At 64.0% G+C, this 57,470-nt stretch carries 54 protein-coding genes (1 of these 54 running past the window's edge); 28 read left to right on the top strand and 26 right to left on the bottom strand.

Going from position 1 to position 57,470, the window contains the following annotated elements:
* The 7 genes from R3P93_RS16405 to R3P93_RS16375 all read right to left on the bottom strand — a co-directional run.
* Positions 1-680, bottom strand: partial view of an SDR family oxidoreductase gene (locus tag R3P93_RS16405; RefSeq protein ID WP_149406923.1) — the 5' portion only. The gene continues 394 nt to the left of window position 1, outside the view; 680 of the gene's 1,074 nt are visible here — the first part of the coding sequence; the start codon lies at positions 678-680; the stop codon falls past the left edge of the window.
* 65 nt (positions 681-745) lie between these two features.
* A complete protein-coding gene (locus R3P93_RS16400; RefSeq protein ID WP_394855316.1) occupies positions 746-1,483 on the bottom strand; it encodes a sulfite exporter TauE/SafE family protein in 738 nt (245 codons plus the stop codon).
* A complete protein-coding gene (locus R3P93_RS16395; protein WP_317533473.1) occupies positions 1,483-2,478 on the bottom strand; it encodes an ABC transporter ATP-binding protein in 996 nt (331 codons plus the stop codon). The genes R3P93_RS16400 and R3P93_RS16395 overlap by 1 nt, the downstream gene beginning before the upstream one ends.
* The gene (locus R3P93_RS16390) at positions 2,471-3,490 is read right to left on the bottom strand and encodes an ABC transporter ATP-binding protein (RefSeq protein ID WP_317533472.1); all 1,020 of its coding nucleotides are present in this window, start codon (positions 3,488-3,490) and stop codon (positions 2,471-2,473) included. Before R3P93_RS16390 ends, R3P93_RS16395 begins: the two co-directional genes overlap by 8 nt.
* Positions 3,487-4,473 carry an ABC transporter permease gene (locus R3P93_RS16385; protein WP_149406927.1) on the bottom strand — a complete coding sequence of 329 codons (987 nt, stop codon included), beginning with the start codon at positions 4,471-4,473 and terminating at the stop codon, positions 3,487-3,489. Before R3P93_RS16385 ends, R3P93_RS16390 begins: the two co-directional genes overlap by 4 nt.
* A gap of 8 nt (positions 4,474-4,481) precedes the next feature.
* Positions 4,482-5,411, bottom strand: coding sequence for an ABC transporter permease (locus R3P93_RS16380; protein WP_068048905.1), 930 nt, complete (start codon positions 5,409-5,411; stop codon positions 4,482-4,484).
* Position 5,412: 1 nt separating this feature from the next.
* Positions 5,413-6,990 carry an ABC transporter substrate-binding protein gene (locus R3P93_RS16375; RefSeq protein WP_094640497.1) on the bottom strand — a complete coding sequence of 526 codons (1,578 nt, stop codon included), beginning with the start codon at positions 6,988-6,990 and terminating at the stop codon, positions 5,413-5,415.
* Between the two features lie 339 nt (positions 6,991-7,329).
* Between R3P93_RS16375 and R3P93_RS16370 the strand changes: the two genes are divergently transcribed.
* Entirely contained in the window at positions 7,330-8,325 is a 996-nt protein-coding gene (locus R3P93_RS16370; protein WP_317533471.1) for a 2-hydroxyacid dehydrogenase, read from the top strand.
* Positions 8,322-8,717: a universal stress protein gene (locus R3P93_RS16365; RefSeq protein ID WP_149406930.1), complete on the top strand. Its 396-nt coding sequence runs from the start codon at positions 8,322-8,324 to the stop codon at positions 8,715-8,717. The genes R3P93_RS16370 and R3P93_RS16365 overlap by 4 nt, the downstream gene beginning before the upstream one ends.
* Before the next feature lie 7 nt (positions 8,718-8,724).
* On the opposite strand, the gene R3P93_RS16360 is transcribed toward R3P93_RS16365, so the two are convergent.
* Positions 8,725-8,901: a hypothetical protein gene (locus tag R3P93_RS16360; protein WP_188078738.1), complete on the bottom strand. Its 177-nt coding sequence runs from the start codon at positions 8,899-8,901 to the stop codon at positions 8,725-8,727.
* Between the two features lie 708 nt (positions 8,902-9,609).
* Positions 9,610-10,752, bottom strand: coding sequence for a hypothetical protein (locus tag R3P93_RS16355; RefSeq protein WP_287454789.1), 1,143 nt, complete (start codon positions 10,750-10,752; stop codon positions 9,610-9,612).
* A gap of 173 nt (positions 10,753-10,925) precedes the next feature.
* On the opposite strand from R3P93_RS16355, the gene R3P93_RS16350 reads away from it, so the two are divergent.
* The 7 genes from R3P93_RS16350 to R3P93_RS16325 all read left to right on the top strand — a co-directional run bounded on the left by R3P93_RS16350 (position 10,926) and on the right by R3P93_RS16325 (position 18,533).
* Complete coding sequence (locus R3P93_RS16350) at positions 10,926-12,416, top strand: site-specific integrase (protein WP_235386888.1); 1,491 nt, start codon at positions 10,926-10,928, stop codon at positions 12,414-12,416.
* A gap of 236 nt (positions 12,417-12,652) precedes the next feature.
* Positions 12,653-14,209, top strand: coding sequence for a hypothetical protein (locus tag R3P93_RS16345; protein WP_052683786.1), 1,557 nt, complete (start codon positions 12,653-12,655; stop codon positions 14,207-14,209).
* 176 nt (positions 14,210-14,385) lie between these two features.
* A complete protein-coding gene (locus R3P93_RS16340) occupies positions 14,386-16,383 on the top strand; it encodes an integrase (protein ID WP_287454775.1) in 1,998 nt (665 codons plus the stop codon).
* A complete protein-coding gene (locus R3P93_RS16335) occupies positions 16,365-16,751 on the top strand; it encodes a hypothetical protein (protein ID WP_317533470.1) in 387 nt (128 codons plus the stop codon). Before R3P93_RS16340 ends, R3P93_RS16335 begins: the two co-directional genes overlap by 19 nt.
* Positions 16,752-16,890: 139 nt before the next feature.
* On the top strand, positions 16,891-17,289 hold the full coding sequence (locus tag R3P93_RS24630) for a GNAT family N-acetyltransferase (protein ID WP_045196664.1): 399 nt from the start codon (positions 16,891-16,893) through the stop codon (positions 17,287-17,289).
* A 125-nt stretch (positions 17,290-17,414) separates the two neighbouring features.
* Complete coding sequence (locus R3P93_RS16330) at positions 17,415-18,047, top strand: class I SAM-dependent methyltransferase (RefSeq protein ID WP_235386886.1); 633 nt, start codon at positions 17,415-17,417, stop codon at positions 18,045-18,047.
* A 321-nt stretch (positions 18,048-18,368) separates the two neighbouring features.
* A complete protein-coding gene (locus tag R3P93_RS16325; RefSeq protein ID WP_156399697.1) occupies positions 18,369-18,533 on the top strand; it encodes a hypothetical protein in 165 nt (54 codons plus the stop codon).
* A 141-nt stretch (positions 18,534-18,674) separates the two neighbouring features.
* Here R3P93_RS16325 and R3P93_RS16320 read toward each other — a convergent pair whose 3' ends face one another.
* Positions 18,675-19,568: a LysR substrate-binding domain-containing protein gene (locus tag R3P93_RS16320; protein ID WP_317533469.1), complete on the bottom strand. Its 894-nt coding sequence runs from the start codon at positions 19,566-19,568 to the stop codon at positions 18,675-18,677.
* Between the two features lie 154 nt (positions 19,569-19,722).
* Here R3P93_RS16320 and R3P93_RS16315 point away from each other — a divergent pair, with 154 nt between their 5' ends.
* Positions 19,723-21,231 (top strand): SulP family inorganic anion transporter, encoded by a 1,509-nt coding sequence (locus R3P93_RS16315; protein ID WP_269595170.1) that lies wholly within the window; start codon positions 19,723-19,725, stop codon positions 21,229-21,231.
* A 30-nt stretch (positions 21,232-21,261) separates the two neighbouring features.
* Positions 21,262-21,669: a MerR family transcriptional regulator gene (locus tag R3P93_RS16310; protein ID WP_149406932.1), complete on the top strand. Its 408-nt coding sequence runs from the start codon at positions 21,262-21,264 to the stop codon at positions 21,667-21,669.
* Between the two features lie 8 nt (positions 21,670-21,677).
* On the opposite strand, the gene R3P93_RS16305 is transcribed toward R3P93_RS16310, so the two are convergent.
* Together R3P93_RS16305 and R3P93_RS16300 are read right to left on the bottom strand one after the other, a co-directional pair.
* Positions 21,678-22,934: a lipase family protein gene (locus R3P93_RS16305; RefSeq protein WP_317533468.1), complete on the bottom strand. Its 1,257-nt coding sequence runs from the start codon at positions 22,932-22,934 to the stop codon at positions 21,678-21,680.
* Positions 22,935-23,092: 158 nt separating this feature from the next.
* Positions 23,093-24,679, bottom strand: coding sequence for a ribonuclease J (locus tag R3P93_RS16300; protein WP_373454847.1), 1,587 nt, complete (start codon positions 24,677-24,679; stop codon positions 23,093-23,095).
* Positions 24,680-25,056: 377 nt separating this feature from the next.
* Between R3P93_RS16300 and R3P93_RS16295 the strand changes: the two genes are divergently transcribed.
* The 4 genes from R3P93_RS16295 to R3P93_RS16280 are packed head-to-tail and all read left to right on the top strand — an operon-like array spanning position 25,057 to position 29,646.
* Positions 25,057-26,547, top strand: coding sequence for a SulP family inorganic anion transporter (locus R3P93_RS16295; RefSeq protein ID WP_317533467.1), 1,491 nt, complete (start codon positions 25,057-25,059; stop codon positions 26,545-26,547).
* Between the two features lie 56 nt (positions 26,548-26,603).
* Positions 26,604-28,142, top strand: coding sequence for a flavin-containing monooxygenase (locus R3P93_RS16290; protein ID WP_317533466.1), 1,539 nt, complete (start codon positions 26,604-26,606; stop codon positions 28,140-28,142).
* Complete coding sequence (locus R3P93_RS16285; RefSeq protein WP_317533465.1) at positions 28,139-28,984, top strand: SDR family NAD(P)-dependent oxidoreductase; 846 nt, start codon at positions 28,139-28,141, stop codon at positions 28,982-28,984. Before R3P93_RS16290 ends, R3P93_RS16285 begins: the two co-directional genes overlap by 4 nt.
* The gene (locus R3P93_RS16280) at positions 28,981-29,646 is read left to right on the top strand and encodes a TetR/AcrR family transcriptional regulator (protein ID WP_317533464.1); all 666 of its coding nucleotides are present in this window, start codon (positions 28,981-28,983) and stop codon (positions 29,644-29,646) included. The genes R3P93_RS16285 and R3P93_RS16280 overlap by 4 nt, the downstream gene beginning before the upstream one ends.
* Here the strand turns inward: R3P93_RS16280 and R3P93_RS16275 are convergent.
* Genes R3P93_RS16275 through R3P93_RS16255 form a run of 5 tightly spaced genes read right to left on the bottom strand, consistent with a single transcriptional unit; the run spans position 29,639 to position 32,841 of the window.
* The gene (locus tag R3P93_RS16275; protein WP_317533463.1) at positions 29,639-29,863 is read right to left on the bottom strand and encodes a ferredoxin; all 225 of its coding nucleotides are present in this window, start codon (positions 29,861-29,863) and stop codon (positions 29,639-29,641) included. The genes R3P93_RS16280 and R3P93_RS16275 overlap by 8 nt on opposite strands.
* Entirely contained in the window at positions 29,860-31,074 is a 1,215-nt protein-coding gene (locus R3P93_RS16270; protein ID WP_317533462.1) for an NADH-ubiquinone oxidoreductase-F iron-sulfur binding region domain-containing protein, read from the bottom strand. The genes R3P93_RS16275 and R3P93_RS16270 overlap by 4 nt, the downstream gene beginning before the upstream one ends.
* The gene (locus R3P93_RS16265) at positions 31,071-31,628 is read right to left on the bottom strand and encodes a ferric reductase-like transmembrane domain-containing protein (protein ID WP_149406939.1); all 558 of its coding nucleotides are present in this window, start codon (positions 31,626-31,628) and stop codon (positions 31,071-31,073) included. The genes R3P93_RS16270 and R3P93_RS16265 overlap by 4 nt, the downstream gene beginning before the upstream one ends.
* Positions 31,625-32,584: an FAD:protein FMN transferase gene (locus R3P93_RS16260; protein ID WP_317533461.1), complete on the bottom strand. Its 960-nt coding sequence runs from the start codon at positions 32,582-32,584 to the stop codon at positions 31,625-31,627. The genes R3P93_RS16265 and R3P93_RS16260 overlap by 4 nt, the downstream gene beginning before the upstream one ends.
* The gene (locus tag R3P93_RS16255; protein WP_149406941.1) at positions 32,581-32,841 is read right to left on the bottom strand and encodes a hypothetical protein; all 261 of its coding nucleotides are present in this window, start codon (positions 32,839-32,841) and stop codon (positions 32,581-32,583) included. The genes R3P93_RS16260 and R3P93_RS16255 overlap by 4 nt, the downstream gene beginning before the upstream one ends.
* Positions 32,842-32,954: 113 nt before the next feature.
* On the opposite strand from R3P93_RS16255, the gene R3P93_RS16250 reads away from it, so the two are divergent.
* The gene (locus R3P93_RS16250; protein WP_317533460.1) at positions 32,955-33,629 is read left to right on the top strand and encodes a response regulator transcription factor; all 675 of its coding nucleotides are present in this window, start codon (positions 32,955-32,957) and stop codon (positions 33,627-33,629) included.
* Between the two features lie 6 nt (positions 33,630-33,635).
* Positions 33,636-35,021 (top strand): sensor histidine kinase, encoded by a 1,386-nt coding sequence (locus tag R3P93_RS16245; RefSeq protein ID WP_317533459.1) that lies wholly within the window; start codon positions 33,636-33,638, stop codon positions 35,019-35,021.
* Positions 35,022-35,025: 4 nt separating this feature from the next.
* On the opposite strand, the gene R3P93_RS16240 is transcribed toward R3P93_RS16245, so the two are convergent.
* Complete coding sequence (locus R3P93_RS16240) at positions 35,026-35,952, bottom strand: alpha/beta hydrolase (protein ID WP_317533458.1); 927 nt, start codon at positions 35,950-35,952, stop codon at positions 35,026-35,028.
* A gap of 81 nt (positions 35,953-36,033) precedes the next feature.
* On the opposite strand from R3P93_RS16240, the gene R3P93_RS16235 reads away from it, so the two are divergent.
* Positions 36,034-36,576 (top strand): TetR/AcrR family transcriptional regulator, encoded by a 543-nt coding sequence (locus R3P93_RS16235; protein WP_317533457.1) that lies wholly within the window; start codon positions 36,034-36,036, stop codon positions 36,574-36,576.
* Between the two features lie 22 nt (positions 36,577-36,598).
* Here R3P93_RS16235 and R3P93_RS16230 read toward each other — a convergent pair whose 3' ends face one another.
* Genes R3P93_RS16230 through R3P93_RS16215 form a run of 4 tightly spaced genes read right to left on the bottom strand, consistent with a single transcriptional unit; the run spans position 36,599 to position 41,422 of the window.
* The gene (locus R3P93_RS16230; RefSeq protein WP_317533456.1) at positions 36,599-37,546 is read right to left on the bottom strand and encodes a GGDEF domain-containing protein; all 948 of its coding nucleotides are present in this window, start codon (positions 37,544-37,546) and stop codon (positions 36,599-36,601) included.
* 50 nt (positions 37,547-37,596) lie between these two features.
* Complete coding sequence (locus R3P93_RS16225; protein ID WP_394855315.1) at positions 37,597-38,865, bottom strand: glucarate dehydratase family protein; 1,269 nt, start codon at positions 38,863-38,865, stop codon at positions 37,597-37,599.
* A complete protein-coding gene (locus R3P93_RS16220; protein WP_317533455.1) occupies positions 38,865-39,791 on the bottom strand; it encodes a 5-dehydro-4-deoxyglucarate dehydratase in 927 nt (308 codons plus the stop codon). Before R3P93_RS16220 ends, R3P93_RS16225 begins: the two co-directional genes overlap by 1 nt.
* A 32-nt stretch (positions 39,792-39,823) precedes the next feature.
* Positions 39,824-41,422 (bottom strand): aldehyde dehydrogenase (NADP(+)), encoded by a 1,599-nt coding sequence (locus R3P93_RS16215; RefSeq protein ID WP_149406947.1) that lies wholly within the window; start codon positions 41,420-41,422, stop codon positions 39,824-39,826.
* A gap of 288 nt (positions 41,423-41,710) precedes the next feature.
* On the opposite strand from R3P93_RS16215, the gene R3P93_RS16210 reads away from it, so the two are divergent.
* The 4 genes from R3P93_RS16210 (at position 41,711) to R3P93_RS16195 (ending at position 46,263) form a co-directional block, all read left to right on the top strand.
* Positions 41,711-43,057 carry an enolase C-terminal domain-like protein gene (locus R3P93_RS16210; RefSeq protein ID WP_317533454.1) on the top strand — a complete coding sequence of 449 codons (1,347 nt, stop codon included), beginning with the start codon at positions 41,711-41,713 and terminating at the stop codon, positions 43,055-43,057.
* 14 nt (positions 43,058-43,071) lie between these two features.
* Positions 43,072-44,028, top strand: coding sequence for a 2-hydroxyacid dehydrogenase (locus tag R3P93_RS16205; protein ID WP_317533525.1), 957 nt, complete (start codon positions 43,072-43,074; stop codon positions 44,026-44,028).
* A 263-nt stretch (positions 44,029-44,291) separates the two neighbouring features.
* Positions 44,292-45,605 (top strand): TrkH family potassium uptake protein, encoded by a 1,314-nt coding sequence (locus tag R3P93_RS16200; RefSeq protein ID WP_317533524.1) that lies wholly within the window; start codon positions 44,292-44,294, stop codon positions 45,603-45,605.
* Positions 45,598-46,263: a potassium channel family protein gene (locus R3P93_RS16195; RefSeq protein ID WP_149406950.1), complete on the top strand. Its 666-nt coding sequence runs from the start codon at positions 45,598-45,600 to the stop codon at positions 46,261-46,263. The genes R3P93_RS16200 and R3P93_RS16195 overlap by 8 nt, the downstream gene beginning before the upstream one ends.
* On the opposite strand, the gene R3P93_RS16190 is transcribed toward R3P93_RS16195, so the two are convergent.
* Positions 46,247-47,722 (bottom strand): mannitol dehydrogenase family protein, encoded by a 1,476-nt coding sequence (locus tag R3P93_RS16190; RefSeq protein ID WP_149406951.1) that lies wholly within the window; start codon positions 47,720-47,722, stop codon positions 46,247-46,249. The two genes, R3P93_RS16195 and R3P93_RS16190, sit on opposite strands and share 17 nt — an antisense overlap.
* Positions 47,719-48,741 (bottom strand): NAD(P)-dependent alcohol dehydrogenase, encoded by a 1,023-nt coding sequence (locus tag R3P93_RS16185; RefSeq protein WP_149407089.1) that lies wholly within the window; start codon positions 48,739-48,741, stop codon positions 47,719-47,721. Before R3P93_RS16185 ends, R3P93_RS16190 begins: the two co-directional genes overlap by 4 nt.
* A gap of 115 nt (positions 48,742-48,856) precedes the next feature.
* Between R3P93_RS16185 and R3P93_RS16180 the strand changes: the two genes are divergently transcribed.
* From R3P93_RS16180 to R3P93_RS16160, 5 genes are read left to right on the top strand one after another with little or no spacing between them, the layout of a single operon-like run.
* On the top strand, positions 48,857-49,882 hold the full coding sequence (locus R3P93_RS16180; protein WP_094640484.1) for a sugar-binding transcriptional regulator: 1,026 nt from the start codon (positions 48,857-48,859) through the stop codon (positions 49,880-49,882).
* Positions 49,879-51,231, top strand: a complete 1,353-nt coding sequence (locus tag R3P93_RS16175; protein WP_441344161.1) for an extracellular solute-binding protein — start codon at positions 49,879-49,881, stop codon at positions 51,229-51,231. Before R3P93_RS16180 ends, R3P93_RS16175 begins: the two co-directional genes overlap by 4 nt.
* Positions 51,228-52,178, top strand: coding sequence for a carbohydrate ABC transporter permease (locus R3P93_RS16170; RefSeq protein ID WP_037196012.1), 951 nt, complete (start codon positions 51,228-51,230; stop codon positions 52,176-52,178). Before R3P93_RS16175 ends, R3P93_RS16170 begins: the two co-directional genes overlap by 4 nt.
* Complete coding sequence (locus R3P93_RS16165) at positions 52,178-53,062, top strand: carbohydrate ABC transporter permease (RefSeq protein ID WP_068049004.1); 885 nt, start codon at positions 52,178-52,180, stop codon at positions 53,060-53,062. Before R3P93_RS16170 ends, R3P93_RS16165 begins: the two co-directional genes overlap by 1 nt.
* Before the next feature lie 11 nt (positions 53,063-53,073).
* Positions 53,074-54,180 carry an ABC transporter ATP-binding protein gene (locus R3P93_RS16160; protein ID WP_094640485.1) on the top strand — a complete coding sequence of 369 codons (1,107 nt, stop codon included), beginning with the start codon at positions 53,074-53,076 and terminating at the stop codon, positions 54,178-54,180.
* On the opposite strand, the gene R3P93_RS16155 is transcribed toward R3P93_RS16160, so the two are convergent.
* Positions 54,177-54,650 (bottom strand): DUF3995 domain-containing protein, encoded by a 474-nt coding sequence (locus tag R3P93_RS16155; RefSeq protein WP_317533453.1) that lies wholly within the window; start codon positions 54,648-54,650, stop codon positions 54,177-54,179. The two genes, R3P93_RS16160 and R3P93_RS16155, sit on opposite strands and share 4 nt — an antisense overlap.
* Before the next feature lie 77 nt (positions 54,651-54,727).
* Here R3P93_RS16155 and R3P93_RS16150 point away from each other — a divergent pair, with 77 nt between their 5' ends.
* The gene (locus R3P93_RS16150) at positions 54,728-56,443 is read left to right on the top strand and encodes an AMP-binding protein (protein WP_394855314.1); all 1,716 of its coding nucleotides are present in this window, start codon (positions 54,728-54,730) and stop codon (positions 56,441-56,443) included.
* A 68-nt stretch (positions 56,444-56,511) separates the two neighbouring features.
* Here the strand turns inward: R3P93_RS16150 and R3P93_RS16145 are convergent, their stop codons facing one another.
* Complete coding sequence (locus tag R3P93_RS16145; protein WP_317533452.1) at positions 56,512-57,297, bottom strand: alpha/beta fold hydrolase; 786 nt, start codon at positions 57,295-57,297, stop codon at positions 56,512-56,514.
* Positions 57,298-57,470: the final 173 nt, after the last annotated feature.

Here is a 57,470-nt window from a genome sequence, read left to right as displayed (position 1 = left end):
TGCTCGGCGAGCAGGTCCGCGTCGGTGAGGTCGGTGAGCCCGTTCCACTGGGTCTCGGAACCGGGGAAGACGAACTTCTCGCCCAGCTCCTTGCAGATCGACGCGTACACGGACAGCGTCAACATCATGTTCATCGCGTTGCCGACCGCGAATCCCGAGATGGTGTGCGCGCGGTGCACGCTCCATCCGAATCCGAACTTCTCGGCACCGGCGAACAATTCGTCTTCCTGCGCGTAGTAGAAGTTCGGGGTGTCGAGGCGATCCTCGGTCTCGTGGAACGGCGTCTCGGCCATCACTGCCTCGCCGTAGGCGTCGAACGGCCCGAGGTAGTGCTTGAGGCCGGTCATCAACGCGACGTGCTTCACCGAGTCGAGGGGGCCGAGCACGTTCAGCACGTTGCGTAGCGTCGCCGAGTTGACCTCGATGTTCTCCTGCTCGGAGTCCTTCTTCATCCATGCGGTGAAGAACACGACCTCGGGGCGCAGGTCCGTCAGCGCCTCCTCGAGCGAGGCCGGGTCGAGCAGATCGGCGGCCACACCGATGACGCCGTCGACCGGAGTGCTGCCACTACGGCTGAGTCCGTACGTGTCCCAGCCTGCGTCGAGAGCAACGCGGCACAAGGCTTGTCCGGAGATGCCGGTGGCACCGACGATCAAGGCGCGGGTGTTGTTCGTAGTCATCGACACCGACTACCCGATCGACGCGTTCCGACACGAGATGGCGATTCAACTCACTATTTCGTGAGTTAGGCGAGCGCCGACACCTGCTGGACAACGAGCACGAGCGCGCCGACGGCGGAGACGCTGATCGCGACGATGCGTAGGCGTCGACGGTCGAGCACGCGGTTGACGAGACGGGATAGCAAAAATCCGAGAACGGTCGCCGGGGCCAGGAACACGAACAGCGTGGCGGTATGGGCATCCACCGCGCCGGCGACCGCGAGTACCGCCAGCGAGATGATCGAGCCGACGAGAAAGAAGCAACTCATGGTGCTGCGCAGTTCGGCTCCGGTGTTGCGTTGCCACACCAGGGCCATCGGCGGTCCGCCGATGGAGGTGGCCGTTCCCAGAATTCCCGACGCGGCCCCGGCCACTATCAGATTTCGTCTGTGCGGCAACGGGACCCAACCGAAGGACGTCAGTGCGACGCCGCCCAGCACCACCAGCGCGAGCAGGATGGCCAGTCCGCGCTCGGGCAACAGCACGAGCAGTAGTGCGCCCACCACCGAACCGGGCAGCCGACCGGCCAGCGCCCACCCTGCACCCGAGAGGTCGAGGGCCGTGCGATCACGAACCAGGACGAGCACACTGACCACGACGGCCAGCATGATGAGCGTCGCCGGGATCAGGCCGGGGTCCACGATCGCCACGATGGGCGCGGCGAGCATCCCCATGCCGAATCCGATGGACGCCTGCATCGCCGATGCGAAGAAGATGGCCAGGGCGACGACGACGAATCCGGTGATGCTCAGGTGTGTCGCCATCACGTCCCGGCGGCGACGAGGCCGAGATTGCCTGCGACGAGGGGATAGTGGCATTCGGCGATGTGATCGGCCTCGTCCGCGTCGAGCGCAACCGGGGGTGCCTCACTGGCGCAGAGTTCGGTTGCCTTCCAGCAGCGTGTTCGGAACCGGCATCCCGACGGCGGATTCAGCGGCGACGGTACCTCGCCCTTCAGCAGAATCTTTGTCCCGCGGTTCGACGCGTCGAGAGTGGGTGCGGCCGACATCAACGCCGCGGTGTACGGGTGGGCGGGCCGATCGAATACTGCCTCGGTGGCGCCGGATTCGACGATGCGCCCCAGGTACATCACCGCAACACGGTCGGCGACGTGTCGCACCACCGACAGATCGTGCGAGATGAACACGTAGGAGATGCCGAGTTGCGTCTGCAGATCGTTGAGCAGGTTGAGCACCTGCGCCTGTACCGAGAGATCGAGTGCAGAGACCGGCTCGTCGCAGATGATCACGTCGGGGTTCAGCGCGAGCGCCCGCGCGATGCCGAGGCGTTGGCGCTGACCACCGGAGAACTCCTGCGGGAAGCGGTTCTCGTCGCTCGGGCGCAGGCCCACCAGGTGCAGCAGTTCGCGGACCCGTGCCGAGCGATCGCGGCGAGTCTTGTACAGGCCCTTGTGGGTTCGCCACGGCTCGCCGATGATGTCGCCTGCCGTCATGCGTGAGTTCAGGGAACCGTACGGGTCCTGGAACACCATCTGCACGCGTCGACGCCACGCGAGGAGTTCCTTGCCGCGCAGCGCGAACGGATCGATGCCGTCGAAGGCGACCGTGCCCGAGTCGGGTCGTTCGAGCATCATCAGGGTGCGTGCGAGAGTGGATTTTCCGCAACCGGATTCGCCCACCAGGCCGAGGGTTTCGCCACGCCGCAGGTCGAGATCGATGGCGTCGAGGGCACGGAGCTTGCCGCGGCCGACGTCGAAGGTCTTGTTCAGACCGCGCACGGTCAGCAGTTGCTCAGACATGGCTGGTTACCTCGTTCGGGAAGTGGCAGGCCGACATTCGGCCGGTACCGACGGATTCGAGCGGCGGGCGAGCACTGACGCAGATGTCGCGGGCCAGGGGGCAGCGGGCCTGGTACACACACCCGTCGGGAATGGAATGCAGGTCCGGTGGCGTGCCGCCGATCGACTTGAGATCCTCACCGCGGACGGCGTGGACGGGCACCGAGTCGAGCAGTCCCTTCGTGTACGGATGGCGCGGTTCACCGAACACCTCGGACACCGGTCCGGTCTCGACCACGTTGCCCGCATACATGATGGCGACCCGATCGGCTTCCTCGGCGACCAGCGCGAGGTCGTGGGTGATCAGCACGACGGCCATGTCGTGTTCGGTACGTAATTCCTTGAGCAGAGCCATGATCTGGGCCTGGACCGTCACGTCGAGCGCGGTGGTGGGTTCGTCGGCCAGCAGTACCGACGGACTCAGTGCCACGGCCATGGCGATCAGCAGACGTTGGCGCATACCGCCGGAGAACTGGTGTGGGTACGAGTCGGCGCGTGATTCGGGCTCGGGAATTCCCACTCGGGTCATCAGCGCGATGGCTTCCGCGCGTGCTTGCTTAGCGGACATACCCCGGTGAATCCGAAATGGTTCGGCCAGTTGAGTTCCGACGGTGTAGACGGGATTGAGGGCCGTCAGTGCGTCCTGGAAGACGATGGCCAGTTCGGTGGCGGCGATGGTGCGCCGCACCTTGGTCTTGGCGGTGACCAGGTCCACCTCACCCATCTCCACCGAGCCGCCGGTGATGTCGGCGATGGGCTCGAGCAATCCGACGATGGCCTGTGCCGTCATGGACTTACCGCAGCCGGATTCACCGAGCAGAGCGAGGGTTTCACCGCGTCGGGCGGTGAAGGTGACGTTGTCGACAGCGCGAATGACGCCGGACGGAGTCCGCAGATCGACGGTCAGTCCGCGAACGTCGAGGGCGACGCTGCCGGTATCGGGTCGCTGGGGTGCGGTTGCCGGTGCGCTCATGAAACGACCTTTCGTACGGGGAGCAGGCGAGACCGCTTGGAGCGGGGGACGTTGAGTCGCCACCGCTGCGCCGGATCGGTGGCGATGCGGGCCCAGGCAGCGAGCACGGTGGCCGAGACGGTCGTCAGCACGATGGCCAGACCGGGGAAGAACGAGAGCCACCAGGCGGTCTGCAGGTAGGTGCGGCCCTGCGAGACCATCAGTCCCCACGAGACGTCCGGTGGCTGAATGCCGATGCCCAGGAAGCTCAGTGACGATTCGGCGAGAATGACGAAGCAGAAGTCCAGGGTCGCGACGGTGAGCAGGGTCGGGAGCAGAATCGGGGCCACGTGCCGTCTGATCACCGATCCGCTCTTCGCACCGAACGTACGGGCGGCATCCACGAACAACCGACTCTGCAGTTCCGCGGACTCGGCGCGGGCGGTGCGCAGGTAGATCGGAATGCGCGTAACAGTGAGGACCAGAACGATGTTCGCGGCACTGGGCGAGAAGACGTAGAGCACCACGACGGCCATCAGCAGCGACGGGAAGCTGAGGATCACGTCGGCGACGCGCATGGCCGCGGTCTCACGCCAACCGCGATGGAAGCCGGCCCACATGCCGATGAACGAGCCGATGATCGCCGAGAGGATCACGGCCGGAATAGCCACCGAGAGTGTGGTTCTGCTGGCCACGATCAGCCGGGCCAGCATGCTGCGTCCCAGCGGATCCGTGCCGAGGATGTTCATCCACCCGGTGTCGAGGGTGAACGGCGGCAGATTCGAGCGGTCCAGATCCTGATCGGTGGCAGCGTCGCCGACGAGCATCGGGCCGAAGATCGCGGTGAGGAAGACCAGTACCAGAATCGCGGCGGCGACGGTGGCGACCCTGTCGCGCAGCAGCAGCTTCCACAGCGGGGCCGACGCCTTGCGGGCTTCCACCGGAACCGACGGTGGAACATCCTCGGGCTCGGATGTTTTCGGTGCTTCGAAGTCGAGTGACATGTTCTTACCTAGACCTTCACCTTGTCGCGAACCCGGGCGTCGAGCAGTGCGTAGCAGGCATCGATGACGATGTTGAGCACGAATATGCTCACCGCGGTCAACAACACGGCCGCCTGCAGAACAGCGAAATCTCTCTGCAGGATGGCGTCGATCATCAACTTTCCGATGCCGGGCCAGCCGAAGATGGCCTCGACGACCACCGCGCCGTTGACGAGCCCGACCATGAGGTCGCCGGCAACGGTCAGCGCCGGTGCAGCGGCGTTGCGCAGAGCGTGGTGGGTGACGACCCGAAGATCGCCTGCCCCTTTGCTTCTGGCCAGTCGCACGTACGGTGCCGACAGCGCCGAGACCATCGCGCCGCGTACCACCTGAGTCAGTACGCCGAGAGGGCGAATGAGCAGGGTGGCGATCGGCAGTACCCAGGAGAGCATTCCGCTGTCGACGCCCGAGGTGGGCAGCCAGCCGAACAGGATGGCGAAGACGTAGACACCCATGATGGCGAACCAGAAATCGGGGATGGACGCGGCCGTCATCGACAGCAGGCTCGAGATGCGATCGGCCAGCGAGTTGGGTCGGTAGGCAGCCCAGCACCCGATGATCACAGCGCCGAGGATGGCGAGGAACATCGTCGCGAACGCCAACTGCAGCGTCGCGGGGAACGCGCGTAGTGCCATAGCCGACGCGTCCTCACCGGTGCGCAGCGACTGCCCGAAGTCGAGTTGCACGACACCCTTGAAGTAGTCCATCAGCTGCGTCAGCACCGGCTGATCGAAGCCGTTGGTGGCGCGGAACGCCTCGCGTTGGGCCTGGGTTGCAGATTCGGGCAGGTACAGGCTGGTGGGGTCGCCGGTGAGCCGAGCGAGGAAGAACACGCCCAGCAGAACGACGAACAGCGGGATCAGGCTGGTGTAGATCCGTCGGCGCAGGAATCTGAACATGTCAGGGCCTCTCGGTGTCGGCGCGGGTCATGGCGGCCAGGTGCATTTCGTCGACCGTGGCCGAGTTGGGGGTGTAATCGACCGAGGATGCCTTGGCGAGCACCCCGTTCATGTGCGCGATGTAGGCCATCTGCATGATGTCTTTCGGTTCGTCGGCGAACACCTGCGCGTAGGCGGCCTGCCTGTCCTCGCCGGTGAGAGCCCCTGCGGCAGCGATCTTCCGGTCGAATTCAGCTGTGCCGTAGGCACTCTGGAATCCGTCACTGGTGAAGTACTGATCGACGGTGAACGCGGAGTCGCCGGCTTGATTGCCGTGCTGAATCACCAGCAGATACGGGCCGACGTCGGGGAACGGCCGCTCCTGGTACTCGGCGGTGCCTGCGGCGTCCATCATTTCGATCGTGACGTTCATGCCGATCTTGGACAGTGAGTTCTGGATGACCTCTACCGTCTCGTTGATCTTCGGGAACTGCCCGGTGCGTCCGATCAGGCGGATCTCGGTATCGACGGGTACTCCATCGGCCCGGGCCTCGTCGATCAGTGTGCGGGCCTGGTCCATGTCGTAGGGCCACGGTGTCAAGTCCTCGTTGAAGCCGACGACACCCTCGGAGATCAATTGTTCTGCAGGGGAACCGAGTCCACGGAACAGTGCCTTGACGATGCCCTCGCGATTGATGGCGTAGTTGATCGCCTGGCGTACGCGCATGTCGTCCAGGGGCGGTTGCATGGCCTGGATGCGCAACGCCGTGGTTTCGTTGTTGGGGTACGCGACTCCCAGATCGCCTGCACCGTCCTCCGGTCCGACCGAGGTGGCGATCTCGGCCTCACCGTTGGTGACCATCGAGGCGCGGACGCTGCCCTCGCTGCGCCACTGGTACTCGGCCCTGGCGTACTCGGGCTTCGGGCCCCAGTAGGTTTCGTTGCGCACCAGCGAGAGCTTCTGGCCGTAATCCCAGCGCTCGATCGCGAACGGTCCCGTTCCGATCGGCTCGCGTACCCGCTCGGTGTAGCTCGAGGTGCGGGGCACCATCTCCACGAACGAGAGCCGAAGCGGCAGAATGGGATCGGGCTCGGGCGACTGCACGGTCAGCGTCATCGGGTCGACTGCGGTGACCACCAGGTTCGCGTCGCCGAAGACGTATCCCTCGACGTTGCAGCCCAGTTCGGAATTGACGGTGCGATCGATCGAGAACGCGGCGTCCTCGGCCTCGAAGGGACTGCCGTCGCTGAACGTCACGCCGGGGTGGATGGTGAACGTCCATTCGGTGTCGGAGGTCTGCTCCCACGAATCGGCGAGCTTGGGCTCGAGATCGCCGGTGCTGGGGTTGCGTTCCATGAGCGGCTCGGTGATGTTCGAGCGCGTCACCACACCCACCGACGTGAGCGAGACGTCGCAGGCTTCGAGGGTCGGCGGCTCCTGCGGCAGAACGATGCGAAGAGTATCTGCGCGGGCGGCTCCGCCGTTGTTGGAGTTGGCGACTGTGCATCCGCTCGCGACAAGTGAAAGTGACAGCGCGCCAACGGCTATTGCGGCGACACGGTGGGTCCGTCCCTGCTGCACGAAGAGTGCAGGGCTCATGGTGGCCTCCAGTGGGAAAAAGGATCCGCGTCTGCAAGTCGCAGCCGAATCTGTGACGGTAGACACACGGTATGAGCGGGTCATCTCCACCGTCAACCGGACGAAATCGACTTTTCGTCCAGTTCTGTGGGTCACAGTGACGGCTTGACTGCGGTCCGAGTCACAGCATTGCTGGACTGACCAGGCAAGATGCATGACAACCCCGGCAGAGCTGCATCGGCGACGCGTCGTTCATGCCGTTTGGGTATCGGTCCATGTTATTTCCGTGTTGGACAGGTATTCGAAGGGCGGCATACCGTACAGGAAACGCGCACGCTCCACCATCTCGCGAGGAGAACCATGGTCACCGTCAGCTCGCAGAAAACCTCTGTGTCTCAATCCGATTCGCAACGAAGCGGTCGAGTTCTCCGAGTGGGACCGCTGAAGCCGTCGTTGATGGACACCCTGGTTACCGAGTACGACGCGCTGGAACTGCCCGAGGGCGACGATCGCGACGAGTTCCTGTCCGAGCACGGTGCGTCGATCTCTGCGGTGGTCACCTCCGGCCGCACCGGCGTCGATGCCGCCTTGATGGCCCGGTTGCCGCAGCTGGGAGCGGTGGTGAACTTCGGCGTCGGCTACGACACCACCGACGTCGACGCGGCAGCCGAACGTGGCATCGCCGTCAGCAACACCCCCGACGTGTTGACGGACTGTGTGGCCGACCTCGCCGTCGGTCTGGTGATCGACACCGTGCGCGGCCTGTCCTCGGCCGAGCGATTCGTGCGCGCCGGCCGCTGGCCCACCGAGGGCAACACGCCGCTGACGCGTCAGGTCACCGGAAAGCGTGTCGGAATCATCGGCCTCGGCCGCATCGGCTCGGCAATTGCCGATCGGCTCAACGGTTTTCGCTGCGAGATCTCGTACCACAATCGCAACGAGATAGACGGTTCGCCCTACGTTTACGCTGCCAGCCCGACAGCGCTCGCCGAGAACGTCGACGTACTGATCATCGCCGCATCCGGCGGTTCGGGGACTGCGCATCTGGTGGACCGCGCAGTGCTCGAAGCTCTGGGACCGCAGGGGTACTTGATCAACGTGGCCCGCGGGAGCGTCGTCGACGAGGAGACCCTCATCGAGTTGCTCGCAGCGGGGCAGCTCGCCGGAGCCGGCCTGGACGTGTTCGCCCACGAACCGGACGTGCCCGACGCTCTGGTGGCGATGGACAACGTGGTGCTGCTGCCGCACGTGGGTAGCGCGACGGTGGAGACGCGGGCCGCGATGGAAGCGCTCACGCTCGAGAACCTCGATCGCTTTCTGGCCGACGGCACCCTCGTCACGCCGGTGACGCGATGACCGTCGTCGTCGGCTACTCGCCGACCACCGAGGGAAAAGGCGCACTGCCGTTCGCATTTCGCGAGGCACACATGCGTGGGACGGACCTGATCGTCGTCGCCGAGGACAGCAGTGCATCCGATGCCGACTTCGGTGCGGCCGTCGAATCCGCCCGCGAGGAGGCGTCGGCCATCGGCGTGACGACGAAAATTCACGACAACGAGGCCGGCCGCTCGCACGCCGACAATCTGATCGACCTGTCGTTCGAGGAGCAGACGCAACTGGTCGTCATCGGCATCAGGCGTCGATCACCCGTCGGAAAGCTGTTCATGGGCAGCATCTCCCAGCGCGTTCTCCTCGAGGCGCACTGCCCGGTGACGGCCGTCAAGCCGCCGGTGGGGACGCCGCGTTGAGTGCGCTTCATCGGCGGGTCCTGCCGTGTCGAATCAACACCGCGATACCCAGTCCGATCAGGGTCAGAATCAATGGTGCAACTATCGCCATGTTCGAGCCGATCGCAGTGAACAAGATGAACGCCGCGAGAGCCGCGAGGAAGTACACAGCAGCGAAACGCGGTGTCCAGAAAACAGTGTCCATCGGGCCCTCCTGAGTGAGAAGCGATGTGGCGGCGTCCGAAACCTTTACCGGAAGCCGCACTGGTAAATCCTAAGTCAAAGTAACGACCGTCCGCCACCCCTGTCATGCAGACGATCCATCTATCCAAGAATCTCGCGTAGCGATTTCTCGAACCTCGCTGGTGCTCGAATTGGCATGTCGATTTCGTGTCGGTGGGTCGGGCTACGGTTTACGTACTCACGGGGGAGAGAGTGGCGGGAGCGTCCGGCGATCTGACGCCAACGGCTCGGCAAGGTCCCCACCCACGATGTCTCGACCCCATCTGGAAGGAACCTGCCAGGTGCCAGCACAAGCCTGGATCACCCTCATCGTCGGTTTGATTGCCGTCGTCGGCGTGGTGGGAACCGTCAGCCAGCGCACTCGTGCGGACAACCGTTCTCAATCCTGGCTTCACTAGTCCGTTGGACACGTGTCCGGAGTATTTCTGCGAAGTGCTCTCGTCTCGCAAAGTGCTTCGTGGCGCGGATGAGGTTGAAGGCGCGCCAACACCAGGCAGGTCGCGCTGAGGCAGAACCCCCGACGAAGGTGCGAGAAGGGGTGTCTCAAGGTCTGGGTGGAATTGTTCGTTGATTGCGTGACCGCGATGGACGTGGTCGCCTGTGAAGGCATCGAGGTCGGCGGTCCGACTATCGGGCACCTGCCAATGGAATTGGCAGGTGCCTCAATGCTTTAAACAATCTCGTCCAGCCATCTGTCGATGACGCGCTTGAGGACATCGGGTCGAAGGCGCTTGACCTCTTCGATTTCGGTAACCCTTTTTCTGACCTTCGCAACCCACTCGGACGGGAAATTGAACGGCAATCGTTCGGAAGTGCGTGGCGTCCGTACCGGGGTTTTGCTTAGCTCCTCGGTCGGAAATAGGTCGAGCAAAGACATCATCTGGCGCGGGGTGGGTGCGAGCGGTTGCCCGGCGACTCCCCACTTCAGAATGGAGTTTCCGGCGCTTTCCACACACAAGCCGTCTTTGTGCGCGAAGTCGTGCCGGATTTGAGAGAGCTCGTAGAAGAACTCCGACTTCACATCGTTCCTGTCCCAACCGTGGCCTTCGGCGTCAGTTCCGTGTGCGGTCGCAAGTCTTTCCCGATACACGTCTTCCCACATCGCAGCGATGGTGCCGAACCATTGGCCATATGCCATCCGGTACAGGGGTGGAGGTGTGCCACCGCTGAACATCTCAGCAAAAGCGGCGGCTTCGTTTCCGGGTGTCATGATGGAAGGGGGAGCGGTCATCAGGCTCGATAACATCGACATGGGAACTGCACCATCAGTATTTGTGCTCTGCAGCTTCATTGTCGGCACATTCAGGTGGTCACCGACGGCCTTGCCGTTGTCCTTTGATTCACGCCACTCAACGATTTTCGTCGACAGCGCGTGGCACGCGGTCAGTGTGAGCAGCAGCGCGACCCGGTAGCTCTCGGCGAATTCGGCGATCACTTCGTCGACCGTTTGCACGCGTAGGGAGGGGTCCCCATCCAGGGTTGTCGCAACCGATCCAGCGGCAGCTCGTAGCTCATCCAATGCGTCGCGCAGCTCACCGTTCGTTTTAGGGAGGTTAGGTTTGCCCAGTGAATCGAACTTGTGCAGAGCCGCCGCCAGCGGAGCGATGGCTAGCGCGATGTGTCCCGCGGGCGCATCGCCGTCGAGAGCTTCGATCTGGTCCGCGAACACGCCTTGGAGCGTTCCTACGATAGTGGCCATGTTTATCCGTGCGTCGCGGTCGACGGGTAGGCCGCCCGTCAGCATTTGATCCGTGGTCGAGTGCACGGAGCGGGCGTTCGCGAGCCAGCGTTCGCGACGGTCGTGGAGTGCCATTCCCACAGGATAGACACTGCGCATGTGACGGGATCCGTGTTCGAGGACTGGTGAAGTTCTGTTCGGACAGTCGGTCCGCGTGTCTGGCGCAGGTCGCTTTACGGTCGGTAATACCCTGCAGGTATGAGGCAAGGTCTGGACCGAGCGCAACTCAATATCGGTTGAGGTGAATCGTGGCGGTCGGCTGGTTCGTGAGATTCTACGATTTCAGCCGCCCGTTAGTTCGAGTTGACGTCGCGGGGATCGCCTTCGACGATGTACTCGCACTAGCCAAAGCCAACGGGGCCAGACATGGAACGCCTTACTTTCTGAGTCCAGGGGGCAGGGCAGATGGCCGACTCAACGCTTTTTGGCGCTCGCCGGTGCTTTGGGGCGCAGCAGATAGCACAGTCCGTCGCTACGCCCTCAGCATCAAAGTCTGGTTGGACTTCCTACACGCCGTGGACGTCGAATGGACCGCGGCCACCTCGAACGACCTCGCAGTGTTCAAGAACTGGCGGATGTCAGTAGAAAGCAATCCGGATCCTGTATCTGCCAACACATTCCGGTTGGACCTGGCTGCCGTGCGGAAGCTGTATCTGTGGGCTGCAGACGAGTGCGGCGTGGCGAATCCCGTGCGGAGCCATGTGCTGTCGGGCGGCTACCGAGGCGAAACTCGGCTGGACGCCACGCCTTCGGATATCCGCACGTCAGACGTCAAATGGATGACTCCTTCGGCATTTCGGCAATGGCGCACCATCGGTTTGAGCGGATACACGCGCGACGGCCAGCAGCGTGAACGGTGGGTTGGACGCACAGAGGACCGCGACGTCGCGTACGCAGACGGGCTCTACGGTGCCGGGCTGCGGATGGGGGAGTGGGCCAGCGTGCTCACGTCCGAAATTCCCGGGGTCTCGACGGAGCGACTACTGCGTCTCAGGCTCGCATCGGCCTGCGCAAAGTCCGGCGTCTCTCGTCCCTACTGGTTGCGGCGAGCGGTCTTACAGGCTGTTCGGTTCTACATCGAGGACGGTAGCCGTCAGGCGGTAGTGGCAGCAGCTCAGCGCAATGGACGGTACGACGTCGTCCCTAATAAATGGGTGGTCGATGAGATCGGTTCGAACGGCATCTTGCTGGCAACCGATCAGGACGGGGTGCGACGTCGGGTGAATGTGGACAGCGTGGGTCCTTCGTTGCGGAGTCGACTGTTCATCCGTACTCCGGCGGGATTGGAACCGATGATGTTGTTCCTCAATATGGATGGTCTTCCGCGACATAAAGCAGCTTGGTACAACACCTTTCGTGATGCGAACAGGCGAGCGGCAAAGGAGCTGGGTGACCGGTCCGGGAGGCTGTGGTGTCGCCCGCACATGCTGCGGCACAGCTTCGCGCTGCGGTGGTACTGCATTGCGACCTTCGTCGCCTGGCAACGAACCGACATGCTCACCGTCGCCGAGCGCCGAGATTTCCGCAACCAGCTGGGCGACGTCTGGTTCTTGTTGGCGACGTTGCTCGGGCACCGAAGTGCGGAAACTACCAGGCAGGTCTATCTGGAGCCGTTTCAAGGGTTGCAGGTCGAACAGCTGGTGGCGCTGATGGACGCAGACGATCGGGACGCGCTGGAGCGGTTGGCCGGCGCTGTCGGTGCCGGGCATCCGCGTGTCATCGAGGGGATCGGGCCGTGACGGTGGGGAGGCCTGCTACGCCGCCTCCGGCGGGGTGGGTGGCACCATTTGTATGCGGTCCAGAGCTTCAGGTGCCGTTCATCAGTGAGGATGGGACGCAGCGCGCCGTCTTCGATTTCGATCGCCTGCCCTGTGACGTCAGGGTGCGAAAAGAACTGGCGACGTGCTTCACCGCCGTGAACGGGCCGTTGGGGACGAGCCGTCGCGTTAAAACTGCGCAATCTTATTGGGGCACAGTGCGGTTCGTCTCGAAGTGGCTGGCGAAGACGCGCCCGGGACTACGGTCGCTGAGCGAGTTGACCGCTGCGGACATCGAGATGATCTGCATGGCGCTGCGGTTGCCGAGTGGGGACAAACGTTGTTACGAGTTTCGGGTGCTTCTGCGTGCCGGCACGGTGCAGCTCCGACCGGGCGTCATCGACAGGTTCGCTCAGTTCGATAAAAAGGTTCGATCCGACCCCGCGCAGCCGTATTCCGACGTCGAGTTTCAGCGCATCACAACGGTATTGCGCGCGATGGTTCGGAACGCGAAAAGCCGGCTGCGTGAACATCGTCAGCTGGTCACGGACTACCGAGCCGGAAAATTCGATGATCTCGATCGAAACGAACCACGCGTGGTTCTTGCCGAGGTGCTCGACTACTGCATGCGGACCGGCTCACTTCCCCTGACCGGCATACGCACACCGAAGCGATCCGCCAGGGCGTGGCAGGCGTATCTCGTCGGCGGCAGCCGTCCCCTCCACACGCTGATTCACCTGACCGCTGGGGAAGCGTGGGCATTCGCGATGTTGCTGGCCGCGACCACCGGACACAACCGATCGGTCATCGAAGCCCTCCCTGCCCGTCACCATCTCGCGACCGCAGCGGACGAGCCTCAGATTGCCCTGGTCGAGATGAACAAACCCCGCAGAGGCCGGCGAGCTCGAATGACCGTTCCCCTGACCGGCGTGCCGCCTGAGCTACGTTCGCCCATGGCCGACCCCCGACCACCGCGCATTGCAGAGACGTCACTGACCAGTGCATACGGAGTGTTCACCCTCCTCCTCGACCTCACCGAGCCCGGCAGAGCAGTCTTGAACACCCAGTGCGCGTTCGTCTACTACAACCCAACCCCGCCCGCCCGGGGCGCGGTCGTATTGAGCGATGGACTGCCCGCCGACGGGGACCACCGCCGTTGCCATCCCCGCTGGCTTCGGCCCTGGCTGACCGGAAACGAACAGGACGACGCACTGCTCCTCGGGATTGGCTTCAACCGTATGCGCAAGACCTACCTGGAGCGGACCCGGACGCCGACCGCGCACACTCCAGCAACATTGGCCGGCTACCTCTCCCGGATGGACACTGTCCGCTTCGAGGGATTTCAGATCGTCCACGAAGCATTGGCCGAACAAGTCGAGTCGGCGCTTGCGCGCCGTGAGATGACACTCGAGCAGAATGCGATGGTCGCGGGCGACGATACGGCGTTGGGGGTATGCACCGACTTCACTCATTCACCTCTCGATGGTGGTCGGACATGCTCTCAAAACTTCCTCAGTTGTCTGGACTGTTCCAATGCCAGAGCGTTACCTCGGCATCTACCCATGCAGCTCGCCGTCCTCGACGCGCTGCGCGACCTCAGAGCCGCTCTGACAGCCCACCGATGGGCACTCGAATACGCCGGTCGTGTCGCGCAGATCGAGGACATGATCAGCGCATACGAGCCTGCACAAGTACGCGTGGCCCGCGAGAAGATCTCCGACGATGAGCGCCGCCTGGCTCTGCGATTACTGGACGGAGTGTTCGACACGCCATGAGTCGGCCAGCATCGGCATCTGCGCCCGAATTTCCCGTAATCGACGGCATTGCAGCAGTTCCCGATGCTCCCGTGTTCCACCGCAGGCCATTGCACGAAGTCGGGTCGATCGGTGCACCTCGGTTCGGTGACGATTTCTGGGACCTCACACCCGCGATGCATCTCAGACACCGGAAAGTGACCGTGAACTGGCTGGCATTTCCCGCCGAGTTCCGTGAACCGATGAAGCTTTACACCTTCGCGCTGATCAACGTCACAAACCGTTCCCCACGGCTCGTCGCCGCCAACAGCGGATTTCCATCCCTTCCGACGATCAAGCACGACCTGCAACACTTGCGACGTTTTGCCGGGTGGCTTGTCGGACGCGGCTATCACAGGTTCGATCAACTCCACGACGATGACCTCGACGACTACGCCAGGCTCGTACTTTCCAGAGAAGATACTTCGGCGAGGGTCAAACGCTCGTTGTTGTGCGCAGTCATGAGACTGCACGCATACCGGGAATACCTGCCAGAACACTGTCGACTGCAGGTCGTTCGTTCTTTGTGGGGAGCAGCCACCGCAGGTCAGATCGTAGGCGTTTCAAATGCAAGCAGATCGGAGAACGCAACATCTCGCATCACCCCGGATGTCATGGGAGCACTGCTGTCCGCCGCGCTCGTCACCATCGACGTCATCGGCCCTGACATAGTCGGTACCGCCATCACGGTATCGACCATGCGCCGAATTGCCCACGAAAGCATTGGCAGGCAACAGCCATCTCGATGGGGTAAGCCTGATCTGGCCGGCGCGACAGCGAGGTTCGAGACCCTACTTCCGGCGTTGCGGGAGGCGAAGATCCCTATACCTGGGATCGGAGGCAGCGCCCTCGGCATAGATGTCGAAGGCCTTGCGGTCGGCAGCTTCATGGACACGACAACCCTCAAGGGGATGGCCTCACTGATCTCCGACATTGCGCAACAACGGATCCCGACCACAGTGGACCTCCTGCGAGTAACAGACTTTTCAGAGATCACTGGCCACCGATGGCGGGATGAACCCGTCGGGGCCCGTGAGTTGCTCAAACTGATCGACCACGTCGTCGCAGCGTGTTTGGTACTCACCACCTACTTGTCGGGCATCAGGCCAGGGGAAGCGCTGAATCTCAGACGCGGTTGCATCAGCCGCTCGAAAACCCTCGAGCTCGTATTCCTCTCGGGCACCCAAGAGAAAACCCAACCCGGTCGCCGCGAACGCTCACCTGCGACCATTCCGTGGGTTGTCACCGAGCACGTCGGCAGGGCCATCGCTCTCCTGGAACAACTGGCTCCAGGAGAACTACTGTTCCCCTACGCCGGGAGATACACGCCAGATGCGTTTCAGCACTCCAGTTCTCGTGTTATGTCCGCCAGTCGTGCAAACCAGCGAGTGCGTGCTTTTGTCGAGTGGTTCAACACCGACATTGCCGGGACAGTCGGACACGAGCAGATAGCCGCCGACCCCCATGGGCCGATCACGCTGTCTCGATTTCGCCGTACATTGGCCTGGCACATCGTCCGCCGACCGGGTGGACTCATTGCCGGAGCAATTCAGTACGGGCATCTGCGAACTCAGATCACCCAAGGTTATGCCGGTCAGGCTGATGCAGGATTCAACGACGATGTCGGATTTGAGGAGTTCTTGCTGCGCTGCGAGACCATCCATGCGGACCACCAACGACTACAATCTGGCGAACAAGTTTCCGGCCCAGCGGCCAGCAGTTACATCGGCAGGGTCACCGCTGCCCGAGAATTCCTCGGGCACAGCGTGAGTTCCCCAGCGCAAGCACGGGCGTTACTCGCCAACGAAACCCTGCAGATTCATCACGGAGCGTTCCTCACCTGCGTCTACCGAGCTGAGACAGCAGCGTGTCGAGATGCGGCCCAAAGCGATACCGCTCCGGTCTGGCGGAAATGCAAGCCCAGCTGTCGCAACATCGCTCGAACGGACCAGGACATCGATGCTCTCGAAGCGCACAACGATGATTTGATCAGCGACCCGCTCCAGCTGCATCTACCGCTTCCGCTGCGGGCGCGTCTCAACGAACGCACAACGTCGAACTCGGCGATCATCTCCGACCATCGAGGCACGGCGACATCAGCATCCAATCTGCACAAACATCAACCACAGGCGGAAACGTGGACAAGCGAGTTCTGATTCAGAAAGCAATCGCAAACCTCATCTCGGGGAACCCGACCTGCTCAGACGGCAAGCTTACGGTCAGCAACCTGGCGAAGGAAGCAGGTTTGCACCGGCAGAGGCTCTACGACGAGTTCCCTGACCTGGTCGAACACTTTAGAACGCAAGCGGGGTCATTCGCCCCGGTCGGTGTCCAAAAGCAGCTGCAACTCGCAGAATCAGCCATCGAGCAACTCGGCAAACGTAATGACGAACTTGTCCAGCAGATTAAGGAACGCGAACTGCGAATAGAAGTCCTTTCTGCTCTCGTCGTCGAACTGACCCTCCAGCAGAAGCAGCTCAATCTGGTGTATCTGCGTCCGAATCAGGCTGGGCGACATCCCTAGGCGCATCACCTGAAGCTTCCCTGGACGGCCGACTTCGCTATCGATCCTTGGCACGACCTGTCTCACACGTCTCCCAGAAACCAGTACTTCATCGCGGCAAACGTTTTGCGAGGTAGCGCATATTTCTAAGCTGTTCGACATGGCCATTGATTTCCGAGTCCGACCTCCCGTCGACGACGATGAGCTGTCGCGACTGCATCACGATGCGTTCGGCGGGGTCTACGAGTTTGTGCCGTGGAGATCTCGGCTGGAGAGGCACAGCAAGTCATGGATTTGTGCCTTCGATAGTGGGGAGCTCTGCGGGTTCGTGCACGCAGCATGGGACGGAGGCAAGCACGCGTTCCTGCTCGACACCGCGGTTGCTACACGATGGCGACACCAAGCAATCGGGACCCAGCTCGTCTCCTACATCGTTTCCGATTTACGAACCACCGATGTCGAGTGGCTACACGTCGACTACGAGGCACAACTCGACGAATTTTACTCAATTGCATGTGGATTCGATTCAACTTCCGCTGGGATACTACGACTGAAGTGACCGAGTCGACGAGATTCACACCACGGATTCGCGAGCACTATTCTGGGTTGTCCCCGCCTGCTAACCAGACTGCCAGCTCTCCGGTGGCGGCAAGCCGAAATCTCGACTACAGGAAAGCGCCGTACGTGACACTTGAACCTGATAGCGACCCGAGCCACGAAGAGCGTCCATGGAACATCAACATTCACTACGACGGATTGCTCGACTCCTTGGTTTCTTCCGACGCGCACGATGTCCTCGACGTCGGATGCGGTGACGGGTTCCTGGCCGCCCGCTTGGCCAGGCGTATTGCGCGGGTAACTGCCTTGGACGTCGATGAACCGGTGCTGCAACGCGCCGAGGCGCGGTTCCCGGACGTCCCTGTTCGGTGGATGAACGGTGACGTCGCGATCGTAGATCTGCCCGAACACAGCTTCGACGCAGTGGTTTCCAATGCCACCCTTCACCACCTAGGCGATACCCGCGCCGCGCTCCGCCGGTTGTCCGCGTTGGTGCGTCCCGGCGGGACTCTTGCTCTGGTGACCTTCGTCAAACCATCAGCGCGCGAAGCCCCGTATTGGTTTGCCACATGGGTTTCCACCGCAGTTGTCAAACGGTTGCGGGGCAGTTGGAGGCATACCGCACCCGTCAGCTGGCCTCCCCCGGAGACCCTCCGACAACTTCGTAATAACACCCACGCCGCTCTTCCCGATGCCCAAGTACGTCGACTCCTCTACAACCGCATCCTTATCACCTGGCGAGCAAGTCCAAGCAGCTGACTATAAGTACCTGCCCGCGGGCCGCGCAGCACACGACAGCCGATCCTGGGTGATCTTTGATAGCTCCCCGGACACAACTGTCCAACAGTGAACCTGGCAACGCATCACCTGGTGCCTCGAGAGGACCGTCAGCGAGAACGACCACGAAGCCGCACTCGGCTGGAAAGTGTTCGGCACCGTTGCCACGACTCCGTTCATCGCGCGCTCCGATCGCGACACGCTGCAGGCGATCGCAGATCTCACCGTGAAGCCACAGGACGACCTGGCGGAACCTGCCGAAACCGGCGACAATGAAAACGACACAGAGACGGAGGACCCCCGATGACCACCACCGAGAACCGCCCCGCGGGCCGTGGACGCTCGATGAAAGTCCGGTCCGCAGCCGCCGAAGCATCCATCAAGCTCCGCGAGTACGACAATAAGCCCGTCCCGCAATGGCTCCGTGACGTCGCAGCTGGCAAAGACACCAAGCCGCCCAAAGATTGAGCAACCCACGAACCCGACAAGGCCCGCTCCCAACCAGGTGCGGGCCTTCGTTGGCTTTCGAGGCGCGCCGTATTCACACGAGCACTCGACCGAGACCGGCTTCGGGCACTGTCGAACCACGGCTCGATCAGCAGGAAATAATCACGACCACTCCCGCGCCGGCAGCACATCGGTCATGAAGCGGTGCAGTGCCGGGTTGTCGTTGTCCACTCGCCAGGCGGCGTCGAGTTCGACGGGACGTTCCTTCACGGTCCGAACCGGCCGGAACACAACACCTTCCGGCCGCATGGTCGACGCGGACTCCGGCACCAATGCCAATCCGATGCCGGAACGAACGAGCACCAGCATCGTGTGGACCTGGGTCACGTACTGCACGTAGCGCGGAGACACCCCGACGATGGTGAAGGTACTGATCAGCAGTTCGTGGAAGTACCGCGCATCGACCGGTGAATACATGATGATCGGCTGCTCGTCGAAGTCCTCCACCGACAGTTCGCTCTTCTCGGCCAGCGGATGAGTGTCGGGCATCGCCGCGATCAACGACTCGTGCAGCACCGGCCGCGACGCGATGCCCGGACGCTTGAGCGGTGGCCTGGCCAACCCGAGATCGATATCGCCGACGGCCAAGGACTCCATCTGCACCGCCGAGACCATCTCGCGCAGAACGAGTTTCACGTCGGGCAACTTCTCGCGTGCGGCGTCGAGCAACTGCGGCAGCACCGCATGCGCCGATGCGCCGGTGAATCCGACGACCACAGTCCCCAGGTCGCCGGTGGGGACGCGTCGCACCGTCAGCAGTGCTCCTTCGGCGAGGTCGAGGATGCGTCGCGCCTCGGGTAGAAAGGCCAGGCCTGCTGCCGTCAGAGTCACCGATCGGCTGGTGCGGTCGATCAGCTGGACCCCGACCTCGCTTTCGAGCTGTTGGATCTGCCTGCTCAGGGGCGGCTGCGTCATGTGCAGACGCTCGGCAGCGCGGCCGAAGTGCAGTTCCTCGGCGACGGCGATGAAGCAGGACAACCTGTTGAGCGAGAACATCGATTCATTCCTTGCATCGCGCTGGCGGTTCCGGCATGCCTTGTCATATCAATCTAGCGGAGAGCCGACAGTGGCGACGAGTAGCAACCTTCCCTCCGGTAAGAGTAGAGTCGCCCGCGCAGGACGTCCCCTGCACTCATCGAGTGGAGCCGTCGTGTCTCGAGCTGCCCAGGTGCCTGCCACCGCCGTCGAAGACGTCTCGGTGCTGGGTGCATTGCGCTCGCCGAAGCGGCTGAAGACCGAAGTGCTCGCAGGCCTGGTCGTGGCGCTGGCGTTGATTCCGGAGGCCATTTCGTTCTCGATCATCGCCGGCGTGGATCCTCGCGTCGGGCTGTTCGCGTCGTTCACCATGGCCGTCACCATCTCCATCGTCGGGGGCCGGCCGGCAATGATCTCCGCGGCCACCGGAGCGATTGCCCTGGTCGTCGCCCCCTTGGCGCGCGAGTACGGCCTCGACTATCTGATCGCAGCAGTGATTCTCGGCGGAGTACTGCAGGTCGTGCTCAGCGTTCTCGGTGTCGCCAAGTTGATGCGATTCATTCCGCGCAGCGTCATGGTCGGATTCGTCAACGCGCTGGCGATCCTGATCTTCAGCTCCCAGGTGCCGTATCTGATCGGGGTGCCGTGGTTGGTCTACCCGATGGTCGCCGTGGGCCTGCTCATCATGTTCTTCCTGCCCAAGCTGACGACCATCGTGCCGGCACCGCTGATCGCGATCGTGATACTCACCGGCGTCACACTCGTCTTCGCGTTGGCGGTTCCGGATGTGGGCGACGAGGGCGAACTGCCGTCCTCGCTACCGTCGTTCCTGATTCCGGACGTGCCGTTCACGTTCGACACACTGTCGATCATCGCGCCGTTCGCGCTGGCAATCGCGCTCGTCGGCCTGCTGGAGTCTCTGATGACGGCCAAGCTCGTCGACGACATCACCGATTCGCATTCCGACAAGACCCGCGAGGGTTGGGGTCAGGGTGTGGCGAATCTGGTCACCGGATTCACCGGCGGTATGGGCGGCTGCGCGATGATCGGCCAGACCATGATCAACGTCAAGGTCTCCGGTGCGCGTACGCGGATCTCGACATTCTTGGCCGGAGTCTTCCTGCTGATCCTGGTCGTCGGTCTCGGCGACATCGTCGCGCTCATTCCGATGGCCGCACTCGTCGCGGTGATGATCATGGTCTCCATCGGCACCTTCGACTGGCACAGCATTCATCCGAAGACGTTGCGGCGCATGCCCAAGAGCGAGACCCTCGTCATGGTGGCCACGGTCGCGGTCACCGTCGTCACCCACAACCTCGCGTACGGCGTGTTGGTCGGTGTGGTCACCGCGATGGTGCTGTTCGCTCGACGGGTCGCCCACCTGACCGAGGTCGTCGATGTGGCCCATCCCGACGAGGACACCCGCGTCTATGCGGTGAAGGGTGAGTTGTTCTTCGCGTCGAGCAACGATCTGATCTATCAGTTCGACTACGTGGGAGATCCGAAGAACGTCGTCATCGACATGTCCGAGTCGCACATCTGGGACGCATCGACCGTGGCGACCCTCGATGCCATCACCACCAAGTACGCCGCGAAGGGCAAGACGGTGGAGATCGTCGGCCTGAACGCGTCGTCGATCGAGCGGCACGACCGCCTCAGTGGAAACCTCGGTGCCGAACACTGACTAGGGTGGGCGATCGAGGAGAGGCGGCACATGGCAGACGACGGCATGCACATGCAGATCGGACAGGTAGCTCAGAGAACCGAGCTGTCCATCCGTACGGTGCGTCACTACGACGACGTCGGCCTGGTCACGCCCTCTGCTCGGACCGTCGGCGGCTTTCGGCTGTACACCGAGTCCGATGTCGAACGCCTGCTCGTCATCCGTCGGATGAAGCCTCTGGACTTCACGCTGGCCGAGATGAAGCAGCTACTCGAATCCCTCGACGTTCTGGGCGATGCGAACGCGACCGACGACGATCGGTCGTCGGCCGCGGCTTTCGTTCGTGAATGCCACGCCAAGGCAGAGGAAAGCTGCCGCACGTTGCGGCGGCAGCTCGCCTACGCCGAGGAACTGACCGAGGTGCTGTCGACTCGCGGGGCAGCAGCCCGGAGCGAGTAGGTTCGGCTCTAGCGGCCGAAGCTACTGCATCCAGGTCGAACCGGAATTCCCGCGAGGCGGTCGTCCAACCACGCGAATGCACCGGGAGCTCCACTGCCGGCAACGATGCTGTGCTCACCCAGGTATTCCTCGAGGCGGACGTCGGCTCCGCGTGAACACCACTTGTCGAACACGGCCTCGGGACCTTCCTTCGGAATCCAGAACTCCTGCTGTCCGTGATACAGGAACACCGGTGCCGTCGGGGTTCCGCCGTCTCCCAATCGATTCTGATCGGCAACCGCGCGCGCCAGCGGCGAATCGAACGCATCGGGAGTGATGGACAGTGACTCGATGCGGATCGGAGCAACGATTCCCAACGGTGCAATCCCGACGATGCACAGGTCCTTCGACGCCTGTGCGAGCCGCCACCCGTCGTCGTTGTAGAGCGACAGCATCTCCGGGTACTCGCGCGCAACGCCCATCGCTGCCGCGAGGAACACCGCCGACGCTGCGTTGCCGTTCATGGACTGACGTAGCAGCGCGAAGTCGGTGGGCGTTCCGCCGAACGCTGCGCCGACGATGTTCAGTTCGGGGGCGTAGGCCGGAGCCTCCTGCACGGCCCAGCCCGATGCGATCGCCCCACCCGAGTAGCCCGTAATACCCAGGGGCGCGGTCGGGTCCAGGCCGAGCGCGGCGGTCGTGACCGCACCGCGCAGACCGTCGAGTACGGCGTGCGCCGCCATCGGTCCGACGGCGTACGCATGGCGTGGCCCCTGATGGTCGGTGACTACGACGGCGTAGCCCCGCGCCAGAAGCAGCTGCACGGGTGCCAATTCCGGAGCGATGCCGCGTTGCATGGTCCACGATGGCTCACACGTGGCACCGAGCGAATCGATGGCCATGTTGTAGGCAACAACAGGGCGCGGACCCGGCGAGGTCCAGGGTGCGGTCGGGACGATGACGCTGGTGACGATGGCAGCGGGGCGGTCCTTCGCGTCGGTCGAGGCGACCAGCAGTTGGGTGGTGGTGACCGGGGTGACAAGTGGTCCGACGGTGACGCTGCGGGTCCGCAGAACTGTTCCGGGAGCGGCTGTTTCGTATCCGGGCGGCGGAACGACCCACGGATCGTCGAGCGGTGTCGCGGCGATCGATTCGGCGGTTCGCGGTGGATTCTGGAAATCGCCGAGTGGATCGGCACCCGCCGACCATTGCCCGCCCGACACCACCAACGAAACCGCAGCGACCGCCGCTGCACACCGACGGCCGAACTTCGCAAACTTCCCCATCTGAGACCCCCCGGTCCAAGTTCCGGATCGTTACCGGAGCTTTCCAAACGACTCTAGGGGCCGGAACCATCTACAGGGGCCGAACGCACTCTTTTCTCGGATCGAACCATGATGAAATGTTTCAGCGTCACGTCACCTCGCCACTGACAAGAGATCCTCTAGCCGTCGACGACCACCGGGACGATGAGGGGCTGACGGCCCAGGGTCTGCTTGGCCCATCGCGCCGATTCCTGCACGATGCGCTTCTCGATGTGCTCGCGTGAGGCGACGTTACCGTCGCTCTCGCGGGTCAGAGTCTTGCCGATCGCCTTGGCGAGTGAGTCGAAAGCGTTGGCCTCGTGGGCGAATCCGCGTCCGATGAAGTCGACGTCGTCGACCAGCAGGCCGGTGTCGGGGTCCACGATCGCGATGACCGTCAGCACGCCCTCGTTCGCGAGCAGGCGACGTTCCGCCAGCGAATCCTCCGTCACACCGCCGACGGCACTGCCGTCGACGTAGATCAGTTCGATGGGGACGGAGCCGGTGATCTGCGCGACGCCGTCGAACAGGTCGATGACGCTTCCGTTCTCGGCGATCAACACTCGATCGCGGGGAACGCCGGTCCTGATCGCGAGATCGGCGTTGGCGCGCAGATGTCGCGACTCACCGTGTACGGGAAGCACATTGGCGGGTTCGAGGATGTTGTAGCAGTAGACGAGCTCACCTGCGCTGGCGTGACCGGAGACGTGCACCTTCGCATTTCCCTTGTGCACCACGCGTGCACCCTTGTCGACGAGACCGTTGATGACGCGGTAGATCGCGTTCTCGTTTCCGGGAATGAGGCTGCTCGCCATCAGCACGGTGTCGCCGTCGCCGACCTTGATCTGATGCTCACCCGACGCCATCCGCGACAGCGCCGCGAGAGGCTCGCCCTGCGATCCGGTGCAGATCAGCGTGATCTTGTTCGCCGGGAGTCTGTTGAGCTTCGGTAGATCGACGACGAGCCCGTCGGGCACATCGAGGTAGTTCAGATCGGTCGCAATCTTCATGTTGCGCACCATCGATCGGCCCACGAACGCAACCTTGCGGCCCTGCGCATGCGCGGCGTCGAGTACCTGTTGAATGCGGTGCACGTGACTGGCGAAGCTCGACACGATCACGCGCCCCGTCGTTTCGCGGAACACCTTCTCGATGGCCGGGACCAGATCGCGTTCGGAGACCATGAACCCGGGAACTTCGGCGTTGGTGGAGTCGACGAGGAGCAGATCGAGCCCTTCCTCGCCGAGGCGTGCGAAGCTGCGGAGATCGGTGATCCGGCCGTCCAGCGGGAACTGGTCCATCTTGAAGTCGCCGGTGTGCAGCACTAGCCCGGCGTCGGTGCGAATGGCGATGGCGAGACCGTCGGGAATCGAGTGGTTGACGGCGATGAACTCGAGCTCGAACGGGCCTTCCTGACGGGTTTGGCCCGCCTCGACCTCGATCAGCTTTGTCGAGACCTTGAACTCCTCGAACTTGGCAGCGAGGAAGTGCAGTGTCAGACGTGACGAGATGACGGGGATGTCACCGCGCTCGCGCAGCAGGTACGGGACGCCACCGATGTGGTCCTCGTGACCGTGGGTGAGGACGATCGCGACGACGTCGTCGAGACGATCGCGGATGCAACTCCAGTCGGGGAGGATGACGTCGACGCCGGGCTGGTGCTCTTCGGGGAACAGGACGCCGCAGTCGACGATCAGCAGTTTTCCGTCGTATTCGAAGACGGTCATGTTCCGACCGATCTCGCCGAGACCGCCGGTCGCGATCACGCGAAGGTGCCCTGCCTGGAGCGCGGAGGAGGATCGCTTTCTCGGTGCGGCGGGGGATCTGCGGTTCCGTGGTGATCTCGACATGCCTCTTACGCTACGGGGGGCCTCCGACCTGGTGTCGACCCCGGTCCGAAGACTGCCGATTTGCGTCAACTCTACTGTTGCGTAAGAGTAGGGATCAGTTTCCCGACTGTTTCTCCCCACCTGATGTGTGCGGGACGCGTGAGATGCCCATCGGGCTCCACGAACAAAGCCTTCGGGCGCAGCGATGCGCCCACCCATGGATGAGAGCGGCCGTTGGTCGGCACGTGAAGTCCATCGATCACGAATGGAGAGATATGAGCGACTCCGCCGAGCGGATTCCTACCGTCATGGGTGCCCTGCGGTCCCCCCGAATGCTCAAAACCGAGGTGCTGGCCGGCCTGGTTGTCGCGTTGGCGCTGATTCCCGAGGCCATAGCCTTTTCGATCATTGCCGGTGTCGATCCGCGAGTGGGCCTGTTCGCGTCCTTCACGATGGCCGTGTCCATCGCGTTCCTGGGTGGTCGTCCCGCGATGATCTCCGCGGCCACCGGTGCGATTGCCCTGGTCATCGCCCCGGTCGCCAAGCAGTACGGCCTCGACTACTTCATCGCCACCGTCATCCTCGCCGGCGTCCTCCAGGTGGTTCTCGGGGTCCTCGGCGTTGCCAAGCTGATGCGCTTCGTTCCTCGCAGCGTCATGGTGGGCTTCGTCAACGCATTGGCAATTCTGATCTTCACCTCGCAGTTCCCGTCGCTCATCGGAGTTCCGTGGCTGGTGTACCCGCTGGTGGCCGTCGGTCTGCTGATCATGTTCCTGCTCCCCAAGGTCACCTCCGTCGTTCCCGCACCTCTGGTCGCCATCGTGCTGCTGACCGTTGCCACGATGGTGTTCGCGCTGAACGTCCCCAACGTCGGCGGCGAGGGCGAATTGCCGTCGAGCCTGCCCGCACTGCTGTTTCCCGACGTTCCCCTGAATCTCGAAACTCTGAGCATCATCGCTCCGTACGCGTTCGCCATGGCCATCGTCGGACTGCTCGAGTCGCTGCTCACCGCCAAGCTCGTCGACGACGTCACCGACACTCACTCGAACAAGACCCGCGAAAGCTGGGGCCAGGGCGCAGCCAATGTCATCACCGGCTTCTTCGGCGGCATGGGTGGTTGCGCGATGGTCGGCCAGACGATGATCAACGTCAAGGCCTCGGGTGCCCGGACGCGCATCTCGACGTTCCTCGCCGGTGTGTTTCTCTTGATCCTCGTGGTCGGACTCGGCGATGTCGTGGCGTTGATTCCGATGGCCGCTCTGGCGGCCGTCATGATCATGGTCGCGATCGGGACGATGGATTGGCACAGCATTCATCCGAAGACGTTGCGGCGCATGCCCAAAAGTGAAACGGCAGTCATGCTGGCAACCGTGGTCGTCACCGTCGCCACCCACAACCTGGCCTACGGAGTCGTGGTGGGAGTGGTCACCGCGATGGTGTTGTTCGCTCGACGGGTCGCCCACCTGACCGAGGTGGTCGATGTGGCCCATCCCGACGAGGAGACTCGGGTGTATGCGGTGAAGGGTGAGTTGTTCTTCGCGTCGAGCAACGATCTGGTCTATCAGTTCGACTACGTGGGGGATCCGAAGAACGTTGTCATCGACATGTCCGAGTCGCACATCTGGGATGCATCGACCGTCGCGACCCTCGATGCCATCACCTCGAAGTACGAGGCGAAGGGCAAACATGCCCGGATCATCGGCCTGAACGCCGCATCTGCCGAACGGCACGTTCGATTGAGTGGGCAGCTGTCCGCCGGGCACTGACGCAGCAAGTCCGGTTCCGAAACCATTGCGGAATCGCGCGTCATCACTTTAAAGTGATGACGCGCGTCATCGGATCGCGTTTCGTGCGGGAGGGGTTCGTCAGCATGCACATTCACACCGCGGTGATCATCGGCAGCGGTTTCGGTGGCCAGTGCGCCGCGAAAGCACTGCTCGATCGGGGAATCGACGACCTCGTGATTCTCGAAAGGCGTCCCTTCCTCGGTGGCACGTGGAAGCAGAACCGCTACCCGGGTGCAGCCGTCGACGTGCAGAGTCCGCTCTACTCGATTGCGTCGGAGCCGTTCGAGTGGACGCGGATGTTCGCCGAACGCGAGGAACTCGACCGATACACCCAGCACGTGCTCGATTCCAACGGGCTGCCTGCCCGAACACATGCGAACACGGATGTGCAGAAGATCGAATGGGTCGGTGATCACTGGGCGATCTCCACCTCGCGCGGCGAGTATGCGGCGAAGTTCGTGGTCAATGCCTCGGGACCCCTCAGCACTCCCGTCGTGCCGCTGTTCCCTGGCCGAGAGAAGTTTCAGGGCAAGCAGTTTCACACGAACGACTGGGACACCGGGTACGACCACGACGGCAAGCGGGTGGCCATCGTCGGCAGCGGTGCCAGTGCCGCGCAGGTGATCCCTGCGATCCAACCCGACGTGGAGCAGCTGCACGTTTTCCAGCGCACCCCGCACTGGGTGATGCCCCGTCACGATCGCGAATTCACGCCGTGGCAGCGCAGGTTGCTGAAGTTGGAACCGATCCGCAGGCTGGTCCGCGCGGGGATCTACTGGAGTCTCGAAACTCGCATCATCGGCTTCAAGTACTCGCGGACGATGTTGAAGGCGGTGGCGCAGCGAACTGCGTTGAAGCACATCGAGTCTCAGGTGCCGGATTCCGAGCTTCGAGCGAAAGTAACCCCGGACTACGTCATCGGGTGCAAGCGGGTTCTGCTGTCCAACACGCTCTATCCCGCGCTGGGGCAGGCGAACGTCACCCTGCACGACAAGAACGACGGCATCTCGGAAATCACCGAGACCGGAATTGTCACCACCACAGGCGAACACGTCGATGTCGATCTTCTGGTGTGGTCCACCGGATACGACGCCACCGACGGAGTCATCTCGTACCCGGTGATCGGACGTGACGGCCGGGCCCTGTCCGACGTCTGGGATCCCTACCCACGTGCCTACCTCGGCACCACGATTCCCGGATTCCCCAACCTGTTCGTCGTCACCGGACCGAACACCGGAATCGGCCACACCTCTGCGATCTTCCTCATCGAGGCGCAGATGGAGTACATCGTGCGGGCCGTCGACGCCGTCCGGCAGGTGGGTGCGACGGCCATCGAGGTCACCGCAGCTGCCGAGCAGGAATACACCGACACGATTCATCGCGAGATGGAGGGCACCGTCTGGAAGGACGGTGGCTGCCACAGCTGGTACCAGTCCAAATCCGGGCACGTCGTTGCCATGTTCCCCGGGTTCAGCTTCACATTCCGCCGGTGGGCCAAGCGTTTTCGACCCGAGGCTCATCACATCCACCGGTCGTCCACCGAGGCGACGACGAAGGACGAGGTATCGGCATGAGCAAGCACACCGGCCAGGTCGCGCTGATCACCGGCGCGGCAGGCGGTATCGGTTCCGCCGTCGCCACCGCGCTGCATCGACGTGGTGCCTCGATCGTTCTGGTCGACATGAAATCCACCGATCTCGAATCGGTGGCGGCGAAGCTGGGCAACCAGCGCGTGGCGATCGCGTACGCCGACGTCACGGTGCGCGAGCAGCTCGACGCAGCCGTCGCAACCGCGATCGACACCTTCGGCACGCTCGACGTAGTGATGGCCAACGCCGGAATCTCCAGTGGTGCACAGGCATCGACCGTTCGCTCCGTGGACGACGGAGTCTTCGAGCGGGTCATCGGCGTCAACCTGATCGGCGTGTGGAACACGGTGCGGGCCGCTCTGCCGCACATCGTCGAGTCCGGGGGCTACGTGCTGCTCACCTCGTCCACGTACGCGTACCTCAACGGCCTGGCGAATGCGCCGTACGCGGCTTCGAAGGCGGCGGTCGAGCAGCTCGGTCGTGCTTTGCGCGCGGAACTTGCGGGCACGAAAGCGACGGCTGGAGTGCTGTATCCGGGATGGGTGGCGACGCCGATCGCCGAGGTCGCGTTCGGCGGTGACGACGTGGCGACGGCCATGATCGACCGGGCTTTTCCCTCGCCGCTGCTCCGTCCGATCACGCCGGACAAGCTCGCGCGCGTGGCCGTTCGAGGTATCGGACGGCGGGCTGCGCGTATCGCCGTCCCCGGTCGCTGGATCCCGATCTCGATACTGCGCGGCATCGTGAACCCGATCATGGACGCCGCGATGGAGCGGGACGCCGAATTGATCCGTCTTACTGCCGAATTGGATGCCCGACGGTCATGAGCACGGTGTCCGAAGCCGCAGGTCGCGCCTACGGCGGTGAGAGCGCGGCCGACCGCGATGATCGCCGGCGGCGGCAGCTGCTCGACGCCGGGCTACGGGTGTTCGGCAGCGTCGGGTACCGCGCCGCGACGGTCCGCGGACTGTGCCGCGAGGCCAAGATCGCCGATCGAGACTTCTATCGGCATTTCGACAAGACCGAGGACCTGCTGCTCGCCGTTTACGCCGAATGCATTGCGCACCTCACCGATTCGGTATCAGACGCAATCGTGCAGGTGGACCGGGACGGTGATCTCAGGGATGTTGCGAAGCAGTTGCTCGACCCCTTCTTCCAGGTCATCGAAGATCCGCACCTGGCCCGAGTGGTGTGGATGGAGGTGCTCGGGGTCAGCCCCCGAGTCGAGCAGACGTACCTGACGGTGATGCAGCAATTCGGAACACTGCTGCTCGGCTACCTCCGTACGTTCGCGGGCGATGTTCCCTCGGGCCCCGATCTGGATGTCGACCTGCTCGCCACCGCGGCCATCGGCGGCATCAGCCACACCGCGATGACCTGGTATCAGAGCGGCTACGCCGCAGACCGACGCATCGTCGTTGCGACCATTGCGACCATGCTGGCCAACATCGTCGCGCCCCTCGCCCTGCCGACCACACGATCTACCTGATGCGCAACGCCATTCGTGGACACAGGCGAACGGCATCCGCGGCTCGTTGTGCGTCGCTTCCTTCGAGGACGACGGTGCTCCCACCGTGGCGGGCGAGTGGATAACCCCACTCGTCTCTGATGAGAGTGTCGGGGAGCAGTTCGGTGCACACGCCGCGTCCGTCGCAGCGTGTCCAGTCGATGTGCAGGACCGCCCCACGTCGGTGGTCGGTGGTCATCGGATCCGTCCTCGGTGAATCTCGCACGTGTCCAGTCGATGCAGGTGTACGTCCTGAGCGAAGACCGACATCGCCGATCGGATCAGGCGGGCGGTTCCGTCGGGGTGATGGCACGCGCCGCGGCCGTCGACCAGTCGCGTGTAGCGCGCGATCTCGGTGATCGCGCCGTCGGCGTCGTCGCCGATCGACAGTCGTGAGAACGCGTCGGCCAATCGCGGCAGACCGTTGAGGCAGGGACCGCATTGCCCGGCACTCTCGTTCGCCAGATAGCGGACGAACTCGGCGGTGGCCAGCAGGCCGCACGAGCCGGTCCCCAGGACGTGGACGATGCCTGCGCCGGGGCGGGACCCGATGTCTGCCAACGATTCCTGGGACATGGTGCGCCCGGTCAGCGCGTCACGGTCTACCCAAGTGCCGTGAAATCCGCCGAGTAGCACTGCTCGCACCGAGCGTAGGTCGACGCCCGCACCATGGGTGAGCATCTCCTCGATCGACGCACCGAGAGGGACCTCGGCGACGCCGGGGCGTCGCACTGCGCCCGAGTAAGTGACGAGCATGGTGCCGGGCTCCGATGCCGTTCCCCGCGAACGGGACCACTGCGGTCCCAATCGCTCGATCAGGGCGATGTGCGCGAGGGTTTCGACATTGAGCACCAGGGTGGGTCGTCCACGAACCCCGGCCTCCGACGCGCGTGTCTTCTTGTCCCGGGGTAGTGCCGGACCGCCCTCGATCGCAGAGATCACCGCGGACTTCTCGCCGGAGACGAAGCCGGGAGCGGCCGCGATCACCTGGATCTTGGTGCGATCCCAGCCGGTACGACGTCGTTCGTCGACGGCCGCCTGGACGGCGTCGACGCGCGCCGGGGGCGCATACAGGTAGCAGTCTCGGGCACGGATGGCGGACGCTGTCGCGGCGATACCGTCGAGCACCAGATGCACCGACCGATCGAGCAGCACACGGTCTTTGCGGCTCAACGGTTCTCCCTCGGCAGCGTTGGCGACGAGTACTGCCTTGCGGCCGGTGATCGAGCGCATCTTCGCGCCGGTGGGAAATGCCGCGCCGCCGTGCCCGAGGAGGCCGGACCGAACGACGGCATCCACCAGGGACCCGTCGTCGGGTGGACGTGCTCCGTAGAGCTCGGTGTGACGGCGCAGATCGTTCGTGCCGTCCTGTGCGAGCAGCGACTCGGCGAGATATGTCGGTGCGGTCATCGGCTTACCTTCACTCTGGTGTGCTGGTGTTCTTGGAAGTTGCGGCGCAGTCGCCAGGTCGTGGCCGAGGCGACGACCACCGTGCAGGCGAACGCGGTGGCCAGGAACCATCCGCTCCCCGAATCGGTTCCGTTGCCGAGAGCGTGGGCCAACGCGATCGGCCACAGTGCGTACGACAGCCAATGCACTGCCCGGAAAGTGCGGAGCCCCAGTCGGTGTCGGAGTAACCCGGTCAGAGTTATCGCGATCAGCAGATCGAATGCGAGGGTGCCCAGTCCGAGCCAGAACGGCTTGTACGCCCCGGCGAAGGGAGCGATCGCGTCGATCAGGTGCAGTTGCGCATACGGGTCGAAGAACAGTGACACGATGTGAATGCCGACGAACATCGATCCCAGAAGTGCGGTGCTGCGGTGCAATTCGACGACCCCGAACCGGGGCACGGTCAACAGGGGTCGCCCCGACCGAGTGAGGATTCCCGATGCCACCGCGAGGGTCAGCAAGACCAGGGCGGCCATGCCCGAGCCACGGCCCAGTGCCCATAGTGCCTCACTCATGATCGGTCCTCTCCGTCGTCGGGCCAGTGGCCGCTGTGGATGATCGTGCCGTCGGCGGCCACCGACCGGGCGGGCAGTCCGATCCGGTCGAGCCAGGCCGTCGCGGCCGGCCCTCGAACGATGCACGCGGTACTGACCGTGTTGGCGGTGAGAGCGCTGGAGGCAATCACTGTCACTGTGCGCCAGAAGGGTTCGGCCGGACGCGCCAGCTGCGGATCGAGAATGTGATGGAGCATCTGCCCCTCGTGCATCCAGCGTCGTCGGAGGGTGCTCGATGTCGCCACCCCGGTGTCGGATCCGATGACGACGACGGTCGAAGGTTCGCCCTCACCGTCGCACACCTCGATACGCCAGCCGTCGTCGGGATACGGCCCACTGGTGGCGATATCGCCACCGAGGGAGACGAGCACGCCGGTCCCGAGCTCGTCGTGTACTGCGCGGGCACACCGATCGGCCGTCAGTGCCTTGGCCGTGGCACCCAGGTCGAGACCGACGCCGTCGGGGATCGTGACGTGATCCTCGCCCAGGGTGACCATCGACCAGTCGCTTTCCGTGATGAATCCGGTTCTGCTGATGGCAGATTCGATCTCATCGCAGGGCGGGACCGTCGGACCGAGATCAGCGAAATCTCGGTCGTATCCCAGGTGCACCAGTGCCGAACCGACGGTGGGATCTACGTCTCCGCCGGTCAGTCGCGCGGCGGAGAGTGCGGCCTCGAGAAAAGCGTGCAGAGTCGGGCTGATGGAGGTGGGACGACCGCCGGCCCGCGCGAGCATCGACAGTTCCGAATCGGGCCTGAATCTGCTGCAGGCGGCATCGACCGCGGCGAGTTCGGCACGCACGATGCGTTCTGCGTGTTCGATGGTGCCGGGTTCGGTGACCGACAGCTCGGCTGCGCAGCCCCACACCGACCAGCTCCTGGAGGCCGTGGTCGTCCCTGCAGCGACGCCGGTCACGATCCCTGGGTCCTGGCGTGTGTGGCACCGGAGCCGGATGTGGTGCTGGGCGTCGTGACGCGAGGGGCCGAACCGAATGTCGGTGCGGTGGCTGCATCGTCGCTGTCCACCGTGTCGGCCACCGTTGCCGTGGACTCGGGTTCGTGTGTGTCGAGGTACGCCAGTGTCGCGGTTCCGCCGAAGACGGTGATGCCGAGGGCTGCGATCGCCGCAGTCGCGATGCGGGTGCGGCGGTACCCCTGCTCCGGTGTGTTCATGGAGACCAGTGTGCGGCGGTGGAGCTGAAGGATCGCTGAAAGATCCTGCACGGATGGGCCGTCGATCTGATGTACTCGTGTTCCCTGCCGCCCCAACGATTCGAGAGGGCGTTGTGCGAGTACTACTGGTCGAGGACGAGAAACTCCTGGCGGAGACCATCCGTCGTGGTCTCGATGCCGAAGGATTCGTCGTGGAAGTCGAGTACAACGGCATCGACGGCTTCGACAGTGCGGTCACCGGCGATTTCGACGCGATCGTGCTCGACATCATGCTGCCGGGAAAGCAGGGGTACGACGTCGTTCGAGACCTGCGTAAGCAAGGGGTGTGGACGCCGATATTGATGCTCTCGGCGAAGGACGGTGAATACGACCTGGCCGATGCCTTCGATCTCGGTGCGGACGACTATCTCGTCAAGCCGTTCTCGTTCGTTGTTCTCGTCGCTCGGCTGCGTGCCCTCGTTCGACGGGGTGCACCGGCGCGCCCGGCGGTTCTGACGGTCGGGGACCTCGAGCTCGACCCCTCTCGCCACCGCGTGACCCGGCAGGGGACGGAATTGGCGCTGACTCCGCGGGAGTACAGCGTGCTCGAATACCTGATGAGGCGAAACGGCGTGGTGGCGAACAAATCCGAGATCGTACGTTCGGTGTGGGACGCCAACTACGACGGAGACGAGAACATCGTGGAGGTCTACATCGGCTACCTGCGCAAGAAGGTGGATCTCCCGTTCGAGACCAGACTGATCGAGACGGTGCGTGGTGCCGGTTACCGCATCGCCGCGGGGCACTGACTCCTGATGCGCCTGCACACAGACATGCTTCGGCCTCGATCGTGGACGGTTCGCGTGCGATCGGCGGTGGCGTCGACGCTCGTCGTGGCTGTGTGCCTGATCGCGGCGGGTGGTGCGCTGGTCGGTGTCCTCTACTCCTCGCTCGAGAGGTCGGCCGTGTCGGCGGCCTCTGCCCGCGTGGCGCTCATCGCTCAACAATGGGAATCCGAGGATCGAGACGACGACAGGGGGCCGCGCGTCGAGAACTCTCTGCTCGCGACGGATGGGCAGGTGGGCATCGTGCAGGTCGTCGACGCATCGGGGGCGGTGCTGGAGAGTTCACGCGGTGATGCGACCACACCGCTGACGACGCAGCAGGTTCCGTCGTCGGGGGTGCAGGACCTCGGCCGAGTGGATATCCGCGGAATCGGTGAGTTCTGGGTGTTCGCGACGGGAGTGACGTCGGCTCGGGGCGGGGCGACCGTGGTGGTCGGGGCCGACCGGGAGCCGGTCGAGAAGGTGGTGGGCACGGTGGCGCTCCTGCTCGTCGCGGTCGGTCCCTTCGTCGTCGCTCTGGTGGCCTTCGCCACGTATCGGCTGGTCGGTGCCGCCCTGAGTCCGGTGGAGGACATCAGGTCTCGGGTCGCTTCGATCTCGGGAGCTCGACTGATCGAACGTGTTCCGGTTCCCGACACGCACGACGAGATCGCCCGTCTCGCACTCACGATGAACCACATGCTCGAGCGGCTGGAGGCGGGCCAGCGCGCTCAGCAACGCTTCGTCAGCGATGCCTCACACGAATTGCGGAGTCCCTTGGCGACGATCACGGCGGCATTGGAGTTGGCGGAGGCGAGACCCGAACTGCGCGATGCGGCGCTGGTGAACGATTCGTTGCTTCCCGAGGCGCGGCGGATGCGCCGGCTCATCGAAGATCTGTTGGTTCTCGCACGGTCCGACGAAACCGACGCTGCTGCCGTCTCCGGTGACGTGGATCTGGAGGATCTGTTGTACGAGGAGGCCAAACGTGTTCAGGCCACGTCCGATGTAGCGACGGAGTTGTCCATCGTTCCGGTCCGAGTGAGCGGCGACCCCTACGCGTTGGCCCGCATGGTGCGCAATGTCGTCGACAATGCCGTTCGGCACGCGGAATCACGAATCATGCTGTCCTGCTCGGTGTCCGGAGATGATGCGGTGATCGTGATCGACGACGACGGTCCGGGAGTGCCGGTGTCCGAGCGGACGCGAGTGTTCGATCGCTTCGTTCGGCTGGACTCGTCGCGAACCCGGGACGAGGGAGGTGCCGGTCTCGGCCTGGCGATCGTCGCCGATACTGTAGCCGCGCACGGCGGTAGCGTGCGGGTGACGGATGCCGCCACCGGGGGAGCTCGATTCGAGATCAGGCTTCCCCGGTGAGGGTCTACTGCACCGGCACAACCCTTTTCAGGAACGCCAGTTGTTCCTCGACGATGGTCGGGAACAGCGGCTGCACGTAGGGGTCGAAGTGCCCACCCTTGTGGATGTGCACGGTGGCGTCGGGAATATTGCGCGCGACCTTCTGGCACACCGCCGCCGGCGTGATGGCGTCCTCCGACATGATCTGCACCAGTACCGGACAGGTGATCTTCGACGCGGTCCTACCCGGCGAGTACAGCCCGATGCGTAGAAGGATCCGTGCTGCAACGGTTTCGGGGTAGGCGCCGGATTGGAGCCCGGACTCGGCGAGAAGTTTGTCGCGACCGGGCGCGGCGTCGGGCGTGGCCATCACAGCGACATCACCGGGGTAGCCGACGGATTCGACGTAGCGGGGGGACTTGCCGCGCACTGCGCGAATCTGGTCGATCACCGCCGATGGGGCGAGCTTCACGGTGCGCCGAAGTCCGGTGGCGCGCACGGCTGCGATGCCGTCGACGTGCGGAACCTGAGCGATGACAGCGGCGAAATTCTCTCCGGCACCTGCCCTGGTGAGCACGTGTCCGCCGGCGAAGGAGGTGCCCCAACCGACGATGCGAGCGGAGTCCACACCGTCGAGAGTCCTGGCGTAGGCGACGGCGTTGGTCCAGTCGACGAGCTGCTTGCCGATGTCGAGGAGCTGCCGCGGCTGGCCGTCGCTGTCGCCGAAGTGGCGGTAGTCGAAGACGAGAACCGTGTAGCCCGCGCGGGCGAAGATCTCCGCATAGGCGAAGAGGCGAATGGCACGCGGGGTGCCGAATCCGTGGGCCATCACCACGGCCGGTGTGTCGGCGGTGGCTCCGGTCGGCCGATACACCGCAGCGGCGCAGCGCACTCCCTCGGAGTCGAACCATTCGTCGGTGCGGGTGTATCCGGCCTGGTCGTCGGCGCTCATGTGGTGGTCCTTCGTCTGGTCCTTGATCGGCATTCAAGAAGCTAGCACTGTCTTGAATGATGATCAAGATAAGATGTCGACATGCCGCGCAACCGTCGACCCGTCGATCGCGCCGAGAAGCGCTCCGAGATCGTGAGCGCCGCTCGGTCGCTGTTCGTCGACGACGGCTACGAGCACACGCCGATGGGGCGGATCGCGACTGCGGCCGGAGTGACCACCAATACGATCTACTGGTATTTCGGTGACAAGGACGAGCTACTCGTCGGGGTGCTGGACGAGATTCACACCGATGCGCTGGCTCGGTTCGCCGCGCTCACCGGGCTCTCGGTGAACGAGCAGGTCCTCTGGGTGGTGGAGGAGCTGGAGAAGTATCACCGGCTGGTCGACACAGTGCACTCCCGCACCTCGGTATCCTCGTGTCTCGACAAATGGCACAACAATTTTCACTCGTTGTGGGAGCAGTGGATCGCCGCCGAGCTACGCCGCGAGGAGGTCGGTGAAGCCGAGATCGAACCGACGACTCGCATGATCGTCTTCGTCGTCGAGGCCATGTTGACGCACCCGCAGGACGAGGCGTCGAAACGCGCCATCATCGATCTGCTGTTCCGCAAGGTCGGCGTCTGACGGTCGTCGGATCGCTGGAACGTCAGTCGTGCATGGTCGTTCGGTTTCGGCCCAGTTTCTTCGACTCGTACAGCGCTCGGTCGGCGCGCTCGAGGGTCGCGCGGGCGGTCTCTCCGTCCTGTCGACATGCCACCCCTACCGAGATCGTCAGGTCCGCGGGCAACTCCGTCCGCACTCGATCGATGGCGGTGCGCAGCTCGGCACCCGTGCCGGTGACGCACAGCACGGTGAATTCGTCGCCGCCCGAGCGGCTCAGCAGATGCTGCGGCGGGAGGCAGTTGCGTAATGCATCCGAGACGGTGACGAGTGCGTGATCGCCTGCCGCGTGCCCGAAGTCGTCGTTGATCACCTTGAAGTGATCGATGTCCACCACGGCGACGGCGTCGATCTTTCCGCTCGCGACCGTTCCCGGCCGAGCGTCCAGCTCTCTGGTCAATCGCCGCCGATTCGCGAGTCGGGTCAGATCGTCGATCTCGGAGGTCGATGCAACGCTCTGGACCCAGGCCGCAGAGATCGCGATTGCCACGAGGACGAGCTCGGCGTTGACCACCAGAACAGGGTGCAGGTCTCCCTCCACGAGGCCCAGGTACGCGATGTAGCTCGCGTTGAGAACCGTTGTACGCCAAGCGATACGGTTGGGCAGGACGATGAACGCCGGCGTCACCAACAGTAGCTGGAGAAAGATCCCGGACAAAGCCGCGATCTCGCCGCCCGCAGCGGTGCAGAACAAGGCGATACTCGTCAGGCCCGACAGATGCATCAACAGGTACAGCCGCCGGGAAAGTACCGGTGCTGCGGCGATCATGTAGACGCCCAGTGCGCACCACAGCACAGCCAACGCACACAGGACCGCGGCGGCCCGGGGGGACGCCGCGACGACGATGACGACACCGACCAACCCGCTGACGAGGCAATTGACCCCGGACGTCCGCGCTACCGACGCAGGAGAGTACTGCCAGCCACTGTTCACACCACTAGCCTCTCGCACGGTCCCCACGACCTGCTGGCGAGTTTAGCCCCCTACCAGCGTGGGCACGTGTTCTCGAAGCTCGGATCGATGCTCTGCATGTAGCCGGTGTCGTCGCGATCGCGGATACCGCAGTCGAGGTACTGCTGATGCAGCGCTGCGAGGGCGTCCTCGTCGATCTCGATGCCCAACCCCGGCCCGGTGGGCACGGCCACCGCACCGTCGACGACGTTCAACACCCCGGGTACGACGACGTCCTCGTTCTTCCACGGCCAGTGCGTATCGCAGGCGTAGGTCAGATTGGGCGTCGCCGCGGCCAGGTGCACCATGGCGGCCAGACTGATGCCGAGGTGGCTGTTCGAGTGCATCGACAGACCCAGCTCGAAGGTCTCGCAGATACCGGCGAGCAACCTCGATCGTTGCAGGCCGCCCCAGTAGTGGTGATCGGACAACACCACCTGCACCGAATCCTTCACCACCGCGGGCCGTAGATGATCGAACGCGACGACGCACATGTTGGTGGCGAGTGGCATCTTCGCCTCTCGCGCGACCTCGGCCATCCCGTCGAGTCCTGGTGTCGGGTCCTCGAGATACTCGACGATGCCGTCGAGCTCGGCGGCAACGCGGATGGAGGTGTCGACGGTCCACGCTGCATTGGGGTCCAGCCGGAGCGGTAGCCCGGGGAATGCCTCCCGCAGGGCCTTGATACCGGCGATCTCCTCGTCGGGCGGGAAGACGCCGCCCTTGACCTTGATGGCCTCGAAGCCGTACTCGTCGATCATCTTTCGAGCCTGCCGAACCAGGCCTTCCGGATCGATCGCCTCACCCCATTCGTCGGGCTGCTGCCCGGGATGCGCAGCCCACTTGTAGAACAGGTACGCGCTGAACGGAACCGAATCGCGCACCTTGCCGCCGAGCAGATCCGACACCGGTCGTTGCAGTACTTTTCCCTGGACGTCCAGGCAGGCGATCTCGAAGGGTGAGAACACACGGTCGGTGGTGCTGGCCGTGGTGATCATTCCGGCGACGCCGTCACCACCGGTGATCGACAGGGTTCCGAGTACGGAGTCGACGGCGTCACGAATCGCGTTGAGTGCGAACACGTCCAGGCCGGTGATGGCCTGGGCCGCCGCGTCGAGACGAGCCAGGTGTGCGGTGTCGGCGTACGTTTCACCGAGTCCGACGACGCCTGCATCGGTATCGAGCTGGATGATGGCGCGCAGTGCGTACGGCTGATGTACACCGACGGTGTTGAGCAACGGAGGGTCGACGAACGCGATCGGGGTGATCCGAGCGCCGGTGATCAGAATCGGATCCTGCATCAGTGCACCGCGAGCTCGTCCGCCAGCGCGGCCCGGCCGGCGGCGACGATCGCGGTCAGTTCCTCGAGGTGCGGTGCACTGATGTCCACCAGTGGCGGACGCACGGGGCCTGCCGCGATGCCCTCCATCGTCACGCCTGCCTTGATGAGAGAGACGGCGTAGCCGGGAACCTTGTCGCGCAGGCGAACCAGCGGGTGGAAGAACTCGCGCAGCAGTGCGGCTGTGAGCTTCTCGTTTCCGCTGTCGAGGGATCGGTAGAACGCCAGCGCAAGCTCGGGCGCAAAGGCGAACGTTGCCGAGGAGTACAGCGTGACACCGATGGCCCGGTAGGCCTGCTGCGAGACCTCGGCGGTGGGCAGGCCGTTGAAGAACTGGAAGGGCTTGCCCGACGGTTCCAGCGCGTCCAGTACCGCGCGAACGATGCGGCCGACCTGATCGAGATCACCAGTGCCGTCCTTGAATCCGACGACGGTGGGCAGCTGCGCCACCTCGACGGCCGAGTCCTCGGTGAAGCGAGCGTTGCCGCGGTTGTAGACGATCAGTGGCAGATCCGAGGCGCCGGCAACGGCCTTGGTGTAGTTGACCAACCCGGCCTGCGGCATCGTCACCAGATAGGGCGGGAGCAACAGGATTCCGTCGGCTCCGTTGGCCTCCGCGCTCGCCGCGAATGCCTTTGCCTGGGCGACGGATCCGCCTGCACCGGCGTACACGGGTACGCGGCCGGCAACGACGTCGACCGCGGTGCGCACGATCTTGCCGAACTCCTCGCTTTCGAGAGCATGGAATTCGCCGGTGCCGCACGCGATGAACACTCCACCGGGTCCCGCATCGACACCCTTCGCGATGTGCGCGGCCAGCAGGTCGTAATCGACCTCACCGGCGGCAGTGAACGGGGTGACGGGGAAGAACAGGACTCCGTCGAGCATGGTGGTCTCCTCGAGAACTAGGTGGGGGTGAGTCAGTCTTGGGTGAGCTGGCCGTCGACGCGGCGGAAGATGCCCTCTGGGTTGCCGTCGGCAATTGCACTGGGCAGCAGAGACTTCGGCACATCCTGGTAGGAAACAGGACGCAGAAAGCGCTCGATGGCCAGAGATCCGACCGAGGTGGTGCGGGAATTGGAGGTGGCAGGGAAGGGACCGCCGTGGACCATTGCGTGGCCTACCTCGACGCCGGTGGGCCATCCGTCGAACAGGATGCGGCCTGCCTTGAGTTCGAGAACCGAGAGGAGTTTGCCTGCCTCGGCGTGATCGGACTCGTCGGCATGGACAGTGGCGGTCAGCTGCCCTTCGAGGAGCGCGGCGACGTCGCGAACCTGCTGTGCATCGGTGCAACGAACGATGAGGCTCGACGCGCCGAACACCTCGGCCTGCGCTGCGTCGGAGGTGAGGAACGTATCGGCGTCGGTGGCGAACAGCGCTGCGCGGCAGGCGTTCGGGGCCTGTGCGTCGGTACCCCTGGCGAGCTCGGTCACGACTTCGCTCAAAGTGTCGACGCCCTCGGCGTAGCTCGCGGCGATGTTCGGGGTCAGCATCGTGGTGGGTGTGGACTCCTGGACAGCGGCGGTTGCTGCCTCGGTGAAGGACTGCAGGCCGGGGCCGTCCACGGCGATGACGAGACCGGGGTTGGTGCAGAACTGGCCCGAGCCCATGGTCAGCGATGCGACGAAGGCGCGGCCGAGTTCGGCTCCCCGGGCGGCGAGTGCGCCGTCCAGGACGAACACGGGGTTGATGGAACTCATCTCGGCGTACACCGGGATGGGCTCGCGGCGACCGGCCGCCGCGGCGACGAGAGCCGTTCCGCCCGAGCGTGATCCGGTGAAGCCGACGGCCTTGATGCGAGGGTCCGTCACCAGAGCGGTACCGAGTCCGCGGCCGGAGCCGAACAGCAGTGAGAATGTGCCCGAGGGCATTCCGGTGGAGGACACCGCGTCGGCGATTGCGCGGCCGACCAACTCGGACGTTCCCGGGTGGGCGTCGTGTGCTTTGACCACTACGGGGCATCCGGCTGCGAGGGCGGACGCGGTGTCGCCGCCGGCGACGGAGAAGGCGAGTGGGAAGTTGCTGGCTCCGAACACTGCTACCGGTCCCAGGGGGATCTGTCGCTGGCGGATGTCGGCGCGGGGGAGGGGCGCGCGTTCGGGCTGGGCCGGATCGATACGGGCTCCGTTCCAACTACCCTCGCGCAGAACGGAAGCGAACAGACGCAGTTGCCCGGTGGTGCGGCCGACCTCGCCGGTGATGCGGGCCAGCGGAAGCCCCGACTCGGCGACGGTGCGCTCGATCAGGGTGTCGCCGAGCGCTGCGATGTTGTCGGCGATGGTCTCGAGGAACTGCGCGCGGGTCTCCGAGGACGTGGCCCGGTAGTCGGCGAATGCGTCGGCCGCTGCGGCACAGGCCTTCTCGACGTCGTTGTTGTCTCCGTGCCCATAGGCGGGTTCGAGATCTCTGCCGGTGCTGGGGTCGATTCCGTGAATCTGCGCGCCGGCACCGAATACCGGGACGCCGGCGATGATCATCCGGCCGGTGAGATTGGTGGACTGTGTCGTCGACGCTGTCATGGGGTGACTCCTAGGGCTGTGATGCGGTGCGTGCACTGACGCCGAGGCGTGACCTGGCTCATAGCTCACCACGGTAGAAGGGCGATCGATACATGTCCAAGTCTAAAAAAGTCGTATTCGATCCACTCTCGGTATCGATCGCGCTGCCAGGTGTGATGGGCTCCCGTTGTGCGTACCGATGCCACTACTGCATCGGTCGATGCGCAGATGGTCTTGGACATGAATCGATCGGGAGTCCTAGTCTCGTCTGTGAGCCGAGTCACCGATGGCGTATGAGAGAGGTCGGACATGAGCGTCCCCACGAGCACCCCCGTCGTCGCCGAGATGCGCGTCATTCCCATTGCCGGTCACGACGACATGCTGCTGAACCTCAGTGGAGCCCACGCCCCGTACTTCACCCGCAATCTGGTGGTGCTCACCGATTCGGATGGGCGCATCGGCGTCGGTGAAGTGCCGGGTGGAGAGGCGATTCGGCAGACTCTCGACGATGCGCGGGTACTCGTCGAGGGCCAGGGCATCGGACGGTACAACGCCGTGCTGGCCGAGATGCGCCGCACGTTCGCGGATCGTGATGCCGGGGGCCGTGGCGCGCAGACCTTCGATCTGCGGATCGCGATTCACGCTGTGACCGCGGTGGAATCGGCGTTACTGGATCTACTCGGCCAGCATCTCGGCGTCAGCGTCGCCGCGTTGCTGGGAGACGGTCAACAGCGTGACAAGGTTCAGGCTCTGGGCTACCTGTTCTTCGTCGCCGATCGCACCAAGACCGACCTCGCCTACCGTGGTGCAGCCGACGAGGCCGCCGGGGCAGACGACTGGATGCGCATCAGGCACGAGAAGGCCATGGATCCCGAGTCGATCGTGCGCCTCGCCGAGGCGGCGCAGGCCCGATACGGATTCCAGGACTTCAAGCTCAAGGGTGGTGCGCTGCCCGCCGCCGAGGAGGCCGCTGCGGTGCGCGCACTGGCCGAGCGATTCCCCGAGGCTCGAATCACGTTGGACCCCAACGGCGGTTGGTTGTTGAAGGACGCCATCGAGACGTGCCGTGGACTGCGCGATGTCCTGGCCTACGCCGAAGACCCCGTCGGACCGGAGGGCGGATTCTCCGGTCGAGAAGTGATGACCGAATTCAAGCGCGCCACCGGGTTGCAGACCGCGACCAACATGATCGCCACCGACTGGCGCGAGATGGGCCACACCATCCGATCCGGTGCCGTGGACATCCCGTTGGCCGACCCGCACTTCTGGACGATGGCCGGTTCTGTCCGCGTAGCGCAGCTGTGCGATGCGTGGGGTCTGACGTGGGGTTCGCACTCCAACAATCACTTCGACGTGTCACTGGCCATGTTCACCCACGTCGCCGCGGCCGCTCCAGGAACGATCACGGCCATCGACACGCACTGGATCTGGCAGGACGGACAGCGAGTGACCAAAAAGCCGTTCACGATCGAGGACGGCTACCTCACCGTGCCCGACAAGCCGGGTCTGGGTGTCGAGCTCGACTTCGAGCAGATCGATGCGGCGCACGAGCTGTACCAGAAGGAAGGTCTCGGTTCCCGCGACGACTCCATCGGTATGCAGTACCTGATCGAGGGATGGACGTTCGACAGCAAGCGGCCGGCCCTGGTGCGATGAGTTCCGGTGCGCGGATGAAGATCGTCGTCGGCGACCGTAATGTGCTGCCGCATCGGGAGCAGTTCGAGTCGGGTCTGCCCGCCGATGCCGAGGTGGTGTGGTGCGTACCGTTCGACGAGAGTCGGGTCATCGACGAACTTGCCGACGCGGACGTCTACGTCGGCGGCAAGTTCAGTGCGGCCATGGGTGCCGCTGCGCCGAATCTGCGTATGGTGCACGTCGCGGGCGCTGGAACGGACAATGTCGATCGTTCCGGATTGGCAGACGATGTGCAGGTGTGCAACACGTTTCACCACGAGCAGTCGATTGCCGAGTATGTCGTTGCTGCGACCGTGATGTTGCGACGTAAGTTTCTGCAACAGGATCGGGCGCTGCGCGAGGGGCGGTTCGTGACCGCCGTCTACGACCCGACCATCGCGCAACCGTTGTCGCTGAGCGGTGCCCGCATCGGATTTGTCGGCTTCGGGCATATCGGTCGAAGAACCTGGCAACTGTTCCAGGCCTATGGGGCAACCGGCGCTGCGGTCACCGGGAGTGGACGAGCTCCGGATGAGGGCCTCGAATGGGTCGCTGATGCAGGGGGTTTGACGAGGCTCGCCGATTTCGCGGATGTTGTCGTGGTCTCCGCACCGCTGAACGAGCACACTCGCGGGATGATCGGTGCCGACGAACTTCGGAGGCTGGGTGAGGACGGGATACTCGTCAACGTCGGCCGTGGGCCCTTGGTGCAGGAACAGCCACTGTTCGACGCACTGTCTCGCGACGAGATCGCCGCAGCTGCCATCGATGTCTGGTACCGCTACCCGGGGCCGGACGGTGTGGGCGAACCGAGTTCGCTGCCGTTTCGCGAACTCGACAACGTGCTGATGACGCCCCACTCGTCGGGCGTCACGCACCACACGTTCGTGGGCCGAGTCGCCGATATCGCGTCGAACATCAGTGCATTGGGGCCGCGGGCAGTGGAGCGCTGACACGCAGGTGCGCGGGAGTGGAGCCCGCGGAATGACCCAGGTGCGCGGGAGTGGAGCGCTGACGCGCAGGTGCGCGGGAGTGGAGCCCGCGGAATGACCCAGGTGCACGGAAACTCGACCTCTGCTACGAGTTTTCGTGCACGTGCCGCGAAGCGGCTCTTCCACTCGCATGGGGCGAAGCGGAGCGTACTGTTTCTCGGGTGACAGACGCTCACCAGGCATCGCGATGGTCCGCGATCTTCAGGCCGACGCCGGTTCGGGTCATGGCCACAGGGTTCGCGCTCGCCATCGCGATCGGTGCGGGCGTGCTGTCGCTGCCGGCGGCGACCGTGCCCGGCAGCGAGACCGGGTTTCTGCAGGCGTTGTTCACGTCCACCTCGGCCGTCAGTCTGACCGGCCTGATCGTGGTGGACACTCCGGTGTACTGGTCGGGATTCGGGCAGGGCGTGATCCTTGCCCTGATTCAGATCGGCGGGTTCGGGATCATGACGATCGCGTCCCTGGTCGGTCTGGTCCTTGCCGATCGAATAGGTCTGCGCGGCAGGCTCAACGCGGCCGCGGAGGTGCGTACCTCGGGGCTGGGTGATGTCCGGAGCGTCGTCGTCGGCGTGTTCCGCACCAGTCTGATCATCGAGAGCGTCGTCGCGACAGCCCTCGCGGCGCGCTTCTTCCTCGGATACGACGAGTCTCTCGGTCGTGCTCTGTGGCTGGGGACCTTTCATGCGGTCTCCGCGTTCAACAACGCCGGCTTCGCGCTGTTCAGCGACAACATGATCGGGTTCGCCACCGATCCATGGATCTGCATTCCACTGTTGATCGCGGTCGTGTTGGGCGGCATCGGATTTCCGGTTCTCTTCGAGATCGCCCGTCGAGTTCGGTCCCGAGCCAAGGGCGGTCGCTCGCCCCACCGCTGGTCGCTGCACACACGACTGACGCTGACCGTCACCGGAGTTCTGTTGGTACTCGGACCGACGGTCGTGATGCTCTTCGAGTGGTCCAGAACGCTGGGAGGATTCGGCTTCTGGGACAAGATGCTCGTCGCGACGTTCCAGGGAATCATGCCCCGAACCGCAGGGTTCAACAGCGTCGATTACGCGGATGTCGACAACGCGACCCTGCTGGTCACCGACGTCCTGATGTTCATCGGTGGTGGCAGCGGCGGAACCGCAGGCGGCATCAAGGTCACCACGTTCGCACTACTGCTGTTCGTCATCCTGGCCGAGATCCGAGGTGACCGAGAGGTGACGGTGTTCGATCGTCGGATCGACGCGCGCGTGCAACGTCAGGCGTTGACCGTGGCACTGATCGGCGTCGCGTTGGTCATGCTCCCGGTCGTCGCGTTGCTGGCGGGCACGGACTTCGACCTCGACGTCCTGCTGTTCGAGGTCGTCTCGGCCTTCGCCACCGTCGGTCTGTCGACCGGTATCACCGCACAGTTGCCCGGGTGGGGACAGATGATCCTGATCGTGCTGATGTACCTGGGCCGCATCGGTTCCATCACTCTCGTCAGCGCCCTCGCCGCCCGCGACCGCGGTCGGCGCTACACGCTCCCCACGGAAAGGCCGTTCATTGGCTAGGAAACCGTCCTCCGACGTCGTCGTCGTCCTCGGCCTCGGCCGCTTCGGCAAGTCGCTGGCGCTGGAACTGATGGGCCAGGGCGTCGAGGTCCTCGGCATCGACACCGACGAGGCTGTGGTGCAACGTGTCTCGGACCGACTCACACACGCGGCCGTGGCCGACACCACCGACGAGGAGTCGTTGCGCCAACTGTCGGTTCACGAGTACGACCGCGCAGTCGTGGGCATCGGATCCGATCTCGAGGCAAGTCTGCTGACCGCGTCCGCGCTGATCAACCTGTCGGTGTCCAACATCTGGGCCAAGGCGATCAGCAACGCGCACGCCAAGATCCTCAACCAGATCGGCGTGCACCATGTGGTGCGGCCCGAGCACGACATGGGTAAGCGCGTCGCCCATCTGGTGCGCGGCCGAATGATGGACTACATCGAATTCGACGACGGTTTCGCCATGATCAAGACCTCTCCGCCCGCCTCCATCATCGGAAAGAAGCTGGGCGAAAGCGGAATACGCACCAAACATCGCGTCACCGTCGTCGCGGTCAAGCGACAGGGCGAAGGATTCACCTACGCCACGGCCGACACGGTGATCGGTGCGGGCGATACCGTCATCGTCTCCGGTCAGGTTCGAGACGCCGAACGATTCAGTGAGTCGACCTGAGCGATTCCAGCGTCTCGCGTGCTCCCCGCTCCTGCAGAGACGACAGTTGTTTCGTGTACTCGGCCACGAACCGCTCGTTGTCGATCAGATCCCCGAACACTGCGCGGTTGGCGATGAACGCCGTGGGGTTCTCGCGCTGACTCTGCGCGATCGGCACCAGTGAATCCTTGAGCTGGTCGACGATCTCGATGGGCTCGCCGGACTCGTCGACGGCCTCGGCGTATCGAGCCCAACTGGCCACCACTGCGGTGGAGCGGGTGATCTCACCGCCGGTCTCGAGGTTCTTGCGGATGACAGGTAAGAGCCACTTGGGGATTCGGTCCGAGGACTCGGCGCACAGGCGAGCGACGGTATCGCGGATCTCGGGGTTGGAGAACCGCTCGATCAACGTCTTCTTGTAGTCGGTCAGATCGATGCCGGGGACCGGCTGCAGCGTCGGGGTCGCCTCCTCGTCCATGTAGGCGAGCAGGAAGTCGGCGAACAGCGAATCCTGGCACACCTCGTGGACGAGGCGATAGCCGCTGAGGTAGCCGAAGTACGCGAGCGCCTGGTGGCTGGCATTGAGCAACCGCAGCTTCATCAGCTCGTAGGGGGTGACGTCCTCGACCACCTGCACGCCCACCTCTTCCAGCGGTGGACGGCCGAGGGTGAAGTTGTCCTCGAGCACCCACTGCGTGAACGGCTCGCCTGCAACGGGCCACTGATCGTCGATGGCGTAGCGCAACGAAAGTTGCTCGGTCACTTCCGGTGTCGTGACCGGCGTGATGCGATCGACCATCGAATTGGGGAACGCGCCCTCGGCTTGGATCCAGTCGGCCAACGCCGGGTCCTTCAGGCGCGCGAACGCGGTGAACGTCGACTGCGCCATGTGTCCGTTGCCCTCGATGTTGTCGCAGGACATGATGGTGAACGGTGCCATTCCGCGGCTCTTGCGTCGAGCCAATGCTTCGATCACGAGGCCGAATGTCGTTGCGGGAACAGCGCCGTCGGCGAGGTCGGCGACGATGGCCGGATTGTCGGCGTCGAACTCGCCCGTCGTCGCGGAGAAGTTGTAGCCACCCTCGGTGATGGTGAGCGAGACGATCTTCGTCGTGTCGGCTGCCATCTTCTCGATCACGGCCTCGGCGTCGTCCGGTGCGAAGAGGTACTCGACGATGGAACCGATGACGCGGGTGTCCCACGTGCCGTCGGAATGCTTGAGCGCCAACGTGTACAGGCAGTCCTGTGCCTGCATGACGTCGTTCATTCTCCGGTCGCCGGGCAGTACGCCGACGCCGCAGATTCCCCAGTCCAGCGCCTGCCCCTGCTGCAACAGACGGTCGACGTACATCGCCTGGTGGGCGCGATGGAAGCCGCCGACACCGAAATGCACGATGCCGACCGTCACCTCGGATCGGTCGTACGTCGGAACCGCGACGTCCTCGATGAAGTCGGCGAGGTTCTGCGAGTTCAACTTCATGCGTCGTTCTCCTTCGAAAGTCCTGGAATCACTACGGCTTTGATGCTTCCGGGTTGCCTGTCTGCGTTCAATGCATCCTCGACGCCATCGAGCCCGAATCGCGCCGTCACCATCGCGTCGAGATCCACCATGCCCGACGCCACCAGCGCGCGTGCGATCGGCCATGTGTTGGCGTAGCGAAAGACGCCGGTGAGCAGCAATTCTCGGTTCTGGATCAGCGAGATCGGCAGCGGATAATCTGATCCACCCATGCCGACGAGGACGACCGTGCCTGCGGGCCGGACCGCGTGGATGCCGTCGATCACGGCTCGGGCCGCACCGGACGCGTCGATGAACGCATCGACCGTCAGGGAGCGCACGTCCTCGGCGGCGGGGTCGAGCACGCGAGTCGCGCCGAACCTCTGCGCGTTGGCCCGGCGGGAAGCGTCGATGTCGGTGACGATCACCTCGGTGGCACCGAACGCGCGCGCGACCTGCGCGGTGACGAGCCCGACGGGCCCCGCTCCCGCGATGAGCACGCTCGAGCCCGCGGAGATCCGCGCTTTCTGGGCCGACGCGATGCCCACCGACAGCGGTTCGAAGAGCGCAGCAGCCTCGTCGGAGATGTCGTCGGGGACGTCGTGGGCGAAGGTCGATTGGATCAACACGTACTCCGCGAGCGCGCCGTCGATGGGCGGCGTCGCGAAGAACTCCATGGCCGGGCACAGATTGTAGCGGCCTGCGCGGGACTGAGCGCTGGTGGGATCGGGGCGCTGCGGCTCGATGGACACGCGCTGCCCGACGCGGGTGTCGGAGACGTCGTTGCCCACGGCCACGATGACGCCCGCGGCCTCGTGCCCGAGTACCAGGGGGCCGTCGACCACGTACTCGCCGATGCGCCCCTCCCGGTAGTAGTGCGCGTCGGAACCGCACACCCCGACCGCCGTGACCTGTACGAGGACCTGATCGGGCGCGGGGGTGGGGACGGGCCGTTCTTCGAGTCGTATCTCCTGTGCTGCGGTGAGGACGCTGGCCTGCATGGACTGTGGCACGGGCCGCCCGCCGTCGGGGGGTGTTGTGTAGATCACACCTTAATGTTAGCTTAGTGAGCAGATGAGCACGAGCTGAGCATCTGCTCACAACTTGGGAGGCGAAATGGATGGATCGTCATCCGGTCCGGCGGGGTCGAAGTCTCCGCGGTCCGGAGAGGATCTGCGCCTGGCTCTGCGCGCCGCGACCATGTACCACCTCGAAGGCGCGACTCAGGCCGAGATCGCCGTGAAGCTCGGTGTCTCACGCCCCACAGCAGGGCGGTTGGTTGCACGCGCTCGCACCCAGGGACTGGTGACCATCGAGATCAACGTTCCCGACGACCTGCAGGGCACCGTGCACGCCGACATCGAGCGTGAACTCGAAGCGCAGTTCGGGCTGACCGAGGTGCTCGTCGTCTCGGACGTCATCGACGGCACGGACGCCGGCTACGGTTCCCTCGGCCGGGCAGCGGCGACGCTGCTCTCTCGTCGGCTCCAGGACAAGGATGTGCTGGGCTTCACCTGGGGACCCGAGACGGTGGCGGTCGCCAGCTCGCTCAAGACCAGGTCCACCAAATGTGCTGCGGTGGTGCAACTCGACGGTTCCATCACCTCGGCCGACTACCAGACCGGCGTCGAGTACACACTCGGACGGTGCGCTGCGTACCTGCAGGCGACACCCATCAGGCTCAATGCGCCGCTGTACGCCGATCAGGCTACTGTCGTTGCGTTGGAGCAGGACTCCGTGATCTCTCGCGCACTCAAAGCCGGGACCGATGCCGATGTGATGATGTACGGCATCGGTCCCGTTTCCACGTCCACCACATTGTTCGAGGGCAGCTTCATCGACCTCGAGGTGCTCGACGAACTGCGCCGACTCGGTGCGGTCGGTGAGATCGGCGGACGGTTCTACGACGCCGACGGCAAGGACACCGGCGGATCACTCCCCGGCCGAACCGTGTCGGTGGGGCTCGACGCCATCAGGGCCTGCGATCGGGCGGTGCTCGTCACGGGCGGAAAACGAAAACACGAAGCGCTGCTCGGTGCACTGCGCGGTGGACTGGCATCGATCTTGGTCACCGACATCGAAAGTGCGCGTTGGCTTGTGGATCGATCCACATCAGCGTCGAATGGAAAGGTATCTCAGTGAAAGTTCTACCGAAGGTGGTTGTCGCGACCTCGCTCGCGACGACCTTGGTGGTGTCCGGATGTGCCGGTGCCGGCTCGTTCGGTGGTGATGGTGACGGTACGACGGTCACCGTCGCGATCGTCTCGAATTCGCAGATGTCCGATGCCATTTCGCTTGCTCCGGAGTTCGAGGCGGAGAACCCGGGTATCAACCTGAAGTTCGTGTCGCTCTCGGAGAACGAGGCCCGAGCCAAGATCACGGCCTCGGTCGCGACCGGCGGCGGTGAGTTCGACGTGGTGATGATCAGCAACTTCGAGACCCCGCAGTGGGCCGAGAACGGTTGGCTGACCAATCTTTCCGAGTACGCCGACGCCACGCCGGGCTACGACGAGGACGACTTCATTCCCACGCTGAAGGAGTCGCTGTCGTACGAGGGCAGCATGTACTCGGTGCCGTTCTACGGTGAATCGTCGTTCCTGATGTACCGCAAGGATCTGATGGAGCAGGCCGGTATCGACATGCCTGCCGAGCCCACCTGGCAGCAGGTGGCCGACGCCGCAGCCGCTCTCGACAGCCCGGGCCTGTCCGGAATCTGCCTGCGCGGCAAGCCCGGCTGGGGTGAGGTGCTCGCACCGCTCAACACGGTCATCAACGCGTTCGGCGGCCGCTGGTACGACGAGAACTGGAACGCCCAGCTGAACAGTCCCGAGGTACGCGAAGCCGTGCAGTTCTACGTCGACACCGTGCGTGAGCACGGTCAGGCCGGCGCGGCGACCAGTGGGTTCAGTGAGTGCGGAACGCAACTCTCCCAGGGCAACACCGCCATGTGGTACGACGCCACCTCGGCCGTCTCGGTCCTCGAGGACCCGTCGTCGAGCAACGTCGTCGGGCAGATCGGTTACGCCAAGGCCCCGTCGGCGGCCAAGGGCGACAACGGTTGGCTGTACTCCTGGGCACTGGGCATCCCCAAGACCAGCGAGGCACCCGACGAGGCATGGAAGTTCGTTTCGTGGATGACCAGCAAGGAATATCTGAACAAGGTCGGTAACGAACTCGGGTGGGAGCGTGTGCCTCCCGGAAGTCGACTCTCGACCTACGAGATTCCCGAGTACGCGGAGGCGTCGGCGGCCTACGGTCAGCTGACCCTCGACTCCATCGACAGTGCCGACCCGAACGACCCCACCGTGGATCCGGTTCCGTACACCGGAGTCCAGTTCCTGACCATTCCGGAGTTCCAGGACCTCGGTACCCGGGTCAGCCAACAGATCAGTGCCGCGATCGCCGGACAGATCAGCGTCGACGACGCGCTCGACCAAGCGCAGCAATACGCCGAAGTGGTCGGCAGGACGTACCAGGAGGACCAGGGATGACCACCACCGAAGAACGGACGGCTCCGGCCGAACCGGAGAAGTTCGTACCGAGACCGAGAACCATCTCCAAGGCAGAGGGGTGGCGTCGACGCGGGCCACTGTTGCCGGCGTTGGTGTTCGCCATCATCGTCACTCAGATCCCGTTCCTGTTCACGCTGTACTACTCGACGCAGTCCTGGAACCTCGTTCGTCCGGGTTCGCGTGAGTTCAACGGTCTGAACAACTACATCGACGTGTTCCGCGACAGTCAGTTCCGCGAGGTCGCGATGAACACCGTGATCATGATCGTCGGAACCGTGATCATCTCGGTGGTCCTCGGCCTGGCCCTCGCTCTGCTGCTCGATCGAAAGTTCATCGGACGAAGCCTGATTCGCACGCTGCTGATCACCCCGTTTCTCGTCACCCCGGTCGCCGGTGCGCTGATCTGGAAGACGACGATGTTCGATCCCGTCTTCGGCCTGATCAACTTCGCGCTGAGCCCGTTCGGAGTCGGTGAGATCGACTGGGTGTCGCGGTTCCCGCTGGCCGCGGTCATGACGAACCTCGTGTGGCAGTGGACGCCGTTCATGATGCTGCTGATCCTCGCCGGCCTGCAGTCCATGCCGAAGGACATCGCCGAGGCTGCGCGTGTCGACGGGGCAGGCCCGTTCAAACTCTTCCGTGAGTTGACGTTGCCGCACCTGCGCCGCTTCATCGAACTCGGCACCGTCCTCGGTGCGATCTATCTGGTCAACACCTTCGATGCCGTCTACATGATGACCTCCGGTGGACCGGGAGTCGCGTCGGCGAACTTGCCGTTCTACATCTACCAGCGTGCCTTCCTCGGCTTCGACATCGGTCAGGCCGCGGCCATGGGCGTCGTCACCGTGGTGGCAACCATCGTTCTCAGCACACTGGCGCTGAGACTGATCTTCAAGAGCTTCAGCGCAAACGAGGAGGCGGCGTGATGAGCACGGCAACCACGAGCAAGAAGAAGGCCGTCGCGCAGACCTCCGACGGGCAGGAGATCCGGAAGAAGAGCAAGTGGGGCCCGGGCACGATCTGGTCGTTCGTTGCCTGGGTGGCCGGTATCGCCTTCTTCTTCCCGGTTCTCTGGATGGTGATCACCGGCTTCAAGCAGGAGGCCGACGCCTACTCCAACCCGCCGAAGCTGATCTTCACCCCCACCCTCGATCAGTATCGAGGTGTCCTCGAGAGCGGCATCGGCACCACCCTGCTGAACTCGGCGTTCGCGACGATCGTCTCGACGATTCTCGTTCTGCTGCTGGGTGTTCCGGCAGCATTCGCGCTGTCGCTGCGGCCGGTGAAGAAAACCCAGGACGTGCTGTTCTTCTTCATCTCCACCAAGATGCTGCCCGTCGTGGCCGTCATCGTTCCGCTGTACGTCATCGTCGGTGACATCGGCATGCTCGACAACATCTGGGCACTGGTGATTCTCTACACCGCGATGAATCTGCCTATCGCCGTGTGGATGATGCGCTCGTTCTTCATGGAGGTGCCGTCGGAACTGCTCGAGGCCGCCAGCATGGACGGTGCGTCGCTGTGGACGTCGGTCCGCGAGGTGATCCTGCCGCTCGTCTCTCCCGGTATCGCAGCGACGTCGTTGATCTGCGTGATCTTCTCGTGGAACGAGTTCTTCTTCGCCGTCAACCTCACTGCCGTTCAGGCCCAGACGATTCCGGTGTACCTCGTCGGATTCATCACCGGCCAGGGCCTGTACTGGGCCCAGCTTTCCGCCGCTGCGACGTTCGCAGCACTCCCCGTCGTCCTTGCCGGATGGTTCGCGCAGAACAAGCTCGTGCGCGGTCTGTCCTTCGGCGCCATCAAATAGGAGAAAGTCTCATGGCTGCAATCACGTACAAGAAGGCATCCTGCGTCTACGAAGGTGCCGATTCGCTCGCCGTCGATTCCCTCGACCTCGACATAAAGGACGGCGAGTTCGTCGTCCTGGTCGGACCGTCCGGCTCCGGCAAGTCCACCGCACTTCGGATGCTCGCCGGTCTGGAGGAGATCGACGGCGGCGCAATCGAAATCGGCGGCAAGAACATGGTGGGCGTCCCGTCCAAGGACCGCGACATCGCCATGGTGTTCCAGAACTACGCGCTCTACCCCAACAAGACCGTCGGCGAGAACATGGGCTTCGCGCTCAAGATGCGCGGAGTGAGCCTCGAGAAGCGTCAGGCACGCGTGGCCGAAGCGGCCCGTCTGCTCGATCTCACCGAGTACCTCGATCGCAAGCCCGGCAAGCTCTCGGGCGGCCAGCGTCAGCGAGTTGCCATGGGCCGCGCCATCGTTCGTGAGCCGCAGGTGTTCTGCATGGACGAGCCACTGTCCAACCTCGACGCGAAACTGCGGGTGCAGACGCGTACGCAGATCGCGGCGTTGCAGCGTCGGCTCGGCACCACGACGGTCTACGTCACCCACGATCAGGTCGAGGCCATGACGATGGGTGATCGCGTCGCCGTCCTGCGTGGTGGCAAGCTGCAGCAGTTCGCCTCTCCCACAGACCTGTACGACCACCCCGTCAACGCGTTCGTCGCAGGATTCATCGGCTCCCCGGCGATGAACCTGATGACGGTACCCATCGGCTCGGGCGGCGTGCAGATCGGTAAGTTCCTGCTCCCGCTCGAGCGCGACGAGCTGACCAAGCTCGCGAGCCTGGGGATCGACGAGGTCACCATCGGAATGCGGCCCGAGAACATCGGCATCGTCCACGGCGGCGGCGAAGGCTTCGAGGGCAAGGTCGATCTCATCGAGGAGCTCGGCAGCGAGTCGTACGTGTACGCGCACCTCGACGACCCGAAGGTGAAGGGACTCGACGGGGGACCCGTGTCGTTGGTTGCGCGTTCGGCAGTGCGTGCCCCGGCGAGGATCGGAGAGAGCATCGGACTGAAGCGCCTCGACGGAGCAATCCACCTCTTCCACCCGGAAACAGGCGAGCGCATCTAGCGCGGCTGGTACGGCGCTTTCCGCGAGAGGATCAGCGCCGTCAGCAGGGTGGCACCCCAGAGCAGGAAGATGCCGTCGAAGAACAGGTGCCCGTACTTGACGCTTCGGTTCTCGTCCGAGGCGATCAGGCCGATCACCGCTCCGACGAACGACGTTCCGCCCCAGAGAATCAGCAGCACCGAGCCGGGCCAGGATATGCCGAGGACGATCGCCGGCAGCCTGGTCCGGTTCTGTGCTGCCAGGCGCGGCCGGTTCATGTAGGCGAGGGCGGGAAGAATTGCCGCTGCAAGTTTGAGCAGCGTGAGCACCAGCAGTGCTGTTCGCGCAGTCTGCGGTTCGGTCTCGACCCATTCCGTGGCGAATGATCCGACGGTGTTCAACATCCATCGGCCACCTGCAGCCCAGTAGCCGGAAAACGCGGCGTGAACTAACCCCAGCGCACCTGCGATCGCGAAGTATCCGATGGCCACGGTGAGCGAGGCTAGCCGAGTTCTCACCCCCGTTCAGGGGTAGCGCGGGATTGTTCATCTCCCCTACCGTGGCGGTGATGAGCATCACAGGCTACGGAGGAAGCATGGCCGAATCGGCACATACGGCATTCAGGAACGCTCGCGACCTGCTGCTCGACTCCTACGGCGAGTACGACCGCGCCGTAGAGACTTTCGAGTGGCCGTCGTTCGGTGAGACGTTCAACTGGGCCATCGATTGGTTCGACGCGATCGCCCGTGGCAACGACGGCACTGCGTTGTGGATCGTCGAAGAGGACGGCAGCGAGGCCAAGTACAGCTTCGACGACATCGCGCGTCGTTCCGACCAGGTCGCCAGGTGGCTCGAGCAACAGGGCATCGGCCGCGGCGACTCGGTGATCCTGATGCTCGGCAATCAGGTGGAACTGTGGGAAGCGATGCTCGCGGTGATGAAACTGGGCGCGGTGTTGATGCCGACCACCACTGCCATCGGGCCCGCAGACCTGACCGACCGTGTGGTGCGCGGCAATGCGCGCGCAGTGATCGTGAACCCCTCGGACACCGGCAAATTCGACGACGTACCCGGGGACTACCTGCGCATCGCCACCTCCGCTCGAGATGGCTGGGTCGACTATGCCGAGGCTCGTTCTGTCGAGGCCGTACCGTTCGAGTCCGTGACGGCTCCCACCGACCGCCTTCTCATGTACTTCACCTCCGGCACCACCAGCAAGCCCAAGCTCGTCGAACACACCCAGATCTCTTATCCCGTCGGGCATCTGAGCACCATGTACTTCCTCGGTCTGCGTCCGGGCGACGTGCACCTGAACATCAGCTCGCCGGGTTGGGCCAAGCATGCGTGGAGTTGCTTCTTCGCGCCGTGGATCGCCGAGGCGACGATCTTCATCTACAACTACGGAAAATTCGACGCGAAAGCGTTGCTCGAGCAGATCCGCCGGGCCGAGGTGACGACGTTCTGTGCTCCACCGACGGTGTGGCGCATGCTGATTCAAGCCGACCTCGCCGGTGGCGGTGGTTCGCTACGCGAGGCCATCGGAGCAGGTGAGCCCCTCAACCCCGAGGTGATCTCGCGGGTGCAGCGGGAGTGGGGCCTGAACATCCGCGACGGGTTCGGCCAGACGGAAACCACTGCGCTGGTTGCCAATACACCCGGCGCGGTACTCAAGTCCGGCTCGATGGGGAGGCCGCTGCCGGGCGTGCCGGTGGTGATCGTCGACCCCACCACCGGCGAACTCGCCGACGAAGGCGAGATCTGCCTCGACCTGGCGCAGCAGCCGTTCAACCTGATGACCGGATACCTCGGCGACCCCGAACGCAACGCCGCTGTCATGGCCGACGGTTACTACCACACCGGCGACGTCGCATCACGGGACTCCGAGGGCTACATCACCTACGTCGGCCGCACCGACGACGTGTTCAAGGCCTCGGACTACAAGATCTCCCCGTTCGAACTCGAAAGCGTGCTCATCGAACACCCCGCCGTTGCCGAGGCCGCGGTGGTGCCCGCCCCCGACGAGACGCGACTGGCCGTCCCCAAGGCGTATGTGGCATTGGCGTCGGGCTGGGAACCCAACGAGGACACCGCGTTCGAGATCCTCAAGTACGCCCGCGAGCACCTTGCGCCGTTCCTGCGGGTGCGCCGAATCGAGTTCTTCGAGCTACCGAAAACCATCTCGGGCAAGATCCGCCGAGTGGAACTGCGCGCCCGCGAGGACGCGGCCGTCGGACCGCTGGAGACCGAGTGGCGTGACGACCAGTTCCCTGCACTCAAGAGGTGATGTGGCTGTCCACTATTTGCGGTGGGAGGCGGGATCCCGATTCTCGAGGCGAATAGTGGACGCTCAGGTCACTTGTCCCAGAACCGTTCGAGAATCCCGAGCACTTCGGTGGACGCCGCCATCGTTGTCGCGTGATCGAATCCGCGGATGACATGCAATTCGGAGTTCGGTACCAGCGCCGCGGCAGCTCGGGTGTCGTCGAGCCTGGTGCCGTCCTGACTGCCGACGTAGAACAGCGACGGCTGGGTGAACTGCTGCAACGCGTCGTCGGATAGGCCCGGATCGGCGTCGGATGCTCGAATGTACGCGGCCATGGCCTGGGCGTCGTTGGTGGAGAACACCGCTCGCGTACCGGCATCGATCGGGAACATACGGTGGCTGTTCCACGCCTCGAGGAACCCGTCCATGCCACCCTGCTCCAACACGTCTGCGCACCCGGGGAAGAACAGGCGATCGAACGCGCCGGCCTGAGCGCCGTGACTACCGCCGCCGACGGCCAGCGATCGCACTCGCTCGGGAGCCGCTGCCGTCAGCGCCAACCCGGCCCGAGCCCCGAACGAATACCCCAGATAGTCGACGGTCTCCGCGCCCACCGCGTCGAGCACCGCCGTCAGATCGCCGACGATCGTGCTCATCGCATACGCGTCGGGAGAATGGGGTTTCTCGCTGCGGCCGTGCCCGCGACTGTCGATGAGAATCAACTGCCGAGCGCCGCGCAGCGCCTTCACATAGCCGAACGTCCGCCAGATCGTGTGCGTTAGAAAACTGCCGTGCACCATCAACAACGGCGGGCCGGACCCCACCACCGTGTACGCGATCCGTGTCCCATCGTCTGCATTCGAGGCATACTCCACCCCGCAATCCTCCCGAACGAAGTCCACTCAATGTGACATTGACCCCCGAACTGCGCTTGTGGGTCATTCCGCAGGCTCCACTCCCGTCCACTGAATGATGCTCCTATGTCTGTCAAGGGCTGGGTGTGGGCTTCAGTAGGCCGAATATTTCGCGGGCGATGGCGCGTTTGAGG

The organism is Rhodococcus cerastii, assembly GCF_033042195.1.
Lineage (GTDB): Bacteria > Actinomycetota > Actinomycetes > Mycobacteriales > Mycobacteriaceae > Rhodococcoides.
The sequence above is the reverse complement of the archived record's forward strand: the minus strand, read 5'-3'. Positions and strand labels throughout refer to the sequence as shown.

Bases quoted from the DNA above. Each gene is read 5' to 3' on its own strand.
- R3P93_RS16400 (WP_394855316.1), bottom strand. From the start codon at position 1,483: ATGGCGACACACCTGAGCATCACCGGATTCGTCGTCGTCGCCCTGGCC.
- R3P93_RS16395 (WP_317533473.1), bottom strand. From the start codon at position 2,478: ATGTCTGAGCAACTGCTGACCGTGCGCGGTCTGAACAAGACCTTCGAC.
- R3P93_RS16390 (WP_317533472.1), bottom strand. From the start codon at position 3,490: ATGAGCGCACCGGCAACCGCACCCCAGCGACCCGATACCGGCAGCGTC.
- R3P93_RS16385 (WP_149406927.1), bottom strand. From the start codon at position 4,473: ATGTCACTCGACTTCGAAGCACCGAAAACATCCGAGCCCGAGGATGTT.
- R3P93_RS16380 (WP_068048905.1), bottom strand. From the start codon at position 5,411: ATGTTCAGATTCCTGCGCCGACGGATCTACACCAGCCTGATCCCGCTG.
- R3P93_RS16375 (WP_094640497.1), bottom strand. From the start codon at position 6,990: ATGAGCCCTGCACTCTTCGTGCAGCAGGGACGGACCCACCGTGTCGCC.
- R3P93_RS16370 (WP_317533471.1), top strand. From the start codon at position 7,330: ATGGTCACCGTCAGCTCGCAGAAAACCTCTGTGTCTCAATCCGATTCG.
- R3P93_RS16365 (WP_149406930.1), top strand. From the start codon at position 8,322: ATGACCGTCGTCGTCGGCTACTCGCCGACCACCGAGGGAAAAGGCGCA.
- R3P93_RS16360 (WP_188078738.1), bottom strand. From the start codon at position 8,901: ATGGACACTGTTTTCTGGACACCGCGTTTCGCTGCTGTGTACTTCCTC.
- R3P93_RS16355 (WP_287454789.1), bottom strand. From the start codon at position 10,752: ATGGCACTCCACGACCGTCGCGAACGCTGGCTCGCGAACGCCCGCTCC.
- R3P93_RS24630 (WP_045196664.1), top strand. From the start codon at position 16,891: ATGGCCATTGATTTCCGAGTCCGACCTCCCGTCGACGACGATGAGCTG.
- R3P93_RS16325 (WP_156399697.1), top strand. From the start codon at position 18,369: ATGACCACCACCGAGAACCGCCCCGCGGGCCGTGGACGCTCGATGAAA.
- R3P93_RS16320 (WP_317533469.1), bottom strand. From the start codon at position 19,568: ATGTTCTCGCTCAACAGGTTGTCCTGCTTCATCGCCGTCGCCGAGGAA.
- R3P93_RS16310 (WP_149406932.1), top strand. From the start codon at position 21,262: ATGGCAGACGACGGCATGCACATGCAGATCGGACAGGTAGCTCAGAGA.
- R3P93_RS16305 (WP_317533468.1), bottom strand. From the start codon at position 22,934: ATGGGGAAGTTTGCGAAGTTCGGCCGTCGGTGTGCAGCGGCGGTCGCT.
- R3P93_RS16300 (WP_373454847.1), bottom strand. From the start codon at position 24,679: ATGACCGTCTTCGAATACGACGGAAAACTGCTGATCGTCGACTGCGGC.
- R3P93_RS16295 (WP_317533467.1), top strand. From the start codon at position 25,057: ATGAGCGACTCCGCCGAGCGGATTCCTACCGTCATGGGTGCCCTGCGG.
- R3P93_RS16290 (WP_317533466.1), top strand. From the start codon at position 26,604: ATGACGCGCGTCATCGGATCGCGTTTCGTGCGGGAGGGGTTCGTCAGC.
- R3P93_RS16285 (WP_317533465.1), top strand. From the start codon at position 28,139: ATGAGCAAGCACACCGGCCAGGTCGCGCTGATCACCGGCGCGGCAGGC.
- R3P93_RS16280 (WP_317533464.1), top strand. From the start codon at position 28,981: ATGAGCACGGTGTCCGAAGCCGCAGGTCGCGCCTACGGCGGTGAGAGC.
- R3P93_RS16275 (WP_317533463.1), bottom strand. From the start codon at position 29,863: ATGACCACCGACCACCGACGTGGGGCGGTCCTGCACATCGACTGGACA.
- R3P93_RS16270 (WP_317533462.1), bottom strand. From the start codon at position 31,074: ATGACCGCACCGACATATCTCGCCGAGTCGCTGCTCGCACAGGACGGC.
- R3P93_RS16265 (WP_149406939.1), bottom strand. From the start codon at position 31,628: ATGAGTGAGGCACTATGGGCACTGGGCCGTGGCTCGGGCATGGCCGCC.
- R3P93_RS16255 (WP_149406941.1), bottom strand. From the start codon at position 32,841: ATGAACACACCGGAGCAGGGGTACCGCCGCACCCGCATCGCGACTGCG.
- R3P93_RS16245 (WP_317533459.1), top strand. From the start codon at position 33,636: ATGCGCCTGCACACAGACATGCTTCGGCCTCGATCGTGGACGGTTCGC.
- R3P93_RS16240 (WP_317533458.1), bottom strand. From the start codon at position 35,952: ATGAGCGCCGACGACCAGGCCGGATACACCCGCACCGACGAATGGTTC.
- R3P93_RS16235 (WP_317533457.1), top strand. From the start codon at position 36,034: ATGCCGCGCAACCGTCGACCCGTCGATCGCGCCGAGAAGCGCTCCGAG.
- R3P93_RS16225 (WP_394855315.1), bottom strand. From the start codon at position 38,865: ATGCAGGATCCGATTCTGATCACCGGCGCTCGGATCACCCCGATCGCG.
- R3P93_RS16220 (WP_317533455.1), bottom strand. From the start codon at position 39,791: ATGCTCGACGGAGTCCTGTTCTTCCCCGTCACCCCGTTCACTGCCGCC.
- R3P93_RS16215 (WP_149406947.1), bottom strand. From the start codon at position 41,422: ATGACAGCGTCGACGACACAGTCCACCAATCTCACCGGCCGGATGATC.
- R3P93_RS16210 (WP_317533454.1), top strand. From the start codon at position 41,711: ATGAGCGTCCCCACGAGCACCCCCGTCGTCGCCGAGATGCGCGTCATT.
- R3P93_RS16205 (WP_317533525.1), top strand. From the start codon at position 43,072: ATGAAGATCGTCGTCGGCGACCGTAATGTGCTGCCGCATCGGGAGCAG.
- R3P93_RS16200 (WP_317533524.1), top strand. From the start codon at position 44,292: ATGGCCACAGGGTTCGCGCTCGCCATCGCGATCGGTGCGGGCGTGCTG.
- R3P93_RS16190 (WP_149406951.1), bottom strand. From the start codon at position 47,722: ATGAAGTTGAACTCGCAGAACCTCGCCGACTTCATCGAGGACGTCGCG.
- R3P93_RS16185 (WP_149407089.1), bottom strand. From the start codon at position 48,741: ATGCAGGCCAGCGTCCTCACCGCAGCACAGGAGATACGACTCGAAGAA.
- R3P93_RS16180 (WP_094640484.1), top strand. From the start codon at position 48,857: ATGGATGGATCGTCATCCGGTCCGGCGGGGTCGAAGTCTCCGCGGTCC.
- R3P93_RS16170 (WP_037196012.1), top strand. From the start codon at position 51,228: ATGACCACCACCGAAGAACGGACGGCTCCGGCCGAACCGGAGAAGTTC.
- R3P93_RS16165 (WP_068049004.1), top strand. From the start codon at position 52,178: ATGAGCACGGCAACCACGAGCAAGAAGAAGGCCGTCGCGCAGACCTCC.
- R3P93_RS16160 (WP_094640485.1), top strand. From the start codon at position 53,074: ATGGCTGCAATCACGTACAAGAAGGCATCCTGCGTCTACGAAGGTGCC.
- R3P93_RS16150 (WP_394855314.1), top strand. From the start codon at position 54,728: ATGAGCATCACAGGCTACGGAGGAAGCATGGCCGAATCGGCACATACG.